Origin of the sequence: Aestuariivirga sp. (assembly GCF_046093005.1) — a bacterium.
GTDB lineage: Bacteria > Pseudomonadota > Alphaproteobacteria > Rhizobiales > Aestuariivirgaceae > Aestuariivirga.
In genome coordinates, this window is record NZ_JBJTER010000120.1 from 1 (window position 1) to 42822 (window position 42822).

Here is a 42822-nt window from a genome sequence, read left to right on the forward strand (position 1 = left end):
GTGAAGAACGACCACGGCTTCGAATACGACCCGTTCTAGGCCCTCGTCGCGCCACGCCCCATCGGCTGGATCTCGTCGGTCTCGGCGGAGGGTGTCGCGAACCTCGCGCCCTACAGCTATTTCAACGCCTTCGCCCAGGCGCCGCATTACGTGGCCTTCGGCAGCGGCCCGCCGAAGGACTCGCTGCGCAACATCGAGGCCACGGGCGAATTCGCGGTCAATCTCGTGAGTTTCGATCTGCGCGAGGCCATGAATGCCTCATCCGCGCATGTGGCGGTGGATGAGTTCGAACTGGCGGGGCTTGCGAAGGCGCCCTGCCGGCTGATCAGGCCGCCGCGGGTGGCGGCGAGTCCCGCCTGCCTCGAATGCCGCCTCCATCGCATCATCCCGCTGCCGGACGATGATGGCGCCGCCGGGGATCATATGGTGATCGGCCGGGTCCTCGGCATTCACATCGACGACCGCTACATCGCCGATGGCCGGGTCGACACGGTGGCGATGCGGCCGATCGCCCGTCTGGGCTACAGCGAATATGCCACGGTCTCAGAAGCCTGGCGGATGCGCCGCCCGGACTGAGCGGGAGGGGCGCTGCACAGCCGCCACTGAGTCGCGGGAAGCGCCGGGTTTTCAGGCCTTGTTCCGGGGCTGCGGCCCCTAACCCTGGTGGAATTGATTCTTGCGTGATTTCAATTAGCTAAGGCCAATGCAAAGTTTGCCTGAAGGTTGCGTTAACGCCTCATTAACCATGAGGGCGCAGGAGTCGGCTCCTACACGGTGACAGGCTGCGGGGCCTCGGAACTGGAGACGGATGTGGACATGACAAGTTGTCTGCTCATTGATGAGAATGGCCGGAGCCGGCGGCATCTGGAACAGATGCTGGCGGGGCTGGGCGTGCGCACCTTCCTCACCAACCGCGCGGATGAGGCGGTCCGCTTCTGCAACGACAATTCGCCCGAGGTGGTGATGGTCTCGGCCGCGGCCGGCGGCGGCATGACGCGCGACGTCGTCAAGCGCTTGCGGCTCAGCGGGCGGGGCCGCCCGCCGGTGGTGTTCCTTTATGCCGAGACGCCAGACACCGCCATGTTCGGCCAGACTATTCTTGAAGGCGCGGCGGAGGTCTTGATGTTGCCATTCGACCGCGATTTACTGCATTTCAAGTTGCGCCAGGCCGGGCTCGCCGTGTGAGCGCGGCCGCGCCGCCGCCGGAGACCTGATGATCAACCGTTCCCTCTGGGTGCTGCTCGTGTGCGTGGCGATGCTGTGCCTGGGGCAGGGCCTGAGCGGCTCGCTCGTCAGCCTCGCCGCCGACCGCAATTCCTTCGGCACCGATGTTACGGGCTTCGTCATGGCCGGCTATTCGGCGGGGCTCTTGCTGTCCGCCTATCTGACGCCGCGGCTGGTGCGCTCGGTGGGCCATGTGCGCACCTTCGCGGGCCTGGCCTCCACCGTCTCGACGGCCATTCTGCTGTTTCCCCTGTGGGTCGAGCCGGGCTTCTGGTTCCTGCTCCGCGTCATCTCCGGGCTTTGCGTCTCGGGCATGTTCATCGTCTGCGAGAGCTGGCTCAACTCCGCCTCGTCGAACCAGAACCGCGGCCAGGTGATGTCGTTTTACATGATCGTCACCTATGGCGCGCTGGGCCTCGGGCAATTGCTGCTCAACGTCTCGGACGAGTCGGGCTTCGTGCGCTTCATCATCGTTTCCTGTCTGCTGTCAATGTCGCTGGTGCCGCTGATTCTGCTGCCCGCCGAAGCGCCCAGCGTCGAGGGCGCCCGCCCGATTGCCATCCGCGACATCTGGGAGGCCTCGCCGCTGGCGGTCATCGGCGTGTTCGCCTGCGGCCTGGCGCAGGGCGCGTTCTTTGCGCTGGGCGTGGTGTTCGGCCTGGCCAAGGGCCTGCCGCTGGTTTCGGTGTCGATCATGATGGCGCTGCCGCCCTTGGGCGTTATCTTCTCGCAATATCCGATTGGCTGGATCTCGGACCGCTTCGACCGCCGCACCATCATCATGCTGCTGAGCCTGGTCTCGGCGGTCATCGCGGCGATCACGCTGGCCGGCGGCAACTATCTGTCGCGCCTCCTGCTGATCTCGCTGGTCACCGCCTTCGGGGTCATCGCGCTGCCGATCTATTCGCTCGTCGTCGCCCATGCCAATGATCATCTGCGCAAGGACCAGGTGTTGGGCGCCGCGGCCAAGCTCATCCTGCTCTATGGCGTGGGCTCGCTGATCGGCCCCCTCGTCGTCGGCGCCATGATGCGGCGGATCGGCGGCGACGGCTTCCTGATCTACATGATCGCCGTCCAGGCTTCGCTTGCCGGTTTCGCGCTGTGGCGGCGCTGGCGCAAGCCCGATCACCTCAAGGCCCAGGGCAGCGATGTGATGACGGTGAGCCCGGTCGCCACCACCGCCAAGGCCAGCCTCACGCCCGAATAGGGTCCGTATGAAGGGATGGTATTCGCTCCCCGGGCTTGGCTTGGGGTTTGCGCTCCCCTCTGTCATCGCCCCCGGGGCTTGCCCGGAAGTCCTCTTTGCCGGCCACGAAGAGGATGCCCCGCCTCCGCAATATCAAGATTCAATGGCCGCGCCATGGCGCATTAAACCGAGAGCGCCATGCTCCCGGCGGTTAACGATCATGGTAAACGGATTGTTAAGCCTTGCGTGGAATCATCCAATCATCCCGCAGAGGTTTCATGCCAGATCACCCCCCTCCGCCCACCGCTTCCGGCCTCGATCTGAAGCCGCTCCTGGCCATCATCGCCGCCGGCGGCACGGAAGACCGCATCGCCCTCGCCCGGCTGATGGGCGATCTCATGTCAGCGCCGCCCGCCGGGCCGGATGACGCGCATCTGCTGCTCGCCATGGCCCTGGGGCTGGCCGCTGACCCCGATCTCGACGTCCGCCACGCGCTCGCACAGGCGCTGGCCCCGGTGAGCCAACTGGAAAGCGACCTGCTGTTCGCCATTATCTCTGACATTGACCCGATCGCGCTTCCGTTCCTCTGCGCCACGCCCAGCCTCACGCCCTGGCATATGCTGGCCGTGCTGCGGGTGGGCGACGTGGCGCGCCAGGCCTCGGTGGCGCTGCGCCCTGATCTTGATCCGGCGCTCGCCGCGCTGATTGTCCAGGAGCTGCCCTGGCCGGTCAATCAGCTGCTGCTTGAAAACCCCGCCGTTTCCCTGTCCGGTCCGCAATACTGGACGCTCTATGACCGCTTTGGCGGCAGCCCGGAGGCGCTGGATGCGCTGCTGGCGCGGCCCGGTCTGCCGGCCGAACTCCGCATCACGGAGGTCCGCAAAGCGTCGGCCAGGCTGCGCCTGTTGCTCGCCGAGCGGCGGTGGCTTCCGGCCCGCGCCGCCGCCGCACTTCTGGCGGAAACGGAAGAGGAGGCGATCCTCGCGGTTCTGGTGGCCACCGCGGCGGAGGACCTCGGCGGCGCGGCGGCGTTTCTGGAGGAGAACGATCTGCTGACGCCGTCCTTGCTGATGCGCGCCGCTTGCCTTGGCGCCTGGGACGTGGTGGCCGCCGCGCTGGCCGCGCTCGCCGATCTCGAGGTTGCGGAGCTTGATTTCGCGCCGGGCCGTCTCAAGAGCGTTATCGCCAGAGCTGGCTTGCCGGACGCCTGCCTGTGGACGCTGCGCGCCGCCCATGAGGTGGCGGAGGCTGAAAGCCAGGATGTGTTCCGCCTGACCGAAGACGAATTTGGCGCCGAGATGATCGAACGCCTGACTGGCGGCTACCAGGGCATGACGGCGGCGGCGCAGGAACAGAGCTTCGATCTCATCGCCCGCTTCGCATCCCCCGCCGTGCGCCAAGAGGCTATGCTGCGAATGAAGGCCGCCGCGGCGTAGAGCATGGACCTGCCTTATTGCGGCAGCGCTGCCTCAAGCCGCCTTTGATTTCGGCCGCACCGCGTTTGTATAGCCGTCCATCAGGCTGCGGCTGATGTTGCCGGGCGTGAAGCGGTAGGGCCCGACCTCGGCAACCGGCGTCACCTCAGCGGCCGAGCCGACGATGAAGCACTCGTTGAAGCTCGCAAGCTCCTCCGGCATGATCCGCCGCTCGATCACCTCGAGGCCCTGTTCCTTGGCCAGGGCGATCACCGTCTGGCGGGTGATGCCGTTGAGGAAGCAATCGGCGATCGGGGTGTGGATGGCGCCGTCCCGGGTGAAGAAAATGTTGGCCCCCGTGCACTCGGCCACCCGGCCCTGCCAGTCCAGCATCATGGCGTCGGCATAGCCCTTCTTCTCCGCCTTGTGCTTGGAGATGGTGCAGATCATGTAGAGGCCGGCCGCCTTGGCATGCACCGGCGCGCATTGCGGATCGGGGCGGCGGAACTCCGCGATGTCGAGCTTGATGCCCTTCATCTTGGTCTCCGGATCGAACATCGACGGCCAGGCCCAGGTGGCGATGGCCACGTGGATTTTGTTGTGCTGGGCGGAGACCGCCATCATCTCCGAGCCGCGCCAGGCCACCGGGCGCACATATTGGTCGCCGCCGCCGTTCAGCTCAACCACCTTGTCCTTGGCGGCGTTCAGCTCGTCGACGGAATAGGGAATGGCGAAGTCCATCAGCTCAGCCGACGTGTGCAGCCGGATCGAATGCTCGCGTGATTTGAAGATCACGCCGCCATAGGCGCGCTCGCCCTCGAACACGCAGGAGCCATAATGCAGGCCATGGGTGAGCACATGCACCTTGGCCTCCTTCCACGGCACGATTTCGCCGTTGAACCAGATCCAGCCGTCGCGCTGATCGAAGGGAATAATGGCCATGATCCGATGCTCCTGTCCGGCGGACCGGCGGTTAGCGCCGCCTGTTCCGCAGTATTTTTGCTCTGGCCAAAGCTATCGCGCGGGAGTAAATATGTCAATATGGCTGACATAATTTCCCCTCCAGAATCCGGACGCGAAGCGCCAGGCGCCGCGCCGCTCAGCGAACAGGACACGGTGGCGCTCATTGAGCTCATGTTCTTCGCCTACCGCGATTTCGTGTCCGATCCGGACGAAATCCTCGGCCAGTTCGGTTTTGGCCGCGCTCATCACCGGGTGCTGCACTTCGTCGGCCGCGACCCCGGCATGACGGTGCAGCAGCTGCTCGACATTCTGCGCATCACCAAGCAGAGCCTGGCCCGGGTGCTGAAGGAGCTGATCGACAAGGGCTATGTCTACCAAAAAGAAGGCGAGCATGACCGCCGCCAGCGCCTGCTTTTTCTCACGGCGGCGGGCGAGGGGCTGCGCCAGCGCCTCATGCGCCCGCAGATTGACCGCATCCGGCGCGCCGTGGCGGCCCCGGGCGGCGGCACCGCGGCGGTGTTCCGCAAGCTGCTCTATCACATGGTCTCGCCGCAAAACCGGGAAGCGGTGCGCGGCTGGATCGAGCGCGCCTGCCTGCTCGGCGATGAGGGCTCCCGTGGATGATCTGCCGCACATTCTGGTGGTGGACGATGACCGGCGGATCCGCAACCTGCTGCAGGCCTATCTACTCGACAACGGCTTCCGCGTTTCGGTCGCCGGGAGCGCCGCCGAGGCGCGCGACAAGATGCGCGGCGTCGCCTTCGAGCTGGTGGTGCTCGACATCATGATGCCGGGCGAGTCCGGGCTGTCGCTCACCGCCGCGCTGCGCAACGAGGGAAGCCGCGTGCCAGTGCTGATGCTGTCGGCTCTGGCCGAAACCTCCGACCGCATCGCCGGCCTCGAAACCGGCAGCGACGATTATCTCGCCAAGCCGTTCGAACCGCGCGAACTGCTGCTGCGCATCCAGGCGCTGCTGCGGCGGCGGGACCAGCCGGAGCGGAGCAGGGCGGAGGTGGCGTTTGGCCCGTTCGTGTTCCATGTGCAGCGCGGCGAGTTGCGCAAGGGCGGCAATGTGGTCCGGCTGACCACCCGGGAAAGGGATTTTCTGCGCCGGCTTGCCGCCAGCGCCGGCCAGGCGGTGGCGCGCGCCGAACTGGCGCCCGATTCCTCCGATGAGGGCGGCCGCGCCGTCGACGTGCAGATCAACCGTCTGCGCCAGAAGATCGAGGATGATCCGTCCACCCCGCTTTATCTCCAGACAGTCCGGGGAACCGGCTATGTCCTGCTGGCGGACTGAGGAGCGCTAGGCGGATGCCCCGCAACCGGCTCTATGACTGCTTCAACGCCTTTCTCGAGCGCCACATGCCGGAAGGGCTGTTTCCGCGGGCCCTGATCATCCTTGTGGCTCCCGTCGTGCTGCTTCAGACGATCATGACCGGGCTTATCTTCGACCGGCATTTCGAGAACGTCTCCAAGCTTCTTGCCCGCTCCTTCGCGCGCGATGTAAGCCTGCTCGTCCAGCTCTATGAGGAGTCCGGCGGCGGCCCGGCCGCCACGCAGCGCATCCTGGAGCTGGCCAACGGCACGCTGGGCCTTGGCCTGACGATCGGACGCGGCGAATTGCCTGAACCCTTGCCGGATCCGCTGTTCTCGCGCGCCGACACGCGGCTGACCCGCGAACTCACCGTTCACATGGGACGCGAGTTCTGGATCGACACCGGCAAGCTGCCGGAGTTCGTGGATGTGCGCGTCAAGGTCGCCGATGGCGTCGTCTTTCACTTCCTGACGCGCGGCGAAAGAACATTCGCGACCAGCACCGGTTTCCTGCTGCTGCTCATGTTGCTGTCCTCGGCCTTTCTGCTCGCCATCGCCATCGTCTTTCTGCGCAACCAGATCAGGCCGATCACCGACCTCGCCAGCGCCGCCCAGCGCTTTGGCACCGGCCGCGACGTGGGCGTCTTCAAGCCGCGCGGAGCGCGCGAGGTGAAGGCGGCCGGAGAGGCCTTCCTCGACATGCGTGACCGTATCGCAAGGCAGGTCGAGCAGCGCACCACCATGCTGGCCGGGGTGAGCCATGACCTCCGCACCATCCTCACCCGCTTCAGGCTGGAGCTTGCCGTTCTGGGGGATGGGCCGAAGGTGCAGCTGCTCAAGGAAGACGTCGACGAAATGCAGCGCATGCTTGAGGCCTACCTGGCCTTCGCCAAAGGCGATGGCGGAGAAGCGGCGCAGGAGGCCGATCTGGGAACGCTCGTCGGCAACGCGGTGCGCGCCACCGGGCGCGGCGGCGGAAATGTCGCCGTCGCCGTGCCGGAAGGCCTGGCTGTGCGGGTCATCCCCAATGCCTTCGGGCGGCTGCTCGTCAATCTCATCGGCAACGCCGTGCGCTATGCCAACACGGTTTCGGTCACCGCCAGCGTGGCCGATCACATGCTGACCCTGACGGTGGACGACGACGGACCCGGAATTCCGGCTGCCAAGCGGGCCGACGCGTTCCGGCCCTTCGTGCGCCTCGACAATGCCCGCAACCTTGATGAGACGGGAACCGGGCTGGGACTTGCCATTGCCCTGGACATCGCCCGGGCGCATGGCGGCGACATCCGCCTCGAGGATAGCCCGAAAGGCGGGCTTCGCGCGGTGGTGCAAATTCCGGTATGACGTTCCCGTGACCGACTACCGGCTCGACCCGCTTTGGCTGAAGCTCAACATGATGAACGCCGAAGGCCTCACCGCCTTCGCGCCGCTGGCCCAGGCGCTGCAGACGCAGTTGGGCTACAACGCCGCGGCGGCGCAGCGGATCATCGAGGAATACCGCAAGTTCCTGTTTCTTGCGATGCGCGCCGGCCATCAGGTGATTCCTCCCGGCATCGTGAACGATGCCTGGCTCATGCATATCGAGAATGTGCAGGACTACTGGGAGACGCTGGGCGGCATGATCAGCGAACGCCCGCTCGCCCATGGCCTCGGCACGGCTGGCGGCGCGCCGGCCGCGGATGCCTGGAAAGCGACGCTCGACTCTTACGAGAGGATCTTTGGCGCCAAGCCGCCCATGGACATCTGGGGCGGGGGGCCGGATGTCGCCAATCCATGGATGCGGGCCATGGCCATGATGCGACGGTTTTTCGCCCGTGGCTGATAACGCCGCCTGCCCGTCTTGCCGCTGTGCTGATCACGTGCAAACTATCAGGTTCTGAGACTCAACTTGCAGGGGCCATCCATCATGCCTGACCTGGCTATGAGCCTGGCGCTTCACGGCGTCCTGTTGTTTGTCGTTGCGTGCGTGCAGGGTTTCCTGATCCCGGTTGCCGCATCTCCGCGCCTTGCCCTCACCGCTCACTCCAAGGCGGTGATCCACGCCGCGGCGCTGGCGCTCTGCGCCGTCTCGGTCTTGTCCGGCGCCGTCGTGCTGGGCCCGACAGCCAGCCGGATCGCCCTTGCCCTGCTGGCGGGCGGGGCGTGGTTGTCGCTGATCGGCGATGTCTGGGCAAGCCACCAGGGGCGAGGGTCCCACTTGCCGCTTGCCGCGCAGGCCGCCGGGCAGCCGTGCGATCCCGCCGAGCAGGACTATGCCGTTCCCAAGCCGTCGCGCCGCCCGGCCGCGGGCAAGCCTCTGGTCTCGACCATGCTGGTGAAGGCAAGCGCCGTGCTCATGCTGGCCGGCGGACTGGTGCTGCTCTATGGCGCCGGCTGGTCACTGCTGCTGATCTGACCCGGCCCGCGCCGCGCGCACCGCCTTCAGAACGCCCACGATGGCGCGGTCGCGCTCGGCGGCCATGTCCTCGAAATGGCGGCCGCGGGCCATCTCGTGGCAGCCCTCCACCATGCGGTCTCGCAGCTCCCTGGTGAGTTCCGGGGCCACCAGCCTGGTCCACGGCAGCTTCGACGCGCGGCAACTGTCAGGTGATTACTGTTCCTGTACATCCTGTGCGTCAGCAGCTGAAAAACTAGTACGAGGACGTTCATTTTCCGGATAGTCACTCATCTTTTCACCCTATCAAAATCTGAATAGCTTTTCCTTCCTGTCCCATCCAAGACCATTTCAAAATATATCATTTCATCTGACGCAGTGATGTCTATTCTGCAGCCTACCCATTCATGAGGCTCTTCTGGAGTGGCCAAATTGTAACGGCAAACTGCATATTGCATCTTTTCCTGCTCGCCGGTCTCTCTCAAGCGTCTATCTATTTCTAGTTCCGCAAGTCGAACGGAGTCCGCTGGGGATATGGAGTACCACCAAACAACAATAGGAACATATACGACCCATACGATTGGAAGAGAACAGATGATTATCCCTAAAATTACAAGTAGCAACCTTGATCTCGGCGATTGCTTGCTCATACAAAGTCCTTCAGCCATATCTGCCGCCGCGAGATCCAACGTAGTCGTCGGGTCTTCAGGAAAGGAGTAGTCCTGCATCAATCCTACACCTCACCCAAACACAAAATCATCCGGCACGAGTTTCGTCAGCGCCACCCCGGTGGGCGTCACCGTGCCCAGGCTGCCGAAGTCCAGTACTGTGTTGCCGCTGGACTTGCTGGCCGCGGCGATGACCTCCGCGAAGCTATAATATGGACTCATTCCTGCAGCCACGTTCTCTTGATAATTCAGTCCGAGACCCGCCGCCTTGGCGATTGGACCGCCAATCTTTAACATATTTGAAGTGTTCTGCCCCAGCCAAGCCCCTTGGCTTTCAGCTGCCAGAGCAACCTCCGCAGCGCCACCAAGTGCGTCCGCCAGAGTAGAACCGGCGACACCGCCGGTGGATTTTCTGCTGTTATCGCTCATCATCAATCCTTACTGCCGCCGCGTACTACGTGATACCAGAGCACTAACACCATGCCTCCTCCAACCAATGTACTAAGAAGGCCATTTTCTGTAAGTTGCCAGGTAATAAAACTACCAAGTGGTGACAGAAAGAATATAATCCACGCGGTTTTTCGAGAGATTTTCATTGATCACCACACTTGAAAGACATCATCGTTGATTATTTGTCTCACCCGAGATAATCCACGAGCCCACAAAGGGTGAGATATCTAGCAACAGGTTCTCGGCTGCCATATGGATCAAGCGCAGGCCTCATCGCCGCTAAACATCTTCTCGACTTTTGCTTATCGCGAGCAAGCCCAATCTCACGCTTTAGGAACGCATTCTTGCTGGCAATCACTCTTGCTGGCTTGACAGCCGGCATGGTGACAAAGCAGCCGGTGGTCCCGTCACCAATCATTGTGGTGACGAAGAACCGATGATCGAGATTTTGAGGCACTCCGTCGGCGTTTTCGCTCCGCATGCCAATTGTTCTTCTTGTGCCGTTCGTTGGGGCTTCGTTGACCATTTCCCCTCACCCAAACACAAAATCATCCGCCACGAGTTTCGTCAGCGCCACCCCTGTGAGCGTCACCGTGCCCAGGCTGCCGAAGTCCAGTACCATATTGCGACTCAACGCTTAGCCGCCACTCGCTATGACATTGTAGCTTAACCTTGCCGAGACGAAGCCGACCGTCAGCTGACCGGTGAAGCTGGCATCATTAGCTACGCTGACCCCAACAGCTCCATACCCGAACGAATAGCCACCCCCACCACCTACGATAAAGTTTCCTTGGCCAGACATACTTTTGCGCTCCCTTCAGACCATAGAGATCAGTTTTGTGCGACGAAGAACAGCAGTGAAATTATAAGAGAAATGCTAACCACCAACATGAAGGGCAGTGCAAACAATACCCGAACTTTGGGCGTTAATTCCTTTGCAACTGGAAGTCCGGCGTCAGCAGACGGCCCGATTGAACCGCGAAATCCGCTATCTTTGCTGAAGTCCCATTTATTGCTCCAATAGAACAGTAATTCTTGTGTCCAAATTATCAGAACACATATAAATATTGTTCCAAATATTACAAACGAAACGATCACTTCAATTCTAGAAAATGTACTATCCATCACAGCACCTAGTACCCCATTTCTTCGACCAACATTTTCGCCATCTGCAACGTTTCTTGAATAGCTGCTCTCTGCCCCTCACCCAAACACAAAATCATCCGCCACGAGCTTCGTCAGCGCCACCCCGGTGAGCGTCACCGTGCCCAGGCTGCCGAAGTCAAGCACCGTGTTGCCGCCGGACTGGCTGGCCGTGGCGATGACCTCTGCGAAGCTGTCATAGGCATCGCTCAGATCGAGCCGCAGTTTGTCACCCGTTCCATTGCTGGCCCGGAAATCAGCAATCATATTAGTGCCGATCTCGCCGGCGCTGTCGATAATGGAAGTGTCATCGCTGGCCCCGCCGGGTCGTAGCTCTTCTCCGGCGGCACCCGCAGGGTCTTTCATCCGCGCCGCGGTATGATCACGGAACGTCGCTTGGTCGTGAGTTGCGCGCATGGCGTTCCAATTCCTCCGCCATCGCAAGCTAGGGCCGCATTCCCCTCAAGGTCAACCCGCTTCGCCATGGACGTTGCGAACCGCCGCTCAGTTTCGTGACCAGATGACTGGGCGTGCCAGACATCAGGCGGCCCGCGAGCATCCTTGGGGCATAGTCCGCGCGCTCGGCGATGTCTCCGGGATCGGCCATTTCGAAAAACCTCTCTGCACGTTGGCTCGGTTTTTCCACGCGGTATCGAACTGGCACGGGCGGTGGGCGTCAGGCCCAGGACCTTTGGCCTCAACGCCGCCAAAAAGAAGATTGCCCGGTCAAGCCGGGCAATGACGAACGTGTTTCGGCTGGACCGGCTGAGCCTCAATGACCGCCAGACTTAGCTCCCGGCCCGCGCCGCGCGCACCGCCTTCAGAACGCCAACGATGGCGCGGTCGCGCTCGGCGGCCATGTCCTCGAAATGGCGGCCACGGGCCATCTCGTTGCAGCCCTCCACCATGCGGTCGCGCAGCTCCCTGGTGAGTTCCGGCGCCACCAGCCTGGTCCACGGCAGCTTCAGCGCCGGGCCGAACTGGTCGAGATTGGTGGCCATGCCGCCTTCGCCGCAGGCCACGTGGAAGGCCATGCACTGGCCCTGGATGGCAAGCCGCGGGGCAGGGCCGTTCATCAGCGCGATGTCGATGTCCTCGGGCGTCGCCTCGCCATTGGCCACCATGTGCAGCGCCTCGCGCCACAAAGCTTCCTGCAGCCTGGTGGCCACGAAGCCGGGTATCTCCTTCGTCATCACCAGCGGCGCCTTGCCGGCATGGGCGTAGAAGTCCCGCGCCCAGGCCACCGCATCAGGCGCGGTCTGCTTGCCGCCGATGATTTCGACCAGCGGCAACAGATAGGGCGGGTTGAACGGGTGGCCGATCACCGTGCGCGCGGGCGTCGGGCACAGCGCCTGGATATCGGTCATCATCAGGCCCGAGGTGCTGGACGCGATCACCACACCGGCGGGCGCCATGGCGCCCAGCTTCTCATATAGCTTCTGTTTCAGCTCGAGCCGCTCCGGCGCGCTTTCCTGCACGAAGCCGGCATCGGCGACGGCCCGTTGCAAATCATCCGTCAGCGTGAGCCGGCCGAGCGAGGCGCCGGGCGCAAGCCCGAGGGCGGTGAGGCTCACCCAGGCGGTGTCGAGGATTTTCCGGTACATCGGCTCCTCGCTCATGGCGTGGAGATAGCCCGTCACATCATAGCCGCGCGCCAGGAAATGCGCCGCCCAGCCAGCGCCGATCGGGCCGCCGCCGATGCTCGCGACCTTCTTCACATCCGCAACATCAGGCCGCGCCATCGCCTATCTCCCCTTGAACACCGGTTCACGTTTTTCGACGAAGGCCTTGACGCCCTCGGCCGCGTCTTCTGATTTCAGCATGGCGCGGTAGACCGGCAGGTCGCCGGTCCGCATCGTGGCGAAAGTCTCGCGCAGCGGCTTGGCCTCGATGGCGCGCAGCACTTCCTTCACCGTCTGCATGGCGAGCGGCGCGGATTTCGCCAGCTGGTCCGCCCACTGGCGCGCCGCCGTCATCAGTTCCGCCGCCGGCACCACCTTGTTCACAAGCCCATAATGCGCGGCCTCCACCGCGCCCATACGGCGGCCGAGCAGCAGCATCTCCATGGCGATGTTGTGCGGAATGCGGCGCGGCAGGCGCTGCAGCGCCCCGGCATCGGGCACGATGCCGAGCGGCATTTCAGGAAGCGCGAACTCCACATGCTCGGCGGCGATGATCAGGTCGCAGGAGAGCGCGATCTCGAAGCCGCCGCCGATGGCGAGGCCGTTCAGCGCCGCAATCACCGGCTTGTTGAGGGTCCAGTTCTCGGTGAGGCCGGCAAAGCCGCCATCGCCATAGTCGCCGTCCTCCCACCAGTTGTCGAGCTTGATGTCGCCGGAATTGAGCGCCTTCAGGTCCCAGCCGGCGGAGAAGATGCGGTTGCCCCCGGCGGTGAGAATGCCCACCCTGAGCTCCGGGTCGTCGCGCAGCAGCGCGAAGGCCTGGCCCATCTCCCGGCTCATGGCGTGGTCGATGGCGTTGACCTTGGGCTTATTGAGCTTGACCTCCAGCACATGGCCGTTGCGGGAGACCTCGACGAAACTGGACATGCCGAACCTCAGTTGAACGCCGGGATCACTTCCTTGCAGAACAGCTCCAGCGAGCGCTTCTGCTCCTTGAGGCCGAGCCCGAGGCTTGCGTAATAGGTGAACTGGTCGACGCCCAGCGTCTCGTAGGGCCTCAGCTTCTCGATCACCTCGTCGGGCGTGCCGAACATCAAATTGGTGGACAGCATCCTGGGGTCGTATTCGGCCCGGTTGGCGATCTCGCCGAGGTCTACTTCCTTGGGGAAGCCGTTCTTCACGTCGCCCAGATTCTTGAACAGGTTTTCAAACTGGCCGAGCTGGCGCTGCGCGGCCTTGACCGGCACCATCCAGTCTTCCTTGCGGTCATAGACCACCGTGTGGCGCATCATCGCGAAGATCGGCCGCGGCTTGCCGGGGTTGTTGGCCAGCGCCTCATCGAGCCGGGACTTGTAGAGTTCGGCCTCCGACATCGGCCGGGTCAGCGGCCAGGACATGATGTTGAGGCCGTATTTCACCGCGAAATCATAGGTCACCGGCGCCCGTGCGGCCACCCACAGCGGCGGGTGCGGCTTCTGCAGCGGCTTCGGCACCGGGGTGGCGAGCGGAAAGTTCCAGTATTCGCCCTTGTGCTCATAATCGCCCTGCCACAGCGCCAGCACGGCGGGCAGCATCTCCTGCATGTATTTCCAGCCGTCGCTCTGCTTGAGGCCGGGGAACATGCGGTCGAACTCGCGCTGGTAGGCGCCCGAGCCGATGCCGAATTCCAGGCGGCCGCCGGTGATCAGGTCGGTGAAGGCGGCCTCGCCGGCCAGCTTGATCGGATGCCAGTAGGGCGCCACCGCCACCGCCGTGCCGAGCCTGATCTTCGAGGTATGGGCGGCCCACCAGGTGAGGATCTGGAACGGGTCCGGCGCGATGGTCATCTCCAGCGCGTGATGCTCGGCCGACCAGACGATGTGGAAGCCGCCTTCCTCCGCCATCTGCACCATCTCCAGCGTGTGGCGGGCAACCTCTTTCATGTCGAGGCTGTCGTCCATGCGCTCCAGATTGATTGCGAGCTGGAATTTCATGCGCGGCTCTCCCGGACTGCTCTGATGAAACCGTGAAATAGTCAGATGGACCTTTCAACCCCATTATCATAATTCCGACAGCAACGTCATGATTTCGCCGGGGCCGATCAGCGCACCGCCGCCATGAGGCGCTCGATAACCGCGATCACCGCCGCGAAATAGCCGTCCTGGTCGCCATGGGGGGTCTCCAGCACGCTGAAGAAGGCGGCGGCGGCCTGTCTTGCCGGATCCACCATCAGGAACTGGCCGGCATAGCCAGGGTGCCCGATCCATGTTCCGTTGCTCAGCAGGTGGTTCCGGTAGCGGAGGTTCGAAGCTCCTCCGTAACAGGTTCCGGCGCCGCTCATGGCATCGGCGAGGAAGGCGCTGGACCGGCCGAGCAGCAAGCCGTAGCGGGCAAGGTCACGCGCCGTCATCACGCCACCGCCGCTCAGCACCGGTACGCCCTGGCAATCAGCCGAGATGTGGAAGCTTCCCGCAAGCCCCGCCGCTTCGATAATATCGCCCACGTGCTCGGCCAGCTTCCGTCCGCTGGCGCGCTCGATCACCCAGCCCAGCATGTCGGTATTGGGCGAGGCGTAGAGCGTGTCTTGGCCCGCCACATGGCCTGGCGCTGGAACCAGCCCGGCGGCAAAGTCGCGGACCCCGAATTCATGCTCGCCGGGCGGCGGCAAGCGCCAGCCCATGGCGATTTCCTGGCGGGCATAGCCCACCGGCTCGCCTTTGGCGGGCGGCGGGAAATAGGGGGCCTGGTAATCGTCGGTGAAATTGCTGGCGATTGCCATGTCGAGCGCGTCCTGCAGGCTGGCGCCGGCATAGGCGGCGCCCGCCTCCGGCACATAACATCCGATCAGCTGCGAAGGATCAGCGAGCCCCGCCGCGATGAGCCGCCCCAGGGCAAGGTGAACGAAGGTCTTGGTGATGGACTGGATGCTGTGAAGCCCTTCCGGCCCGAAATCCGGCGCGTAGCGCTCGAACAGGATGCGGCCATCCCGCACCACGGCCAGCCCGGAGAAGGCTGGGTTTTCCGTGAGATCGCGAAGCCCGGGCGTTGCGGCGACGGCGGGATCGGGGGCGGGCTCAAGTTCGCGCACGACGGCCGCGCGGAAACTCAGGCCGCGGCGGTGGATGAGGTGGAGCGAGCGGAAACTGGCGCGCCGCCGCTCCGGCGTGTTCCACGCCGCCAGCCTTTCGGCGGTGACGGAAAGATCAGCGTTGGGCTGTTGCGCCATCCGGCAGCATGCCCCGTTCGGTCAGCACCTTGCGCGCCGCGCGGAAACACTCCAGCGCCTGCGGCACCCCGCAGTAGATTCCCACCACATGGATGATGGCCCTGATCTCCTCCGCCGACACGCCGTTGTTGATGGCCCCGTTGCAGTGAATTTCCCACTCATGCATCTTGCCGAGCGCTCCCAGCATGGCGAGGTTCATCATCGAGCGGGTCTTGGCGTCGATGGTCTCGTCGCCCCAGCCGAAGCCCCAGCACCAGGCGGTCATCGCCTCCTGAAAGGGGCGGCTGAAACCGTCGGCGGCGCTCAGGCTGCGCTCCACATAGTCCCGGCCCAGCGTGGCCTTGCGCTTCTCGAGACCTTTCAGAAAGAGATCTTCGTCCATCGGATTTCCTTCCGTGTACTGATTGAGTTCTCAGGCCTCGAAGCGCCGGTCTGTCACGTCGCGCACCTTCACCGGCACGCCCTCCCGGGCGGAGCAGATCGCCGCCATGGTGGTGCGGACGTCGCGCAGGCCATCGGCGCCCAGATAGCGCGGCGCGCCGCCGCTGGTCAGCGCCGCGACGAATTCGTGAATCTGGTTCAGGTGCGCCCGGCTGTAATAGGACACCTCCGACTGCCAGATCTCGTCGCCGCCCTCGTCGAAACGGAAGGTGAGCGTGTCCTTGCCCTGGCGGTGAAGCACCAGATGAACATCCTGGCCCTGCCAGTTGAGGCCCCTGCCGCCTTCGCCCAGCACCTCGATCATGCCGGTCTCGCCGATCACGCTCACCGAGAAGCCAAACATCGGATCGTATTTGCCGGTGAGCGCCTCGGCGCGCATCCATACGCCCTGGCAGGCCGGGTCGTCATAGCTCCAGGCGATGATCGGTATGTCGCCCGCATTTTCCGGGCGATACATGCCGGCGTGGCCGCTGCCGCCATCGCGCGCGTTCATCCAGGAAATGTCCGAGCGCAGCGAATAGACCTCGCCGATGCGGGTATCCTTCATCAGGTATTCGGCGGTGGCGAAGAAATGCACGCAGTGATCGAACATCCAGGGAAAGCCGGCGCCGCCGGCCCTGGAAGAATCCATGCGCCAGCCGCGGTGATCGGCGGTGATGGGCCGCGCCGTCTCGAGCGCGCCCGGCCGTTCGATCCAGGAACCAAACCGCTGCCGCACCTGCAAGGGCCTGCCGATCTCGCCCGCCTCGATCAGGGCGCGGGCCTTCATGATCGGCGTCATGAAGATGTAGGATTCGCCCACCGCCAGCGTGACGCCATGCGCGGCGGCGGCGGCGCAGGCGGCCTCGCCCTCGGCCAGCGTGAGGCAGAACGGCTTTTCGCACAGGATGTTCTTGCCGGCCCTGGCGGCGGCGGTCGCCATGGGGGCGTGCAGCAGGGTGGGGGTGGTGATCTCGATCGTGTTGATGCCGGGATCGGCGAGCATCTCCTCATAGGAGGTGTACCAGCGGGGGATTTGGTAGCTTGCCGCCACCGCCTCGGCGCGCGCCGCGTCGAGGTCGCAGACGGCGGCCACCTCGGCCTTCGGGTGGGCCTGATAGGCCCGGATGTGGGAATCGCCCACCAGCCCCAGCCCAACAACGCCGACCTTGACCCTGGAGAGTGTCATCGCCTCTGTCCTTTCATGCCGCGCGGACCTGACAGACCTTTTAGCAAGCGGCCGCCCCTTCAAGAAGGGGTCTGAGTTTAGTCCTATCCCGTACTAGCAAATCATTCCTTTTCACTGGCAGGGAAGGTCCGGCCGCGGCGGGCCGGCCCCGCAGGCGGGAAGGAGAACCCGCGCCCGCCATTCTACCGTCGCCCGAACAATTTCTCGATGTCGGCGAGTTTCAGTTCGATGAAGGTGGGGCGGCCATGGTTGCACTGGCCGGAATTGGGCGTGGCTTCCATCTCGCGCAGCAGGGCGTCCATTTCCTCCGGCCGCAGCCTGCGGCCGGCGCGCACCGAGTGGTGGCAGGCCATGGTGGCGAGCATGTGGTTGAGACGCTCCTCGAGATTCGCCGTCTCGCCGGTTTCAGCCAGCTCGCCGGCAATGTCGCGCACGATGCCGCCGATGTCGGCCTTGCCGATTGCGGCGGGAACCTCGCGCACGATTACAGCGCCGTCGCCGAAGGCTTCGAGCGCCAGGCCGGTTTGGGCCAGAAGTTCGGCGGCGGCGGAAAGCCGCTCGACCTCGCCGGGATCGAGTTCCACCACTTCCGGAACCAGCAGTGGCTGGGCTTCGATGCCGCGCCCGGCGCGCTCACGCTTGAGGCGTTCATAGACCAGCCGCTCATGGGCGGCATGCTGATCGACGAGGATGAGGCCGCCGGCGGTCTGCGCCACAATGTAGCTGTCATGGATCTGGGCGCGGGCCTGGCCCAGCGGATGATTGGCGGCAGGCGGCGGCGTGGCGGCTGCGTCCGGCGCGGCGGCGGGCGGCATCGCCATGTCGAAGGCGGCTTGCGCCTGTTCGGCGAAGCCCGAAGGCCGGAACGGCGGCGGCATGCCCGGCCGGAAGCGTTGCGCCGCCTGGCGGGCAAGCCCGGTATCGGCAACCGGGCGGCCGCCCAGCGCGGCGCGGATGGCGCTGACGATCAGCCCGCGCACCAGGCCGCCATCGCGGAAGCGCACATCGGCCTTGGCCGGATGGACGTTCACGTCGACGCGGTCGGGCGGGCAGGAGACGAACAGCACCAGCGCCGGATAGCGCCCGCCCGCCATGACATCGGCATAGGCGGCGCGGACCGCCCCGGCCAGCAGCTTGTCACGCACGCTGCGGGAGTTGACGAACATGTATTGCAGGCTGGCCGCGTTGCGCGAGAAGGTGGGAAGCCCGGCATAGCCCCGGACCGCGACGCCCTCGCGCGCCGCCGCGAAAGCCACCGCATTGTCCATGAACTCCGCCCCCAGGATGCGGCGGATACGATCCTCCCCGCTGTCGCCCTTGGGCACGTCGACCACGCGGCGCTCCTCGGTGACAAACGAGAAGCCGGTTTCCGGATGCGCGAGCGCCAGCCGGCGGACAACCTCCGCCGCTTCCGCCGTTTCAGTGCGGTCGGTCTTGAGGAATTTAAGACGGGCCGGCGTGGCGAAGAACAGGTCCTTGACGTCGATCTCGGTGCCCCGCGAGAGCGCCGTGGGGCGCGGCGGCAGAATCGCGCCGCCCTCGACCGCGATCATATGCGCATCGCCGCCGCCCCGCGGGCGCGAGGCAATCACCAGCCGGCTCACCGCGCCGATCGACGGCAGCGCCTCGCCGCGGAAGCCGAGGAAGCGGATGTCGATCAGGTCATCGTCGGGGAGCTTCGAGGTGGCATGGCGCTCGACCGCCAGCGCCAGGTCCTGCGCGCCCATGCCGATGCCGTCATCCGTCACGCGGATCAGGCTCTTGCCGCCGCCGCGGAAGGCGACGTCGATCTCGCTGGCGCCAGCGTCGACAGCGTTTTCGACCAGTTCCTTGACGACGCTGGCCGGCCGTTCGATCACCTCGCCGGCGGCGATGCGGTTGACGGTGCCTTCGGAGAGCCTGCGGATTCGCATGCGCCCAGTTTAGCGCGGCCAAGGCGCTGAGACAGCCCCCGGTGTCACTTGAGCCCTTCCGGGCGGCCTACCACGCTGACGATCAGCCGGCCGGGGTGCAGAAGCCGCTTCGCCTGTGCCTTGACCTGGTCAAGCGTCACGGCCGCCACCAGCGCATTCCGCTTCTCCACATAATCAATGCCGAGGTTCTGCTGCTGCATTCCCAGGAGTTGCCCGGCGATGGCCGCGTTGCTGGAGAAGCGCAAGCCATAGGAACCGGTGAGATAGGTCTTCGCCTCATCGAGCTCGGCCTCAGTGGGGCCTTCCGCGGCGTATTCGGCAATCACCTGGCGGGCTACCTCGAGGGCCTCGCCAGCCGTCTTGTTCGAGGTTTGCAGCACGCCGGCATAGAAGCCGGTGCGTTCATAGGGCATGAGACCAAAGCTCACGCCATAGGTGAGCCCGCGCTTCTCGCGGATTTCTTCCGTAAGCCGCGAGTTGAGCCCACCGCCGCCCAGAATCTCCGCCATTACGAAGGCGGGAATGAAATCAGGGTCGCTGCGCAAAATGCCTTCATGGCCGAACACGATGACGCTCTGCGGCATGTCGCGGCCGATGACGTTCAGCCCGGGGCCCATCTCCGGCCTGGCGGGCGGCAGTGCTGGCTGCGGCGGGGCCTTTTCGGGAAGGCCGCCGAACACCTTGTCGAGCAGGGGGCCGAGTTCAGCCGCCGTGATGTCACCCACCACCGCGACCTGCAAATCTTGGCGATTGAAGACGCGGCGGTGCGCGGCGCGCAGGTCCTCCGCGGTCATGGCCTGCATGGTCTCCTCGGTGCCGCCGCTGCGGCGCGCATAGGGATCGCCCGGCAGAAGCTTCTCGGACCAGGCCTGCCAGGCGATGCTCTGCGGGTCTTGCTTCGTGTCCCGCACGCTCACCAGAAACTGGCGCCGCATGCGCTCCAGCGGCTCCGGGTCGAAACGCGGCGCGGTGATGGCCAGGCGGAGCAGATCCAGCGATTGCGCCCGGTTCTTGCTCAGCGTCTGGAAGCTTCCCTCGAAGAAATCGTAACCGGCATCGAAGGACATGCGGAAGGCAAGCTCTTCCTTCTTCTTCTGGAAATCCTCGGACAGCATGTCGCCCGCGCCCTCGTCCAGCATGCCGGTGAGGAAGGTGGATACGCCGTCCTTGCCCTCCGGGTCTTGCGCGCTGCCGCCGCGGAACGAGAAATTCATGGCCATCAGCGGAATGGCCTTCTCCTCCACGAGCCAGGCCGTGATGCCGCCGGGGCTGGTCACTTCCTGGATGGTGAAAGCCCGCGCCGCGGCGGGCAGCGCGAGGGCCAGGCAGGCGGCCAGCAGCAGGCCGGCAATGCTTCGTATACGGAGCAACACGCGGGGCCTCACTGGCTCGCTGCCTCGGGCAGCAGGATGCCGGTGACGGAGGCCCGGCGGTCCAGATATTTGCGGGCCGCCGCATTGACATCGGCCACCGTGACCTTCGCCATTTCCTCGTCCCAGCCCAGGACATCCTCCACGGACTGTCCGGTGGTGAGCGCGACGCCAAACATGCGGGCAAGCGATTGCTGGGAGTCGAGAACATAGACGGCGCTCGCCAGAGCCTGGTTTCGGCTGCGGTCGAGCTCCTCCTGGGTGATGCCGCCGCGGGCGATTTCAGCAAGAATATCCTCGAGGGCTTTCTCGAGCGCGTCGATTTCGATGCCGGGGTTAGGCACCGCGTAGACGCCGATGTTTCCGTAGTCGAGCTGGTCGGCGCTGAACCACGCGCCGGTATCGGCCGCAAGCTTCTTGTCGACCGTCAGCGCCTGATAAAGCCGGCTCTGCGCTCCGCCGCCAAGAATCTTGGCGAGCAGGGACATCGCCGCCTCCTCGCGCTGCGACAGCTGACGGGCGGCGGGTGTGAGGTACTGCCGCTGCCAGCTTGGCGTGCTGGCACGCGCATCGCGCATCAGCACGCGCCGCTCGGCGCTTGGCGGCGGCTCGGCGTGGCGCCGCCGCTCCGCCATCGGGCGGGTGTTCCTGAGCGCGCCATAATAGCGCTCCGCGAGGCGCTTCACCTCTTCGGGAGCGACATCGCCGGCCACGATCAGGATGGCGTTCCGCGGCTGGTAATGCCGGGCGTAGAAGTCCATCGCGTCCTGACGCGTCAGCTCCGCCACCTGGTCCATCCAGCCGATCACCGGCTTGCCATAGGGGTGCACGAGGTAAAGCGCGGCATCGAGCTGTTCCGAGAGCAGGCTTGATGGCTCATTGTCGGTGCGCTCCCGGCGCTCTTCCTTCACCACGTCGCGCTCGGGCAGCACCGAGGCGTCGGTCAGCGCGAGGTTCTGCATGCGGTCGGCTTCGAGCTGCATGACCAGCGGCAGCCGGTCTTTCATCACCCGCTGGAAATAGGCGGTGTAGTCATGCGAGGTGAAGGCGTTCTCCTGTCCGCCATTGGCGCGGACCAGACGGCTGAATTCGCCCCCGGGATGGCTCGGCGTGCCCTTGAACATCAGATGTTCGAGAAGGTGCGCGATGCCGGCCTTGCCCTCAGGCTCGTCGGCGGCGCCAACCTTATACCACACCATGTGGGTCACCACCGGCGCCCGGCGGTCGGGGATCACCACCACCTGCATGCCGTTGGCCAGGGTGAAGGTGGTGAGGGGAATGTCCAGCGCGCTGGCCGGGAGTGCCAGCGCCGCAAGCGCGAACAACGAGGCCATAAGCCGCCGCAACAGGGTCATGTCAATCTCATGCGATGTGATCAAGCCGAGGCGCAACCGCCCGCCTTGGCTATTCGTCCTTGAAGATGTTGCCGATGTTGAAGACGGTGCCGTATTTCGGGTTCTTCGTCTTCTTCTGGGCCACATAATAGGCCTGCAGCTCTTCCCGCAGCTGCTGGTCGGTTTTCTTGCTGCCGTCCGGATTGGTGAGCGAGATGCCGGCATTGGTGTAGACGGCATAGGGACCGTTATTCACGGCCGGGGCGGGCGTTGCCACAGCCGATGCGGTTGCCGGGGCTGGGGCTGGGGCGGTGAGCGCCGCTGTCTCATTCGCATAGGCGCCCGGGTCAGGCGCGGCGGTTGTCGTCCCCGGCGGCGGCAAGCGGAGGTCCGGCGGCATGGTCAAGTCCTGGCGCATGGCCGCGCTCTGGGCGGGCGTGTCCTTCTCCAGATAGCTGCGCATCGGATTGCTGCAGCCGGCGACACCGATGGCCACCAGCCCCACCACAACCGGCACGACGCCTGACTTCATGCTCATACCCAAACCTTATCAGAAGCGCCAGATTTTGCCGCCAAAATCAGGCTTTTCCACGGCGCTCCCGCCGCTCTCCAAGCACCAGCGACTCATACAGCAAGAGCGCCACGCCCGCAACGATGGCGACATCGGCGAGGTTGAAGACATACCAGCTAAAGCCCTGATAATGAAAATGAAAGAAGTCGGCAACGGCGCCGCGCAGCAGCCGGTCCAGGGCATTGCCCAGGGCCCCGCCGATGACCAGGCCGAGGGCCGCCGCGGTCAGGGCGGTGCTGGTGCGGCAGGCCCACAGCCACAGGCCCAGCACGATGACGATGCTCATCAGGGCCAGCGCCTCCTGCAGATGGGTGGAGAACAGCCCGTAGGACACGCCCCGGTTCCAGACCATGACCAGGTTGAAGAAGGAGCTGATGCGGACCGGGGATCTTTCCGCGATGCCATAGACATCGAGGATCCACCATTTGTGCGCCTGGTCGATGCCGAAGGTGAGGATGGCGATCGTGAGCACCAGCGGGGCGAGCGGCCCCCAGAGCCTGAGCCGCATCACACCGTCTTGCCGAAACGGGCCTGCCATTCCCGCACCGCCGCGGCATCACGCGCGGTGATGTCCGGAAATTCCGGGTCGCTGCCCACATCCGCCGTGATCTTCCAGGAGCGGGCGCATTTGCGCCCCTCGGCCGGACGGAACACCACCGCCACGCCCTTCACGCCGTCGAGACGGAAGGCATCGGCCGGGCCTTCGCCGGAGATCAGCCTCGCGCCAGAGGTGATGGAGATTTCCGCCAGGTCGACACCGTCGAGTGCCGCCAGCAGGCCCTGATCCGCGACATAGACGTCGGGTGCAGCTTCCAGCGCCGAGCCGATGGTCTTCTTCACCTGCCGCTCGATCTCCAGGGCCCCGGTGATGACCGCGCGCACGTCGCGGATCTTGTCCCATTTGGAGGCAAGATCGGGTGCCGCCCATTCCGCGGGGCATTTCGCGAACTGCATCAGATGGACGGAAGAGCCCTCGCCGGAAAACCGCGCCAGCCACACCTCTTCCATGGTGAAGGCCAGAACCGGCGCCCACCAGGTGGTGAGGCAGTGGAACAGCTGGTCCAGCACCGTGCGGCAGGAGCGGCGGCGCAGGCTGGACCACGGATCGCAATAGAGCGAGTCCTTGCGGATGTCGAAATAGAAGGCCGAGAGATCGACCGTCATGAAATTGGCGAGCAGCGCGAACAGCCGCTTGTAGTCGAACACCTCATAGGCCTCGCGCACCCCGGCCTCGAGTTCATGCAGGCGGTGCAGGATGTAGCGGTCGAGCTCGGGCATGTCGCGGGCGGGCACCCGCTCCCATTCCTGGAAGCCGTCGAGGGCCCCCAGAATGTAACGCATGGTGTTGCGCAGCTTGCGATAGGCCTCGACATTGGTCTTGAGAATTTCCGGCCCGAGGCGCAGGTCCTCGGCATAGTCCGAGGAGGCCACCCACAGGCGGAGGATGTCGGCGCCGGATTGCTTGATCACGTCCTGCGGCGCCACGATGTTGCCGAGCGACTTCGACATTTTGCGGCCGTCCTCGGCGACCACGAAGCCATGCGTCAGCACCGCGTCATAGGGCGCGCGGCCCCTGGTGCCGCAGGCTTCGAGCAACGAGGAATGGAACCAGCCGCGGTGCTGGTCCGAGCCTTCGAGATAAAGGTCGGCGGGCCATTTGAGATCGGCGCGCTGCTCAAGGCAGAAGGCGTGGGTGGAGCCCGAATCGAACCACACGTCGAGAATGTCGCGCACCTGCTCCCAGTCCTGCACGCGCCGGCCGGGGCCGAGGAAGCGCTGTGCCGCACCCTCGGCGAACCAGGCGTCCGCCCCTTCCGCCGAGAAGGCCTCGACGATGCGGGCATTGACGGCGGGGTCTTGCAGGATTTCGCCGGTCTCGCGGTGCACGAACAGGGCGATGGGAACGCCCCAGGCGCGCTGGCGGGAGATCACCCAGTCAGGCCGCTGCTCGATCATGGCGCGCAGCCGGTTCTGGCCGGCGGCGGGGAAGAACGCCGTCTCGTCGATCGCCCGGAGCGCGATGTCGCGCAGGCCGTGGCTCGACATCGAGATGAACCACTGCGGGGTGTTGCGGAAGATGATCGGCTTCTTGGAGCGCCAGGAATGCGGATACTGGTGCTTGAGGCGGCCGCGGGCGATCAGCGCGCCGGCATCCGTCAGTGCACGGATGACGGCGTCATTGGCGTCGCCCTTCTCGCCCTTGTCGGTGATGACGCGCTTTCCCGTGAAGCCAGGCGCTTCCTTCGTGAAATAGCCGTCGGCATCGACGGTGAAGGGGATGGGGCCGCCCACCTTCTCCATCCAGATCGCATAGTCATCGGCGCCATGCCCGGGTGCGGTGTGGACGAAACCCGTGCCGGCATCGTCGGTGACGTGGTCGCCGTCGAGCAGCGGCACCGGGAAATCATAGCCAAGATGGGCCAGCGGATGGCCGCAGACCATGCCGGCCGGGTTCACATCGCCAAGCCGCCGGTAGGTTTCAACCTTGGCGGCCTTCATCACCTCTCCGGCCAGCTTGTCGGCGAGGATCAGGCGCTCGCCGGTCTTGGCCCAATTGCCCTCCGGCGCGGCGGTGACTTCATAGAGACCATAGCCGATCCTCGACGAGAAGCTGATGGCGCGGTTGCCCGGAATCGTCCAGGGCGTGGTGGTCCAGATCACCACATTGCTGTTCGCGTTGCCGCGCACCGGAAACTTCACATAGATCGTGTCGGACTGATAATCCTGATATTCGACCTCGGCCTCGGCGAGCGCGGTCTTCTCGACGACCGACCACATCACCGGCTTCGACCCGCGGTAAAGCTGGCCGGACTCCGCGAATTTCAGCAGTTCACCGGCGATCAGCGCCTCGGCGCGGAAATCCATGGTGAGATAGGGGTTGTTCCAGTCGCCGGTGACGCCCAGCCGCTGAAACTCTGCCCGTTGCACTGCGATCCAGTGTTCGGCAAACGCCCGGCACTCGCGGCGGAAATCATTGATCGGAACGTCGTCCTTGTTCTTGCCTTTCTCGCGGTATTGCTCCTCGATCTTCCACTCGATGGGCAGGCCGTGGCAGTCCCAGCCGGGAACGTAATTGGAATCGAAGCCCTGCATCTGGCGCGAGCGGGTGACGATGTCCTTCAGGATCTTGTTCAGCGCATGGCCGATGTGAAGATGGCCGTTGGCATAGGGCGGGCCGTCATGCAGCACATACCGGGGCCGCCCCGCGCTCTGCATGCGGAGCTTGCCGTAGAGGTCCATGTCCTCCCAGCGCTTCAGAAGGTCTGGCTCCTTCTGCGGAAGGCCGGCCTTCATGGCGAAGGAGGTTCTGGGCAGGAACACGGTGTCCCGGTAGCGGTCGGTCTTGGGCGTGTCGTCCATCGGCGGGGCGGTCCAAATCAAGGGTTCGGGCGGCTTCTAGCAGGTTTTCAGCCGCCGTGAACCCGGGAATAGGCCATGACGCAGAGCATCTCCCACATCAAATTGGCGGCAGTCACCGCGGTCACCCCGGTGGGGTCGAAGCACGGCGCCACCTCGCAGATATCGCCGCCCACCAGCTTCTTGCCCTGCAGGCTGCGCAGCATCACCTGCACGTCGCGCGGGGTGAGGCCGCCGATTTCCGGCACACCGGTGCCCGGCGCCCAGGCGGGGTCGATGCCGTCGATGTCGATGGTGATGTAGCTGGGGCCATCGCCCAGCACCTCGGCCGCCCTGGCGATGACCGCGGCGCGGCCCATGCGCTCATAGTCCTCGAAGGTGATGCAGGTGAAGCCCTGGTCCTGGCCCCATTTGATGTCATCGGGCGAGAAGCGCGAGCCGCGCAGCCCGATCTGGATGGTCCGCTTGGGGTCGATCAGGCCTTCCTCGACGGCGCGGCGGAAGGTGGTGGCGTGGTTGATCCTGGTGTCCGCCAGCGTGTCCAGCGTGTCGGCGTGGCTGTCGATCTGAAACACGCCCACCGGCCGCTCGCGCGCGATTGCCCGCAGGATGGGCAGCGGCACGGTGTGATCGCCGCCGATCGTCAGGGGGAGCGCGCCGGCTGCGTGGATCTTCGTGAAGAAGTCCTCGATCATCTGGATCGAGCGCGCCAGGTCGATGGGGTTCACCGGCGCATCGCCCACATCCGCCACGTTGCAGATGTCATAGGGAGCGATGCCGGACACATTGTGCACCCGGCGGATCAGCCGCGAGGCCTCGCGCACCGCGGCAGGCGCCTGCCTGGCCCCGGCCCGGTAATTGACGCCGATGTCGAAGGGAACGCCCACCAGCGCGATATCGAGATCGGGTGAAATCTCGTGGCGCTGGGTGCGCATGAAGGTGGCGATGCCGGCAAAACGCGGCGTGATGGCGGCATCGACGGGCTGGAAGCGCGGATCGTTCTTCATTATGGATACCTTTCGGAAAACAGGGAGGACATCGCGTGAGCACCCCACTACAGACCATTCCGGCGCGCCGGGGCAAGGCCGTCCGTATCTCGAAAGGCCAGTCGGTGAAGGTCATCAACACCCATGGCAACCAGGTGGTGGATTTCTGGGCCTTCAATGCCGGAGACCTCAGGGAATATCTCGGCATGGAGCATTGCCGCGCCTTCTGGACCAGGCTGTTTCCGGTGGAAGGCGACAAGATGATCACCAACCGCCGCCGCCCGATCCTGACCATGACCCGGGACGCCAGCCCCGGCCGCCACGACACGCTGATCGCGCCCTGCGACAACGAGCGCTACGGTCTCCTCGGCTGCACCCACTACCATGACAACTGCCGCGACAACCTGCATGCCGGGCTCGCCGAACTCGGCCACTACATTCCCTACACGCCGGACTCGCTCAACCTGTTCATGAACATCCCCTGGCGCCAGGATGGCAGCCTCGAATGGGGCAATTGCCTGTGCAAGCCCGGCGACTATGTGGTGTTCCGCGCCGAGATGGATGCGATCGTGGCGTTCTCCGCCTGCCCGCAGGACATGCTGCCGATCAACAACGGCATCACCACCGAAGCGCATTTCGAGGTGCTGGACCAGTAGGGGGTTGGTTTCGTCAACACGCCGCGCCCGGATTTGAGCGCGGCGTCTTCTGCGGGATCAGCCATCACTTTTCGTCATGGCCGGGCCTTGACCCAGCCATCATCACAGGTGCTGCCGCTCCGCGGCCCCTTACTCCGCCGGAACCGACTTGAAGCGCGGCAGCCGGGAATCGATGTCGCGGAGGCGTTCTTCTTCTTCGATCATGTAGTTGCGCGTGAAGGGCAGGACGTGCTGGTTCTTCACGAACTGGATCTGGAAGTTGTTCATGCCGGCATAGCGGAAGGCGCACTCGGAGGCGGCGAGATAAAACTCCCACATGCGGCAGAAGCGCTCGTCATAGAGGTCCCTGGCGCGGCCCCGGTGGGCGGCAAAGCGCGCGCCCCATTCGCGCAGCGTCCTGGCATAGTGCAGCCGCAGAATCTCAATGTCCGTGACGTAGAGGCCGGCCTTCTCGATGTAGGGCAGCACTTCTGAAAGCGCCGGAATGTAGCCGCCGGGGAAGATATATTTCTTGATCCAGGCGGAGGTGGCCCCCGGCCCGTCGGAGCGGTTGATCGAATGCAGCACCGCGATGCCGTCATCCTTGAGAAGTCCGTTCACCTTGCCGAAGAATTCCTTGAAGTGGCCAACCCCCACATGCTCGAACATGCCAACCGAAACGATGCGGTCAAACTTCTGCGCGAGGTGGCGGTAGTCCTTCAGGAGGAACTGCACCTGGTTGGCGACGCCGCGCTGCTGGGCGCGCTCGTTGGAGAGCTTGTGCTGCTCTTCCGAGAGCGTGACGCCCGTCACCTCGGCGCCGCAGATTTCCGCGATGTAGAGGCCAAGTCCGCCCCAGCCAGAGCCGATGTCCAGCACCTTCATGCCGGGCTTGATGTCGAGCTTGGCGGCGAGATGGCGCTTCTTGGCCAGCTGCGCATCCTCGAGGGAGCCATCATCGGTTTCGAAATAGGCGCAGGAATACTGCCGGTCACGGTCGAGGAAGAGATCGTAGAGCGCGCCCGAGAGATCATAGTGGTGGGCAACGTTGCTTTTTGCCTTGCCCACCGGGTTATACTGGTCGACGCGCTTCAGCGCTTTTCTGACGGCGTAGACGGCCTTGGCCATCCGGGGCAGGCGATAGGTCTGGCCATTGTCCATGAGCAGCGCCAGCGCGTCATAGATGGTGGTTCCGCCGGTCACGTCCAGCGTGCCGTCCATGTAACACTCACCGAGGTAGAGATCGGCATCGGCGGCGATCCTGGCGGCCGCTCCCTGCGTCTTGACGCGGATGTTGACGGGCGTTCCCGTGCCGTCGCCATATTGGCGCATAAGGCCATCCGGCCCGGTCACGCGCAACGTGCCCCGCTCCATGACCGTCTTCAAGGCGCGATCAAGTAATGCCTGCATACCGAGCCCTCCTCCCATTGCCGCCGCCGGCGGCACGCACCCCCCAGGTGCTTTCATGATTAACAAAAGTTTAATGTAGGCTCATGTGGCTACGCAAGGGGGATGGCTGGGGTAGGTTAACAAAGGTAGGGGGTGGACAGCAAAAAGGCCGCCCCCGGCAGGGAGCGGCCTTGTATCCGTTTCAACGGGTGGTTTAGCCGTTGGCTTCGGCTGCAGCTTCGGCCTGTGCCTCCTCAAACAGGGCTTCGGCGGCGGCGCGGATCTCGGCGCGGTCGGAGACCGGGCCGGTCAGGACTTCGCCGCGGGCCTGGGCCTGGGCTTCCTCCGGCGACCGGGCGACATTGAGCGTCACCATCACCTCCACCTCCGGGTGTGGAGCGATTGCCACCTGATAGACGCCGATGGTCTTGATCGGCGCCGTCAGTTGAACGTGGCCACGGTCGACCTTGACGCCCTGGGCGGCGGCGGCATCGACGCTGTCGCGCGGCGAGACGGAGCCATAGAGCTGGCCGGATTCGCCCGCCTGGCGGATCAGGATGAAGGACTTGCCCGCGAGCGCCTTGGCCTCGTCGCCGGCGGCGGCGCGGCGCTCGGCGTTGCGCGCCTCAAGAGCGGCGCGTTCACGCTCGAACTTCGCCTTGTTGGCTTCGGTGGCGCGCAGTGCCTTGCCCTGGCGGAGCAGGAAATTGCGGGCATAGCCTGGCTTGACCTTCACCACCTCGCCCATGTGGCCGAGCTTGGCCACGCGTTCCAGAAGAATGACGTCCATGTTGCGGCCCTCCTTACTTCAGCACATAGGGCAAGAGGCCCAGAAAGCGGGCGCGCTTGATGGCCTGGGCCAGTTCGCGCTGCTTCTTGGCGCACACCGCGGTGATGCGGCTTGGCACGATCTTGCCGCGCTCGGAAATGTAGCGCTGCAAGAGGCGCACATCCTTGTAGTCGATCTTCGGCGCGTTATCGCCGGTGAACGGGCAGCTCTTCTTGCGGCGGAAGAAGGGGCGGCGGGCTTGTGGGGCTGACATCAGAGGCTCTCCTCGCTTGCGTCACCGCGGTCGTCGCGGCGCTCACGGTCTTCGCGGCGGCGCATCTGGGCCGAGGGGCCGTCTTCCAGCGCCTCGACGCGCACCGTCATGAAACGGATGACGTCTTCCGAGATCGCCATCTGGCGCTCCATCTCCTGCACGGCGGCGGAGGGGGCGTCGATGTTGAACAGGGTGTAGTGGGCCTTGCGGTTCTTGCGGATCCGGAAGGTGAGGGACTTGAGCCCCCAGTATTCGCTTTTGGTCACCTTGCCGCCATTGGCGGCGATCAGGGCCTTGTACTGCTCCGTCAGGGCGTCGACCTGGGTGGGCGCAGCGTCCTGACGGGTCAGGAACACGTGCTCGTAAAGAGCCATAGGATATATGCCTTTCTCTTGCTTCGTTTCGGGCCTTCAGCATCCAGCGCAGAGCCTCTTTCGAACCCCGGGAGAAAGGCTCGAAAGACCGGTCAGACGAAAGAGCGGAGACACGGGAAGACGGGGTTCGGCCCCTGGCCATTTACATGGCCCTTCCGTTCAGCCCCCAGCCGGGTGCCTATCGGCGAGCGGGCTTATGGCGGAAACGCCGGGGGATTGCAAGGTGGATCGGCGAAACAGGGTTCGACGATCTTTGAAATCGATATAGCGGGAAAAACAAGGTCAACACGCGTTGACCTTACGATAGTTTTGTTGAAGTTTTGGAAAAACCAAACAAAAACCCCGAGCCGGAGCCCGGGGCGTGCTAGCGGCGTACCGCCTCGCGTTGATGAACGTGAGCTACCAAAGACCGTAACCATGTACAAGACAATTTGAGTTGTAAGAAAAGCCAACCTTCGCCGCCTCATCAACACGCGCGGCCCTCCTTGCGTCAGGTTGACAATCCCGGTTGGCTGGCGGAACTTGGATCCGATCGTGAGCGAAACCCAGAGCGTCATCGAATTCCGCAAGGTCAGCAAGCGCTTCGGCGATGTCGTCGCCGTGGCGGACAATGATCTTGCGGTCAGGGCTGGCGAGTTCCTGTCGATCCTCGGGCCTTCCGGCTGCGGCAAGACCACCTCGCTCCGCATGATGGCGGGTTTCGAACAGCCCACGCGTGGCGACGTGCTCATCCGCGGCGAGAACGTGACGGGGGTTCCTGCCTACCGCCGCCCGGTGAACATGGTGTTCCAGCACTATGCCCTGTTTCCGCATCTGTCGGTTGCCGGCAATGTGTCCTACGGGCTGCGCCAGCGGCGCCCCAGGCCGGAGCGTGCCGGGATCGCCCGCGCGGTTGACGAGGCGCTGGCCATGGTGCGGCTTTCGGGCTTCGGCGGCCGCCGCACCCACGAGCTTTCGGGCGGCCAGCAGCAGCGCGTGGCGCTGGCCCGCGCGCTGATCAACCGCCCCGCCGTGCTGCTGCTCGACGAGCCGCTGGCAGCCCTTGACCGCAAGCTGCGCCGCGACATGCAGATCGAACTGCAGAACCTGCAACGCGACGTGGGCATCACCTTCCTGCTGGTGACGCATGACCAGGAGGAGGCCCTCTCGATGTCGGATCGGGTCTGCGTCATGCGAGAGGGCCGCATCGTGCAGACCGGAAGCCCGCGGGAACTCTATGACCGGCCGGGCAGCCGCTATGTGGCGGATTTCGTGGGCAAGACCAATTTCTTTCCCGGCCAGCGCCACGGCGAGGTGCTGAGCGTGCGCCCGGAGCTGATCGACATTGCGGCCGATGCCGCGAAACTTCCCGAGGGACTCTCGGCCAGGCTTCCGGTCAAGGTACTGAACCGCATTTTCCTCGGCGAGCATACGGAATATCTGGTGGCGCATGCCGAACTGGGCCAGTTCCTGGTCATGGCGCCGCGCAAGACCGAACGCGATCACGGCGTCTATGACATCGGCGACAGCATCGCCGCTGGCTGGCGCCGGGAGGCGGAACGCATCCTGCCCAATGACTGAAAACAACCGCAAGGGAGAACGACCATGACCAAGCAACCAGACCATATGCCGGTTTCGAAGTTCCTCGATGAACTCCGCCGCTATCAGAAGGGCAGCGTCAGCCGCCGTCATTTCCTGGGCGTCACCGGGCTTGGCCTCGCCACCGCCGTGCTCGGCGGCGCGATGCCCGGGTTGCGGCCGCGCAAGGCCTATGCCGGACTTTCCGGAACGCTCAACTTCACGACCTGGCCCAGCTATTTCGCGCAGGAGAACCTGGACAATTTCACCAAGAACACCGGCGTCAAGATCAATGTGGCGGTGTTCGGCTCCAACGAGGAAATGCTGGCCAAGCTGCAGGCGGGCTCCACAGGCTGGGATGTGTTCGTGCCGACCAACTATGCGATCTCGACCTATAAGGATCTGGACCTGATCCAGCCGATCGATCTTGCCCGGCTTCCCAACTACGATCCCGCCACCCAGGAACAGCGCTTCACCGCCGAGGGCATCATCGACGGCAAGGTCTGGGCGGTTCCAAAGAACTGGGGCACCACAGGCTTTGCCTACAACTCCAAGGCTATGACGCAGAAGCCCACGACCTGGAAGGAGTTCTGGGACCTGACGCGCAACGAGGCCACTGGCCGCGTGATGGTGCATGATTACCAGCTCACCACCATCGGCAACGCGCTCAAATATTTCGGCTATTCCTTCAACTCCAATGACCCCAAGGAACTGGGCGAAGCCGAGAAGCTGCTGATCGAAGCAAAGCCGCATCTGTTCGGCATCAACTCCGATTACAAGCCGTCGCTGATTTCCGGCGATGCCTGGATGAGCGTGTGCTGGACGGGCGATGCCGTGCAGCTGCAGCGCGACATGCCGGAGTTCGTCTATGTGCTGGCCAAGGAGGGCGGCGAGATCTGGAGCGACTTCTACGCCATCACCAGGGACGCGCCGAACCCGGACGCAGCCTATGCTTTCCTCGACTTCATCCTCACGCCTGAAATCAATGCGATTGAAGTGCAGGCGCACGGCTATCCATCGACTGACTCGCGCACGAACAAGCTGGTGCCGAAGGAGATGCTGGAAAATCCCGTGCTCTACCCGGCGGCGGAGGCGCTGGCGCCGCTCGAATTCGGCGCCGCCGCCACGCTCACCAACCCGCTGCGCGCTGAAATCATGGCCCGCTTCAAAGCGGCCTGACGGAGAACCCCGGCTGCCGTCACCCCGGCGTTTGACCGCGGTGACGGACCGGGGCCTTGCCTTGGCCTCATCATCGCCACGCCCGCAACTTTTGACCGCGCTGCTCCTCGCGCCGGCGGCGGTGTTGTTCGTGGTGATGCTGCTGGCGCCGCTGGCGGTGATACTCTTGTTCTCGTTTGGCGAGCGCGCACCCGCCGGCGGCTATGCGCCTGCCTTCACCTTCGACAATTACCTGAACCTGCCGGCCCGCGGCAAAGCCTTCTTCAACACCCTTACGCTGGCGCCGGTGGGCACGCTGCTCACCGCGGTGATTGCCTTTCCGATGGCTTACTTTCTGGCCGTCAAATGCGATCCGCGCTGGCGGGTCACGCTGCTCGTGCTGGTGATGGCGCCGTTCTGGACCAGCCAGCTCCTGCGCTATTACGCCTGGATCATGCTGCTCGGCGCCAAGGGCGTTCCGGCCTGGCTGGCCTATCTCGGATTTCCGGATTTCCGCATCATCAACACGCCCTGGGCGGTGCTGATCGGCGCGGTCTATGGCTACCTGCCGCTGATGGTGCCGCCGATCTATGTCTCGCTGGAAAAGCTCGACAAGCGCCTGCTGGAAGCCTCCGCCGACCTTGGCGCAACTCCGGTCAGGACCTTTTTCCAGGTCACGCTGCCGCTGGCGCTGCCGGGTGTGGCCACCGGTTCGATGCTGGTGTTCATCCTGCTGATGGGTGACTACATCCTTCCGCAATATCTGGGCGGCGGCAAAGTGTTCTTCATCGGCAATGCGCTGGTTGACCTTTTCCTGCAGTCGCGCAACTGGCCGTTTGGCGCCGCGGTTTCGGTGGCGCTGGTGGCCATCATGTTCCTGACCATTTTCCTCTACATGCGCTTCGTGCTTGGCAAGTCCGGGCAGCGGCGCGTGGCGCTGGTCTAGCCGATGCGCCTCTACGCCATCCTGATCTATGTGTTTCTTTATGCGCCCATCGCCTTCATCGTGGCCGGCAGCTTCAATGCCGGCAAGCAGGCGATGGTCTGGCAGGGTTTCTCGCTTGATTGGTACGCCAAGGCCTTCGCCAATCCGCTGATCATGGAGGCGCTGACAACGAGCCTCTACATCGCGCTCGTCAACGCCGTGCTCTCGGCCGTCATCGGCACGCTGACCGCGCTTGGCCTTGAACGGGTGAGCGGCTGGACGCGCGCGGGCTTTGATGCGCTGATCTACATCGCCATCATGGTGCCGGGCATCGTCATCGGCATTTCAACGCTGATTGCCTTCGTCTCGGTGTTTGATGCGGTCAATCCGCTTCTGCAAATGCGCCTGGAAATGGGCGCCTGGGCGGTGATCGCCGCGCATGTGCTGTTTAACACGGCCGTGGTGGCGCTGCTGGTGCGGGCCAGGCTCCAGGGCATGGACCGCAGCCTGGTCGAAGCCTCGGAAGATCTTTACGCAACGCCGCTCGGCACTTTCCGTCAGGTGGTGCTGCCGCTGCTGGCGCCGTCGATCCTGGCCGGCTTCCTGCTGGCCTTCACCTTCTCGTTCGAGGATTTCATCATCGCCTATTTCGTGGCGGGTCCGGACGTGACGCTGCCGATCTACATCTTCTCCTCGATCCGCCGCGGCGTGACGCCGGAGATCAACGCGGTCGGGTCTGTGGTCCTGATCACCTCATTCGTGCTGCTCATCGCGGCGCAGCTGATCCTGAGGCGGGCGGAGAGGCCCGCGGACTGAAGCAGACCGGGGGTTGCCGCTCTGTTCCGGCGGGCCGAATAATACTCACTTGACCCCCGCCGGAAATTGCGCGACCCATAAAGAACACTGGTTCCGGTGTAACAGAGAACAACAGTAATAGTCAGGGAGCAAGACAACATGAAATTCATCGGCAAGCTGGCCTTCGCGGCCATTCTTGGCGCCGCTGCGTCAACGGTAGCCGGCGCCGCAACCCTCGACGACGTCAAGGCCAAGGGCTTCGTCAATTGCGGCGTCAGCCAGGGGCTCATCGGCTTTTCCAACCCGGACAGCAACAACAACTGGTCCGGCCTTGACGTCGATTTCTGCCGGGCCGTCGCGGCTGCGGTGCTGGGCGACGCCAACAAGGTGAAATATGCCCCGCTCAATGCCAAGGAGCGCTTCGAGGCGCTGAAGAGCGGCGTCATCGACGTGCTGTCGCGCAACTCGACCTGGACGATGAGCCGCGACACCACGCTGGGCCTCACCTTTGCGGGCGTCACCTATTACGACGGCCAGGGCTTCATGGTGCCAGCCAAGCTCGGCGTGAAGTCCGCCATGGAACTGGGAGGCGCCTCGGTCTGCACCCAGACCGGCACCACCACCGAACTGAACCTTGCCGACTTCTTCCGCGCCAACAAGATGGAATACAAGGTGGTGGCCTTCGAGAAGAACGAGGAGGTCCTCAAGGCCTATCAGGAAGGCCGCTGCGACGTGTTCACCACCGACCAGTCCGGTCTCTATGCCGAGCGCCTCAAGTTCACCAACCCGGATGAGCATGTGGTGCTGCCGGAAATCATCTCGAAGGAGCCGCTGGGCCCCGTCGTCCGCCAGAACGATACCCAGTGGTTCAATGTCGTCCGTTGGGTCTACTACGCTCTGCTCACCGCGGAGGAACTGGGTGTCACCTCGGCCAATGTGGATGAGATGAAGAGCTCAACCAACCCTGAAATCCAGCGCTTGCTGTCGGTCGCAGTGAAGGCCGATGATGGCACCGAGGCCAGCAATGACTTCGGGACCGGCCTCGGCCTCGGGCCGGACTGGGCCTACAACGCCATCAAGCAGGTCGGCAACTATGCCGAAATCTTCGACCGCAACCTGGCCCAGCTGAAGATCGCCCGCGGCGAGAACGCGCTGTGGAAGGATGGCGGCCTGCAATACTCGCCGCCGATCCGCTGACGAAACCATCGTGAAGCCCGCGCCCCGTGAAGGCGCGGGCTTCGTTCCCCGTTCCTGACCATCATGTCCGCTGAACCGGCTGAAGCACATCGCCGCGCCCCTCCGGCGCCAGGCGCTGGCGGCTTGCTCTATGACCCGAAGGTAAGGGGCTGGGTGGCGCAGGCCATCGTGATCGCGCTGCTGCTCTGGGGCCTCTATGAGATCGTGGTCAATACCCAGGCCAATCTGAAGCGGCTGAACCAGAATTTCGGCTTCGATTTTCTGGGCCGTGCGGCCGGTTTCGATCTCTCGACCTCGCTCCTGCCCTATTCATCCAACTCCTCCTATGGCCGCGCGCTGCTCGTGGGCTTCTGGAACACGGCCCTTGTCTCCGTCATCGGCATCGTGCTGGCCACCGTGATGGGCTTCGTGCTGGGCGTGATGCGCCTGTCGCGCAACTGGGTGGTGTCGCGCTTCGCCACCGTCTACATCGAGATCGTCCGCAATATTCCGCTGCTGCTGCAGATTTTCATCTGGTATGCGCTGGTGCTGAAGCCGCTGCCCGGACCCAAGCAGGCCATCGACCTGTTCGGCACTATCTTCATTTCCAATCGCGGCATCATCGCGCCGCATCCCGGTTTCGGCGATGGGTCCTGGCTTGCGGTGCTGCTGTTCGCCCTGGCGCTTGCCGGCACATGGCTGTTCCGGCGCTGGGCCAGGGTCCGCCAGGAGATGACCGGGCAGCGCCTGCCGGTGTGGTGGATCTCTATCGCCGCGATCATTCTTGCGCCCGTCCTGGGGCTGTTGCTCGCGGGCTGGCCCGTGACCTGGAGCTACCCCGAGCTTGCGGGCTTCAACTTCAAGGGCGGCATGACGCTGGTGCCGGAATTCGTGGCGCTGCTGCTGGCGCTGTCGATTTACACCGCCGCCTTCATCGCCGAAAATGTGCGCGCCGGCATCATGGCGGTGAGCCACGGCCAGACGGAAGCCGCCTACGCGCTGGGCCTCGACAGCGGCAAGACGCTGCGCCTCGTGGTGATCCCGCAGGCGCTCCGGGTGATCATTCCGCCGCTGGCCAGCCAGTATCTGAACCTGACCAAGAATTCCTCGCTCGCCGTGGCCATCGGCTATCCCGATCTCATGTATACCGGCGGCACGGTGAACAACCAGTCCGGCAAGGCCATTGAGGTGTTCTCGATGCTGCTGATCGTCTACCTCACGCTCAGTATCCTGACGTCGCTGTTCATGAACTGGTTCAATTCGCGCATCAAGCTGGTGGAGCGCTGAGATGGCCTCGGGCTTCGTCAGAACCAAGGACGCGCCGCTGCTGCCGCCGCCTTCCACCGCCGTGGGCTGGCAGGCGGCGCTGCGCCAGCGGCTGTTACCCACGCCTTTGAGCGGCGTGGCCTCGGTGCTGCTGGCCATTCTGGGCATCTGGGTGTTCTGGACCATTTTCGACTGGGCGATCCTGCGCGCCGTCTGGGTGGCGCCGGACCGCGAGCTCTGCAATGTCGAAGGGGCAGGGGCTTGCTGGCCGTTCATCGGCGACAAGCTGATGCAATGGATCTACGGCTTCTACCCGCAGGAGGAGCGCTGGCGCGTCAACATCGTCTATGCCGTGGGCGCCATCCTGCTGGCCGGGCTGCTGATCCCGCGGGTGCCGGGCAAAAGCTGGAACGCGCTGCTGTTCTTCCTCGTCTATCCGGTGGTCACGTTTTATCTGCTGATCGGCGGCAGCTTCGGCCTCAGCTTTGTCGAGACCTCCGCCTGGGGCGGGCTGCTGGTGACGCTGATCATCGCGGTGACGGCGATCGTCGTCTCCGTGCCGCTCGGCATCCTGCTGGCGCTTGGCCGGCGCTCAGAAATGCCGGTGGTTAGCCTTCTGTGCACCATCTTCATCGAGACGGTGCGCGGCGTGCCGCTGGTGCTGGTCCTGTTCATGGCTGCCAACATGTTTCCGCTGTTCATGCCGCCCGGCATCAACCCGGACAAGCTTCGGAAGGCGGTGGTGGGCGTGGCGCTGTTCGCCTCCGCTTACATGGCGGAGGTGATCCGCGGCGGGCTGCAGGCGATCCCCAAGGGCCAGTATGAGGCGGCCCAGGCGCTGGGGCTGCCCTACTGGAAGATGATGGGTCTCATCGTCATGCCGCAGGCGCTCAAGATCGTCATTCCCGGCATCGTCAATAATTTCATCGGCCTGTTCAAGGACACGAGCCTTGTGACCGTGGTCGGCATCTTCGATTTGCTGGGCATCGTGCAGGCGGGCTTCAACGATCCGAAATGGGCGAGCGCCCAGACCGGCAACACCGGCTATTTCGTGCTGGCGGTGGTCTACTGGGTGTTCTGTTTCGGCATGTCGCGCTATTCGATGTTCATGGAACGCCGGCTCAACACCGGGCACAAGAGGTAAGCGATGGCGGAGCAAGCGGCGAAGGCCAATGGGCCGGCGGTTGAGATGCGCGGCGTCAACAAATGGTATGGCCAGTTCCATGTGTTGCGCGACATCAACCTGAGCGTGGCGCGGGGCGAGCGCATCATCATCTGCGGGCCGTCGGGCTCCGGCAAATCGACGCTGATCCGCTGCATCAACCGCCTCGAGGAGCATCAGCAGGGCGACATCGTGGTGGATGGCGTGCCGCTCACCTCGAACCTCAAGAACATCGACGACGTGCGCCGCGAAGTGGGCATGGTGTTCCAGCACTTCAACCTGTTCCCCCACCTCACCGTGATGGAGAACTGCACCCTGGCGCCGATGTGGGTGCGCAACATGCCGAAAGCCGAAGCCGAGGAGATCGCGCGGCGATATCTCGCCCGCGTCAAGATTCCGGAGCAGGCGCGGAAATACCCCGGCCAGCTCTCGGGCGGCCAGCAGCAGCGCGTGGCCATCGCCCGGGCCCTGTGCATGAACCCCAAGATCATGCTGTTCGACGAGCCCACCTCGGCACTCGACCCCGAGATGATCAAGGAAGTTCTGGACGTGATGGTGGATCTGGCCGAGGGCGGCATGACCATGATGTGCGTGACCCATGAGATGGCCTTCGCCCGGCAGGTGGCCAACCGGGTGATCTTCATGGACCAGGGCCAGATCGTCGAGGAGAATGCACCCGGGGAATTCTTCACCCGGCCTAAATCGCCGCGCACCAGGGCCTTCCTCGAGCAGATTCTGCACTGATCGCGATTGCAATCAAAGATTGAGCTCCTGACACAGGATGCAGTCGGTGATAGGTCAGGGGCCTGCGGGAGGCGCGATCATCATGCCGGTCATCCGGCAGCAACATTTTGGCATGCAAACCGCATCAAACCGCATGCATTTCAGAACCGGAACTGCTCCCTCAGCACGCGTTCAGCCAGGCTGTGGCCGGGGTCGAACAGGATGCGCACGGACTTGCTCTGGTCCTGGGCGATCTCCACCTCGCGCACATGGCGGACCTCGACATGGTCGGCGACCGCCGCCACCGGGCGCTTGTCGCCTTCCAGAATGGCGATCGTCACCTTGGCCTGATGCGGCAGGATGGCGCCGCGCCAGCCGCGCGGCCGGAAGGCGCTGATCGGGGTGAGCGCCAGAAGCTCGGAATTGATCGGCAGGATCGGCCCATGCGCCGAAAGATTATAGGCGGTGCTGCCGGCCGGCGTGGCGACCAGCACGCCATCGCAGATCAGCTCGTCGAGGCGAGGCTTATTATCTATTGAAATCATCAGCTTGGCCGCCTGGTGGCGCTGGCGCAACAGCGACACTTCGTTGAAGGCGATGGCGCGGTGGGTCTTGCCGGTCTCGTCCACCGCCGTCATGCTGAGCGGGTGGATGGTGGTCATCTCGGCGGCGGCGAGCCGCTCGGCGAGGCCGTCCTCGGCATAGTCGTTCATCAGGAAGCCGACGGTGCCGCGGTTCATGCCATAGATCGGAATGCCGGTGGACACAAAGCGGTGCAGGGTCTGCAGCATCAGCCCGTCGCCGCCCAGCGCCACCACGCAATCCGCCCGCGAAGGATCGGCATTGCCATGGCGCGCCGAAAGCCGCCGGGCGGCCTCGCGGGCCTCCGCCGAGTCAGAGGCGAGAAAAGCGATGGACGAGAAACTCATGCCGGATGCAACGCGTTGACAGGACTGGAGAATACCTACATGGAAGGCAGGCCGCTTGGCAATACTTACCCGGGGCCCTGCTTGCGCGATATCGTCATCTGCTCGACCTGCAAATTCTCCGCCACCGAGAAAACCGCCGGCGATGGCCGCAGCGGCGGCGAAACGCTGATCGGCCACATGCGGGAGGCAATCGCGGCGCGCGGCCTCGCCCTGCGGGTGACCCCCCAGGCCTGCCTGTGGAACTGCAAGCGCCATTGCAGCGTGGTGCTGCGCGACAGCCAGCGCTTCAGCTATGTGACCGGCGATCACGCGCCGACCCGCCAACAGGCCGAGGCGATCCTCGACTGGTTCCAGCTGCATGGCGAGAGCGGCACCGGCGAAGTGCCGTTCCGGCTGTGGCCGGACGCCATGCGCGGGCATTTCATCGCCCGTATTCCGGGGGTGAAAACATGAGCAAAATCAGGCTGGTATTGGGTGGCGCCCGGTCCGGCAAGAGCCGCTTTGCGGAAAGCCTGGCGCTGCATCACGCTGGGCCCCGGACCTATCTCGCCACCGCCGAGCCGGTCGATGCCGAGATGGCGGCGCGCATCGCCCGCCACCGCGACGACCGGAAAGCCGGTGGCTGGACCACGCGGGAAGCGCCGCTCGACCCGGCGGCGATTGTTCGGGAGGCGGATGGCCTGGTGCTGCTCGACTGCGTCACCGTGTGGCTCGGAAACCTGATGCATCATGAGCGCGACCTGGCGGAGGCGCTGGACGGACTCTGCGCGGCGCTGGCCGCCAGCCATGCCGAGGTGATCCTGGTTTCGAACGAGGTCGGCCTGTCGATCGTGCCGGAGAATGCCATGGCCCGCCGTTTCCGCGATGCGCAGGGCCTGGCCAACCAGCGCCTCGCCGCCCTGGCCCAGGAGGTCTATTTCGTGGCCGCCGGGATCCCGATCAAGATCAAAGGATGAGGTGCAGCGCGATGAGGCCGCCGAACAGCAGCCACATGGCGGTCGAGAACACCGTGAGGCCGCGCTTGATGTCGCCGCGGTCCATGTCGCTCCGGCCTTCGCCCATGTAGGGGAGCTCCACCAATTCGCCCGCATAGCTGCGCGGGCCGCCGAAGCGCAGGCCCAGCCTGGCGGCCATGGCGGCCTCCGGCCAGCCGGCATTGGGTGACTGGTGCCTGGGCGCGTCCCGCCGCATGACCTCGACGATGCGCCCGAAGTTCCGGGGGTCGGTGGCCGCGAACAACAGCCCGGTAAGCCGCGAGGCCGGCAGGTTCACGAGATCGTCCAGCCTGGCGGCGGCCCAGCCGAAATACTGATGTTTCTCGGTTCTGTGGCCGATCATCGAATCCGCGGTGTTGATCGCCTTGTAAAGGGCGATGCCGGGAAGCCCGAGCAGCGCATACCAGATGACCGGCGCCACGATGCCGTCCGAGGCGTTCTCGGCGAGGCTTTCGAGCGCCGCCTTGGAGACGCCGGATTCATCGAGCGCCGCCGGGTCGCGGCCGACGATCCTGCTCACCGCGGCGCGGCCGTCGGCCAGCGAGCGGCCCAGCCCGTCATAGACCGCCAGCACATGATCGCGCATGGATTTCTGGGCGATCAGCGTGGTGGCCAGCAGGATCTCCGCCAGCCAGCCGAAGGGCAGATGTTCCAGAAGCCGCGCGATGATCACCGTGGGAATGAAGGCGGCGGCCAGCAGGATGAGCAGCGCCACGGCGCCCCGGAGGCGGCCCTCCTGGGCGGAAACGCCCGCCAGGTTGAGCGACTGGTCCAGCCGCGCGATGAGCTTGCCCAGCCACACCACCGGGTGGCTGATGCGGCCGAACAGCTCCTGCGGATAGCCCGCGAAGCGCTCGATGAGCAGGGCCAGCGCCGCCCGCCCGAATACCAGTACCGGCCAGTCCATCACAGCTCCCTTGCCAGGCCAAGCAGATGGTCGAGGTCGAGGTGGCTTTCAAGGTGCCGGGCCAGCTCATCAAGGGTGCGCTCGACGGTGTCCTCGAAGCTCCAGGCGGTGGCCGGAATACCCAGCCCCCGCAGAAACCTGGCGCGGAAGTCATCGCCGGAAAAGCAGCCGTGCAGATAGCTGCCCATCACCCGGCCCGAGGCGCTGATGGCGCCGTCCGGGCGGCCGTCCAGCATGGCGAAGGGCCGCGCGCAATCAGGCCCCGCGGTGTGGCCCAGATGGATTTCATAGCCGCTGAGGGCGGCCCCCGTCGGCGCATGACGTCCGGAGACTTCGCGCAGCGTCTTGTCCGGCAGCAGCGTCGTGGCGACATCGAGCAGCCCGAGGCCGGGGGCGCTGCCCGGGCTGCCTTCCAGCCCCTGCGGGTCTGCGATGGTCTGGCCCAGCATCTGGTAGCCGCCACACAGGCCCAGCACCAGGCCGCCGCGCCGCACATGGGCCAGGAGATCGATATCCCAGCCTTCCTTCCGGAGCGCGGCCAGATCGGCGATCGTCGATTTCGAGCCGGGGATGATCACCAGCCGGCTGTCCGCCGGAATGGGCTCGCCCGGCTGCACGAAGGCGAGGCTGACGCCTGGCTCCTGCCGCAGCGGGTCGAGATCGTCGAAATTGGCGATGCGGGGCAGGCGGAGGACCGAGATTTTCGTTCCATGTGAGTGGCTTGCCGTCATTTCCTCAAGCGCTACCGCATCCTCGGCGGGCAGCCTCCGCGCGGCGGCGAAATGCGGGATGATGCCGAGGCAGGGCGTGCCGGTTTCCCGTTCGAGGAAGTTCCGGCCTTCAGAAAACAATTCAGGATCGCCATGGAACTTGTTGATAATGAAGGCTTTCAGCCGGGCGCGATCATCCGGCGGCAGGATTGCGAAGGTGCCGGCGATGGCGGCGATGACGCCGCCGCGGTGAATGTCGCCGATCAGCACGGCTGGCAGGTTCGCCGCCGCCGCAAAACCCATATTGGCGAGGTCACCGTCGCGGAGGTTGATTTCGCCGGGGCTGCCCGCCGAGGATGCGGTAGCGCTTGAGG

At 64.6% G+C, this 42822-nt stretch carries 45 protein-coding genes; 20 read left to right on the forward strand and 25 right to left on the reverse strand.

Translation table 11 applies throughout. The features are described 5' to 3' along the window. Positions 1-60: 60 nt before the first annotated feature. The 4 genes from ACKOED_RS10260 (at position 61) to ACKOED_RS10275 (ending at position 3846) form a co-directional block, all read left to right on the forward strand. The gene (locus tag ACKOED_RS10260) at positions 61-576 is read left to right on the forward strand and encodes a flavin reductase family protein (protein WP_408916539.1); all 516 of its coding nucleotides are present in this window, start codon (positions 61-63) and stop codon (positions 574-576) included. A gap of 240 nt (positions 577-816) precedes the next feature. Further along, positions 817-1185, forward strand: a complete 369-nt coding sequence (locus tag ACKOED_RS10265) for a hypothetical protein (protein ID WP_408916497.1) — start codon at positions 817-819, stop codon at positions 1183-1185. A 28-nt stretch (positions 1186-1213) separates the two neighbouring features. Beyond that, positions 1214-2431: an MFS transporter gene (locus ACKOED_RS10270; protein ID WP_408916498.1), complete on the forward strand. Its 1218-nt coding sequence runs from the start codon at positions 1214-1216 to the stop codon at positions 2429-2431. Positions 2432-2688: 257 nt separating this feature from the next. After that, entirely contained in the window at positions 2689-3846 is a 1158-nt protein-coding gene (locus tag ACKOED_RS10275; protein WP_408916499.1) for a DUF2336 domain-containing protein, read from the forward strand. A 33-nt stretch (positions 3847-3879) separates the two neighbouring features. Here the strand turns inward: ACKOED_RS10275 and ACKOED_RS10280 are convergent, their stop codons facing one another. Further along, the gene (locus ACKOED_RS10280) at positions 3880-4767 is read right to left on the reverse strand and encodes a branched-chain amino acid aminotransferase (RefSeq protein WP_408916500.1); all 888 of its coding nucleotides are present in this window, start codon (positions 4765-4767) and stop codon (positions 3880-3882) included. 99 nt (positions 4768-4866) lie between these two features. Here ACKOED_RS10280 and ACKOED_RS10285 point away from each other — a divergent pair, with 99 nt between their 5' ends. From ACKOED_RS10285 to ACKOED_RS10305, 5 genes are all read left to right on the forward strand, one after another. Further along, entirely contained in the window at positions 4867-5412 is a 546-nt protein-coding gene (locus ACKOED_RS10285; protein ID WP_408916501.1) for a MarR family winged helix-turn-helix transcriptional regulator, read from the forward strand. Continuing rightward, positions 5393-6085: a response regulator gene (locus tag ACKOED_RS10290; RefSeq protein WP_408916502.1), complete on the forward strand. Its 693-nt coding sequence runs from the start codon at positions 5393-5395 to the stop codon at positions 6083-6085. The genes ACKOED_RS10285 and ACKOED_RS10290 overlap by 20 nt, the downstream gene beginning before the upstream one ends. 14 nt (positions 6086-6099) lie before the next feature. Continuing rightward, positions 6100-7446: an ATP-binding protein gene (locus ACKOED_RS10295; RefSeq protein ID WP_408916503.1), complete on the forward strand. Its 1347-nt coding sequence runs from the start codon at positions 6100-6102 to the stop codon at positions 7444-7446. A gap of 7 nt (positions 7447-7453) precedes the next feature. Beyond that, positions 7454-7924: a hypothetical protein gene (locus ACKOED_RS10300; protein ID WP_408916504.1), complete on the forward strand. Its 471-nt coding sequence runs from the start codon at positions 7454-7456 to the stop codon at positions 7922-7924. Between the two features lie 84 nt (positions 7925-8008). After that, on the forward strand, positions 8009-8497 hold the full coding sequence (locus ACKOED_RS10305) for a hypothetical protein (protein ID WP_408916505.1): 489 nt from the start codon (positions 8009-8011) through the stop codon (positions 8495-8497). Here ACKOED_RS10305 and ACKOED_RS10310 read toward each other — a convergent pair. The 17 genes from ACKOED_RS10310 to speB all read right to left on the reverse strand — a co-directional run bounded on the left by ACKOED_RS10310 (position 8480) and on the right by speB (position 26725). Then, complete coding sequence (locus ACKOED_RS10310) at positions 8480-8647, reverse strand: hypothetical protein (protein WP_408916506.1); 168 nt, start codon at positions 8645-8647, stop codon at positions 8480-8482. The genes ACKOED_RS10305 and ACKOED_RS10310 overlap by 18 nt on opposite strands. Before the next feature lie 119 nt (positions 8648-8766). Then, positions 8767-9204 (reverse strand): hypothetical protein, encoded by a 438-nt coding sequence (locus ACKOED_RS10315; protein WP_408916507.1) that lies wholly within the window; start codon positions 9202-9204, stop codon positions 8767-8769. Between the two features lie 12 nt (positions 9205-9216). Then, positions 9217-9573, reverse strand: a complete 357-nt coding sequence (locus ACKOED_RS10320; RefSeq protein WP_408916508.1) for a hypothetical protein — start codon at positions 9571-9573, stop codon at positions 9217-9219. 1224 nt (positions 9574-10797) lie between these two features. Beyond that, complete coding sequence (locus tag ACKOED_RS10325) at positions 10798-11154, reverse strand: hypothetical protein (RefSeq protein WP_408916509.1); 357 nt, start codon at positions 11152-11154, stop codon at positions 10798-10800. Positions 11155-11525: 371 nt separating this feature from the next. Continuing rightward, positions 11526-12479, reverse strand: a complete 954-nt coding sequence (locus ACKOED_RS10330) for a 3-hydroxyacyl-CoA dehydrogenase NAD-binding domain-containing protein (protein WP_408916510.1) — start codon at positions 12477-12479, stop codon at positions 11526-11528. 3 nt (positions 12480-12482) lie between these two features. Next, positions 12483-13286, reverse strand: a complete 804-nt coding sequence (locus tag ACKOED_RS10335) for a carnitinyl-CoA dehydratase (RefSeq protein ID WP_408916511.1) — start codon at positions 13284-13286, stop codon at positions 12483-12485. Positions 13287-13294: 8 nt separating this feature from the next. Further along, positions 13295-14332, reverse strand: a complete 1038-nt coding sequence (locus ACKOED_RS10340) for an LLM class flavin-dependent oxidoreductase (RefSeq protein WP_408916512.1) — start codon at positions 14330-14332, stop codon at positions 13295-13297. Between the two features lie 107 nt (positions 14333-14439). After that, positions 14440-15564: a serine hydrolase domain-containing protein gene (locus ACKOED_RS10345; protein WP_408916513.1), complete on the reverse strand. Its 1125-nt coding sequence runs from the start codon at positions 15562-15564 to the stop codon at positions 14440-14442. Further along, positions 15542-15946, reverse strand: a complete 405-nt coding sequence (locus ACKOED_RS10350) for a carboxymuconolactone decarboxylase family protein (protein ID WP_408916514.1) — start codon at positions 15944-15946, stop codon at positions 15542-15544. Before ACKOED_RS10350 ends, ACKOED_RS10345 begins: the two co-directional genes overlap by 23 nt. A 30-nt stretch (positions 15947-15976) precedes the next feature. Continuing rightward, complete coding sequence (locus tag ACKOED_RS10355; protein ID WP_408916515.1) at positions 15977-17173, reverse strand: Gfo/Idh/MocA family protein; 1197 nt, start codon at positions 17171-17173, stop codon at positions 15977-15979. Between the two features lie 182 nt (positions 17174-17355). After that, entirely contained in the window at positions 17356-19086 is a 1731-nt protein-coding gene (mutL, locus tag ACKOED_RS10360) for a DNA mismatch repair endonuclease MutL (protein WP_408916516.1), read from the reverse strand. A gap of 44 nt (positions 19087-19130) precedes the next feature. Next, positions 19131-20459 carry a M16 family metallopeptidase gene (locus ACKOED_RS10365; RefSeq protein WP_408916517.1) on the reverse strand — a complete coding sequence of 443 codons (1329 nt, stop codon included), beginning with the start codon at positions 20457-20459 and terminating at the stop codon, positions 19131-19133. An 8-nt stretch (positions 20460-20467) separates the two neighbouring features. After that, positions 20468-21811: a M16 family metallopeptidase gene (locus ACKOED_RS10370; protein WP_408916518.1), complete on the reverse strand. Its 1344-nt coding sequence runs from the start codon at positions 21809-21811 to the stop codon at positions 20468-20470. A 49-nt stretch (positions 21812-21860) separates the two neighbouring features. Then, on the reverse strand, positions 21861-22328 hold the full coding sequence (locus ACKOED_RS10375) for a hypothetical protein (RefSeq protein ID WP_408916519.1): 468 nt from the start codon (positions 22326-22328) through the stop codon (positions 21861-21863). Positions 22329-22368: 40 nt separating this feature from the next. Further along, a complete protein-coding gene (gene lspA, locus ACKOED_RS10380) occupies positions 22369-22869 on the reverse strand; it encodes a signal peptidase II (RefSeq protein WP_408916520.1) in 501 nt (166 codons plus the stop codon). Then, positions 22869-25721 carry an isoleucine--tRNA ligase gene (gene ileS, locus ACKOED_RS10385; protein WP_408916521.1) on the reverse strand — a complete coding sequence of 951 codons (2853 nt, stop codon included), beginning with the start codon at positions 25719-25721 and terminating at the stop codon, positions 22869-22871. Before ileS ends, lspA begins: the two co-directional genes overlap by 1 nt. A 47-nt stretch (positions 25722-25768) precedes the next feature. Next, positions 25769-26725 (reverse strand): agmatinase, encoded by a 957-nt coding sequence (gene speB, locus ACKOED_RS10390; protein WP_408916522.1) that lies wholly within the window; start codon positions 26723-26725, stop codon positions 25769-25771. A 35-nt stretch (positions 26726-26760) separates the two neighbouring features. Here speB and ACKOED_RS10395 point away from each other — a divergent pair, with 35 nt between their 5' ends. Next, on the forward strand, positions 26761-27360 hold the full coding sequence (locus tag ACKOED_RS10395) for a DUF1989 domain-containing protein (RefSeq protein ID WP_408916523.1): 600 nt from the start codon (positions 26761-26763) through the stop codon (positions 27358-27360). A 129-nt stretch (positions 27361-27489) separates the two neighbouring features. Here ACKOED_RS10395 and ACKOED_RS10400 read toward each other — a convergent pair whose 3' ends face one another. The 4 genes from ACKOED_RS10400 to rpsF all read right to left on the reverse strand — a co-directional run bounded on the left by ACKOED_RS10400 (position 27490) and on the right by rpsF (position 30145). Beyond that, entirely contained in the window at positions 27490-28749 is a 1260-nt protein-coding gene (locus ACKOED_RS10400; RefSeq protein WP_408916524.1) for a class I SAM-dependent methyltransferase, read from the reverse strand. Positions 28750-28942: 193 nt separating this feature from the next. Continuing rightward, the gene (gene rplI, locus ACKOED_RS10405; protein WP_408916525.1) at positions 28943-29518 is read right to left on the reverse strand and encodes a 50S ribosomal protein L9; all 576 of its coding nucleotides are present in this window, start codon (positions 29516-29518) and stop codon (positions 28943-28945) included. Between the two features lie 13 nt (positions 29519-29531). After that, the gene (gene rpsR, locus ACKOED_RS10410) at positions 29532-29771 is read right to left on the reverse strand and encodes a 30S ribosomal protein S18 (RefSeq protein ID WP_408916526.1); all 240 of its coding nucleotides are present in this window, start codon (positions 29769-29771) and stop codon (positions 29532-29534) included. After that, positions 29771-30145: a 30S ribosomal protein S6 gene (gene rpsF, locus ACKOED_RS10415; RefSeq protein ID WP_408916527.1), complete on the reverse strand. Its 375-nt coding sequence runs from the start codon at positions 30143-30145 to the stop codon at positions 29771-29773. Before rpsF ends, rpsR begins: the two co-directional genes overlap by 1 nt. Before the next feature lie 531 nt (positions 30146-30676). Here rpsF and ACKOED_RS10420 point away from each other — a divergent pair. From ACKOED_RS10420 to ACKOED_RS10455, 8 genes are all read left to right on the forward strand, one after another. After that, a complete protein-coding gene (locus tag ACKOED_RS10420) occupies positions 30677-31705 on the forward strand; it encodes an ABC transporter ATP-binding protein (RefSeq protein WP_408916540.1) in 1029 nt (342 codons plus the stop codon). Between the two features lie 24 nt (positions 31706-31729). Next, entirely contained in the window at positions 31730-32881 is a 1152-nt protein-coding gene (locus ACKOED_RS10425; protein ID WP_408916528.1) for a PotD/PotF family extracellular solute-binding protein, read from the forward strand. Between the two features lie 91 nt (positions 32882-32972). Beyond that, complete coding sequence (locus ACKOED_RS10430; protein WP_408916529.1) at positions 32973-33806, forward strand: ABC transporter permease; 834 nt, start codon at positions 32973-32975, stop codon at positions 33804-33806. A 3-nt stretch (positions 33807-33809) separates the two neighbouring features. After that, a complete protein-coding gene (locus ACKOED_RS10435) occupies positions 33810-34601 on the forward strand; it encodes an ABC transporter permease (RefSeq protein WP_408916530.1) in 792 nt (263 codons plus the stop codon). Positions 34602-34739: 138 nt separating this feature from the next. Further along, a complete protein-coding gene (locus tag ACKOED_RS10440; protein WP_408916531.1) occupies positions 34740-35777 on the forward strand; it encodes an amino acid ABC transporter substrate-binding protein in 1038 nt (345 codons plus the stop codon). 63 nt (positions 35778-35840) lie between these two features. Then, positions 35841-37043: an amino acid ABC transporter permease gene (locus tag ACKOED_RS10445; protein WP_408916532.1), complete on the forward strand. Its 1203-nt coding sequence runs from the start codon at positions 35841-35843 to the stop codon at positions 37041-37043. A gap of 1 nt (position 37044) precedes the next feature. Next, positions 37045-38166: an amino acid ABC transporter permease gene (locus ACKOED_RS10450; RefSeq protein WP_408916533.1), complete on the forward strand. Its 1122-nt coding sequence runs from the start codon at positions 37045-37047 to the stop codon at positions 38164-38166. 3 nt (positions 38167-38169) lie between these two features. Continuing rightward, positions 38170-38928, forward strand: coding sequence for an amino acid ABC transporter ATP-binding protein (locus ACKOED_RS10455; protein ID WP_408916534.1), 759 nt, complete (start codon positions 38170-38172; stop codon positions 38926-38928). A gap of 140 nt (positions 38929-39068) precedes the next feature. Here ACKOED_RS10455 and ACKOED_RS10460 read toward each other — a convergent pair whose 3' ends face one another. Then, positions 39069-39836, reverse strand: coding sequence for an NAD kinase (locus ACKOED_RS10460; protein ID WP_408916535.1), 768 nt, complete (start codon positions 39834-39836; stop codon positions 39069-39071). A 39-nt stretch (positions 39837-39875) separates the two neighbouring features. On the opposite strand from ACKOED_RS10460, the gene ACKOED_RS10465 reads away from it, so the two are divergent. Both ACKOED_RS10465 and cobU read left to right on the forward strand, forming a co-directional pair. After that, a complete protein-coding gene (locus ACKOED_RS10465) occupies positions 39876-40289 on the forward strand; it encodes a DUF1636 family protein (RefSeq protein ID WP_408916536.1) in 414 nt (137 codons plus the stop codon). Continuing rightward, entirely contained in the window at positions 40286-40792 is a 507-nt protein-coding gene (gene cobU, locus ACKOED_RS10470) for a bifunctional adenosylcobinamide kinase/adenosylcobinamide-phosphate guanylyltransferase (protein ID WP_408916537.1), read from the forward strand. The genes ACKOED_RS10465 and cobU overlap by 4 nt, the downstream gene beginning before the upstream one ends. Here the strand turns inward: cobU and cbiB are convergent. Next, positions 40782-41723 (reverse strand): adenosylcobinamide-phosphate synthase CbiB, encoded by a 942-nt coding sequence (cbiB, locus tag ACKOED_RS10475; protein WP_408916541.1) that lies wholly within the window; start codon positions 41721-41723, stop codon positions 40782-40784. The genes cobU and cbiB overlap by 11 nt on opposite strands. Before the next feature lie 14 nt (positions 41724-41737). Further along, positions 41738-42822: cobyric acid synthase (locus ACKOED_RS10480; protein ID WP_408916538.1), on the reverse strand; the 1085-nt coding region annotated here is incomplete at its 5' end.

What these genes read in the sequence shown, in the direction of transcription:
- ACKOED_RS10450 (WP_408916533.1), top strand. Translation starts at nt 37,045, where the DNA reads ATGGCCTCGGGCTTCGTCAGAACCAAGGACGCGCCGCTGCTGCCGCCG.
- ACKOED_RS10320 (WP_408916508.1), bottom strand. Translation starts at nt 9,573, where the DNA reads ATGAGCGATAACAGCAGAAAATCCACCGGCGGTGTCGCCGGTTCTACT.
- ACKOED_RS10465 (WP_408916536.1), top strand. Translation starts at nt 39,876, where the DNA reads ATGGAAGGCAGGCCGCTTGGCAATACTTACCCGGGGCCCTGCTTGCGC.
- ileS (WP_408916521.1), bottom strand. Translation starts at nt 25,721, where the DNA reads ATGGACGACACGCCCAAGACCGACCGCTACCGGGACACCGTGTTCCTG.
- ACKOED_RS10265 (WP_408916497.1), top strand. Translation starts at nt 817, where the DNA reads ATGACAAGTTGTCTGCTCATTGATGAGAATGGCCGGAGCCGGCGGCAT.
- ACKOED_RS10335 (WP_408916511.1), bottom strand. Translation starts at nt 13,286, where the DNA reads ATGTCCAGTTTCGTCGAGGTCTCCCGCAACGGCCATGTGCTGGAGGTC.
- ACKOED_RS10315 (WP_408916507.1), bottom strand. Translation starts at nt 9,204, where the DNA reads ATGCAGGACTACTCCTTTCCTGAAGACCCGACGACTACGTTGGATCTC.
- ACKOED_RS10280 (WP_408916500.1), bottom strand. Translation starts at nt 4,767, where the DNA reads ATGGCCATTATTCCCTTCGATCAGCGCGACGGCTGGATCTGGTTCAAC.
- ACKOED_RS10325 (WP_408916509.1), bottom strand. Translation starts at nt 11,154, where the DNA reads ATGCGCGCAACTCACGACCAAGCGACGTTCCGTGATCATACCGCGGCG.
- ACKOED_RS10285 (WP_408916501.1), top strand. Translation starts at nt 4,867, where the DNA reads ATGGCTGACATAATTTCCCCTCCAGAATCCGGACGCGAAGCGCCAGGC.
- ACKOED_RS10355 (WP_408916515.1), bottom strand. Translation starts at nt 17,173, where the DNA reads ATGACACTCTCCAGGGTCAAGGTCGGCGTTGTTGGGCTGGGGCTGGTG.
- ACKOED_RS10290 (WP_408916502.1), top strand. Translation starts at nt 5,393, where the DNA reads ATGAGGGCTCCCGTGGATGATCTGCCGCACATTCTGGTGGTGGACGAT.
- ACKOED_RS10425 (WP_408916528.1), top strand. Translation starts at nt 31,730, where the DNA reads ATGACCAAGCAACCAGACCATATGCCGGTTTCGAAGTTCCTCGATGAA.
- ACKOED_RS10345 (WP_408916513.1), bottom strand. Translation starts at nt 15,564, where the DNA reads ATGGCGCAACAGCCCAACGCTGATCTTTCCGTCACCGCCGAAAGGCTG.
- rpsF (WP_408916527.1), bottom strand. Translation starts at nt 30,145, where the DNA reads ATGGCTCTTTACGAGCACGTGTTCCTGACCCGTCAGGACGCTGCGCCC.
- rplI (WP_408916525.1), bottom strand. Translation starts at nt 29,518, where the DNA reads ATGGACGTCATTCTTCTGGAACGCGTGGCCAAGCTCGGCCACATGGGC.
- ACKOED_RS10295 (WP_408916503.1), top strand. Translation starts at nt 6,100, where the DNA reads ATGCCCCGCAACCGGCTCTATGACTGCTTCAACGCCTTTCTCGAGCGC.
- ACKOED_RS10435 (WP_408916530.1), top strand. Translation starts at nt 33,810, where the DNA reads ATGCGCCTCTACGCCATCCTGATCTATGTGTTTCTTTATGCGCCCATC.
- mutL (WP_408916516.1), bottom strand. Translation starts at nt 19,086, where the DNA reads ATGCGAATCCGCAGGCTCTCCGAAGGCACCGTCAACCGCATCGCCGCC.
- ACKOED_RS10455 (WP_408916534.1), top strand. Translation starts at nt 38,170, where the DNA reads ATGGCGGAGCAAGCGGCGAAGGCCAATGGGCCGGCGGTTGAGATGCGC.
- ACKOED_RS10330 (WP_408916510.1), bottom strand. Translation starts at nt 12,479, where the DNA reads ATGGCGCGGCCTGATGTTGCGGATGTGAAGAAGGTCGCGAGCATCGGC.
- rpsR (WP_408916526.1), bottom strand. Translation starts at nt 29,771, where the DNA reads ATGTCAGCCCCACAAGCCCGCCGCCCCTTCTTCCGCCGCAAGAAGAGC.
- ACKOED_RS10445 (WP_408916532.1), top strand. Translation starts at nt 35,841, where the DNA reads ATGTCCGCTGAACCGGCTGAAGCACATCGCCGCGCCCCTCCGGCGCCA.
- ACKOED_RS10370 (WP_408916518.1), bottom strand. Translation starts at nt 21,811, where the DNA reads ATGACCCTGTTGCGGCGGCTTATGGCCTCGTTGTTCGCGCTTGCGGCG.
- ACKOED_RS10350 (WP_408916514.1), bottom strand. Translation starts at nt 15,946, where the DNA reads ATGGACGAAGATCTCTTTCTGAAAGGTCTCGAGAAGCGCAAGGCCACG.
- ACKOED_RS10375 (WP_408916519.1), bottom strand. Translation starts at nt 22,328, where the DNA reads ATGAGCATGAAGTCAGGCGTCGTGCCGGTTGTGGTGGGGCTGGTGGCC.
- ACKOED_RS10270 (WP_408916498.1), top strand. Translation starts at nt 1,214, where the DNA reads ATGATCAACCGTTCCCTCTGGGTGCTGCTCGTGTGCGTGGCGATGCTG.
- ACKOED_RS10305 (WP_408916505.1), top strand. Translation starts at nt 8,009, where the DNA reads ATGCCTGACCTGGCTATGAGCCTGGCGCTTCACGGCGTCCTGTTGTTT.
- ACKOED_RS10440 (WP_408916531.1), top strand. Translation starts at nt 34,740, where the DNA reads ATGAAATTCATCGGCAAGCTGGCCTTCGCGGCCATTCTTGGCGCCGCT.
- ACKOED_RS10275 (WP_408916499.1), top strand. Translation starts at nt 2,689, where the DNA reads ATGCCAGATCACCCCCCTCCGCCCACCGCTTCCGGCCTCGATCTGAAG.
- speB (WP_408916522.1), bottom strand. Translation starts at nt 26,725, where the DNA reads ATGAAGAACGATCCGCGCTTCCAGCCCGTCGATGCCGCCATCACGCCG.
- lspA (WP_408916520.1), bottom strand. Translation starts at nt 22,869, where the DNA reads ATGCGGCTCAGGCTCTGGGGGCCGCTCGCCCCGCTGGTGCTCACGATC.
- ACKOED_RS10340 (WP_408916512.1), bottom strand. Translation starts at nt 14,332, where the DNA reads ATGAAATTCCAGCTCGCAATCAATCTGGAGCGCATGGACGACAGCCTC.
- ACKOED_RS10460 (WP_408916535.1), bottom strand. Translation starts at nt 39,836, where the DNA reads ATGAGTTTCTCGTCCATCGCTTTTCTCGCCTCTGACTCGGCGGAGGCC.
- cobU (WP_408916537.1), top strand. Translation starts at nt 40,286, where the DNA reads ATGAGCAAAATCAGGCTGGTATTGGGTGGCGCCCGGTCCGGCAAGAGC.
- ACKOED_RS10400 (WP_408916524.1), bottom strand. Translation starts at nt 28,749, where the DNA reads ATGCAGGCATTACTTGATCGCGCCTTGAAGACGGTCATGGAGCGGGGC.